General features: G+C 39.9%; 48 protein-coding genes, 10 tRNA genes and 1 other RNA gene. 28 read left to right on the top strand and 31 right to left on the bottom strand.

Going from position 1 to position 57671, the window contains the following annotated elements:
• Positions 1-357 precede the first annotated feature (357 nt).
• On the top strand, positions 358-609 hold the full coding sequence (locus HWV02_RS07925) for an ogr/Delta-like zinc finger family protein (protein ID WP_211690102.1): 252 nt from the start codon (positions 358-360) through the stop codon (positions 607-609).
• 207 nt (positions 610-816) lie between these two features.
• On the opposite strand, the gene HWV02_RS07920 is transcribed toward HWV02_RS07925, so the two are convergent.
• From HWV02_RS07920 to HWV02_RS07875, 11 genes are all read right to left on the bottom strand, one after another.
• The gene (locus HWV02_RS07920; protein ID WP_211690101.1) at positions 817-1269 is read right to left on the bottom strand and encodes a hypothetical protein; all 453 of its coding nucleotides are present in this window, start codon (positions 1267-1269) and stop codon (positions 817-819) included.
• 98 nt (positions 1270-1367) lie between these two features.
• A complete protein-coding gene (locus HWV02_RS07915) occupies positions 1368-1637 on the bottom strand; it encodes a hypothetical protein (RefSeq protein ID WP_211690100.1) in 270 nt (89 codons plus the stop codon).
• 151 nt (positions 1638-1788) lie between these two features.
• A complete protein-coding gene (locus HWV02_RS07910) occupies positions 1789-2385 on the bottom strand; it encodes a hypothetical protein (protein WP_211690099.1) in 597 nt (198 codons plus the stop codon).
• Positions 2386-2802: 417 nt separating this feature from the next.
• A complete protein-coding gene (locus tag HWV02_RS22790) occupies positions 2803-2937 on the bottom strand; it encodes a hypothetical protein (RefSeq protein WP_255550614.1) in 135 nt (44 codons plus the stop codon).
• Between the two features lie 96 nt (positions 2938-3033).
• Positions 3034-5487, bottom strand: coding sequence for a replication endonuclease (locus HWV02_RS07905; RefSeq protein ID WP_211690098.1), 2454 nt, complete (start codon positions 5485-5487; stop codon positions 3034-3036).
• Positions 5484-5711 carry a hypothetical protein gene (locus HWV02_RS07900; RefSeq protein WP_211676183.1) on the bottom strand — a complete coding sequence of 76 codons (228 nt, stop codon included), beginning with the start codon at positions 5709-5711 and terminating at the stop codon, positions 5484-5486. The genes HWV02_RS07905 and HWV02_RS07900 overlap by 4 nt, the downstream gene beginning before the upstream one ends.
• The gene (locus HWV02_RS07895) at positions 5708-6094 is read right to left on the bottom strand and encodes a hypothetical protein (RefSeq protein WP_211690097.1); all 387 of its coding nucleotides are present in this window, start codon (positions 6092-6094) and stop codon (positions 5708-5710) included. The genes HWV02_RS07900 and HWV02_RS07895 overlap by 4 nt, the downstream gene beginning before the upstream one ends.
• Positions 6091-6381, bottom strand: a complete 291-nt coding sequence (locus HWV02_RS07890) for a hypothetical protein (RefSeq protein WP_211690096.1) — start codon at positions 6379-6381, stop codon at positions 6091-6093. The genes HWV02_RS07895 and HWV02_RS07890 overlap by 4 nt, the downstream gene beginning before the upstream one ends.
• A 9-nt stretch (positions 6382-6390) precedes the next feature.
• Positions 6391-6654 carry a hypothetical protein gene (locus HWV02_RS07885; protein ID WP_211690095.1) on the bottom strand — a complete coding sequence of 88 codons (264 nt, stop codon included), beginning with the start codon at positions 6652-6654 and terminating at the stop codon, positions 6391-6393.
• 11 nt (positions 6655-6665) lie between these two features.
• Positions 6666-7184, bottom strand: coding sequence for a phage regulatory CII family protein (locus tag HWV02_RS07880; protein WP_211690094.1), 519 nt, complete (start codon positions 7182-7184; stop codon positions 6666-6668).
• 197 nt (positions 7185-7381) lie between these two features.
• The gene (locus tag HWV02_RS07875) at positions 7382-7585 is read right to left on the bottom strand and encodes a Rha family transcriptional regulator (RefSeq protein WP_211690093.1); all 204 of its coding nucleotides are present in this window, start codon (positions 7583-7585) and stop codon (positions 7382-7384) included.
• A gap of 63 nt (positions 7586-7648) precedes the next feature.
• Between HWV02_RS07875 and HWV02_RS07870 the strand changes: the two genes are divergently transcribed.
• Positions 7649-8281 carry a helix-turn-helix domain-containing protein gene (locus HWV02_RS07870; RefSeq protein WP_370629421.1) on the top strand — a complete coding sequence of 211 codons (633 nt, stop codon included), beginning with the start codon at positions 7649-7651 and terminating at the stop codon, positions 8279-8281.
• Positions 8282-8458: 177 nt separating this feature from the next.
• Here HWV02_RS07870 and HWV02_RS07865 read toward each other — a convergent pair whose 3' ends face one another.
• The 3 genes from HWV02_RS07865 to HWV02_RS07855 form a co-directional block, all read right to left on the bottom strand.
• Positions 8459-9412 (bottom strand): DUF2971 domain-containing protein, encoded by a 954-nt coding sequence (locus HWV02_RS07865; protein WP_211690091.1) that lies wholly within the window; start codon positions 9410-9412, stop codon positions 8459-8461.
• A gap of 885 nt (positions 9413-10297) precedes the next feature.
• Positions 10298-11368, bottom strand: coding sequence for a hypothetical protein (locus tag HWV02_RS07860; protein WP_211690090.1), 1071 nt, complete (start codon positions 11366-11368; stop codon positions 10298-10300).
• Positions 11369-12144: 776 nt separating this feature from the next.
• Positions 12145-12912, bottom strand: a complete 768-nt coding sequence (locus HWV02_RS07855) for a hypothetical protein (RefSeq protein ID WP_211690089.1) — start codon at positions 12910-12912, stop codon at positions 12145-12147.
• Between the two features lie 447 nt (positions 12913-13359).
• Between HWV02_RS07855 and HWV02_RS07850 the strand changes: the two genes are divergently transcribed.
• The gene (locus HWV02_RS07850) at positions 13360-14385 is read left to right on the top strand and encodes a tyrosine-type recombinase/integrase (RefSeq protein WP_211690088.1); all 1026 of its coding nucleotides are present in this window, start codon (positions 13360-13362) and stop codon (positions 14383-14385) included.
• A gap of 126 nt (positions 14386-14511) precedes the next feature.
• Here the strand turns inward: HWV02_RS07850 and HWV02_RS07845 are convergent, their stop codons facing one another.
• Positions 14512-14997 carry a flavin reductase family protein gene (locus tag HWV02_RS07845; protein ID WP_211690087.1) on the bottom strand — a complete coding sequence of 162 codons (486 nt, stop codon included), beginning with the start codon at positions 14995-14997 and terminating at the stop codon, positions 14512-14514.
• Between the two features lie 244 nt (positions 14998-15241).
• Between HWV02_RS07845 and HWV02_RS07840 the strand changes: the two genes are divergently transcribed.
• Positions 15242-15997, top strand: coding sequence for an IclR family transcriptional regulator (locus HWV02_RS07840; RefSeq protein ID WP_211690086.1), 756 nt, complete (start codon positions 15242-15244; stop codon positions 15995-15997).
• Between the two features lie 20 nt (positions 15998-16017).
• On the opposite strand, the gene HWV02_RS07835 is transcribed toward HWV02_RS07840, so the two are convergent.
• From HWV02_RS07835 to HWV02_RS07765, 15 genes are all read right to left on the bottom strand, one after another.
• Positions 16018-16707 carry an MOSC domain-containing protein gene (locus HWV02_RS07835; protein WP_211679202.1) on the bottom strand — a complete coding sequence of 230 codons (690 nt, stop codon included), beginning with the start codon at positions 16705-16707 and terminating at the stop codon, positions 16018-16020.
• 88 nt (positions 16708-16795) lie between these two features.
• Positions 16796-17035, bottom strand: coding sequence for a hypothetical protein (locus HWV02_RS07830; protein ID WP_211679201.1), 240 nt, complete (start codon positions 17033-17035; stop codon positions 16796-16798).
• Between the two features lie 392 nt (positions 17036-17427).
• Positions 17428-17610, bottom strand: a complete 183-nt coding sequence (locus tag HWV02_RS07825; RefSeq protein WP_067042981.1) for a hypothetical protein — start codon at positions 17608-17610, stop codon at positions 17428-17430.
• Positions 17611-18110: 500 nt separating this feature from the next.
• The gene (locus tag HWV02_RS07820; RefSeq protein WP_211690085.1) at positions 18111-18611 is read right to left on the bottom strand and encodes a hypothetical protein; all 501 of its coding nucleotides are present in this window, start codon (positions 18609-18611) and stop codon (positions 18111-18113) included.
• Between the two features lie 10 nt (positions 18612-18621).
• Positions 18622-21474: a S8 family serine peptidase gene (locus HWV02_RS07815; RefSeq protein WP_211690084.1), complete on the bottom strand. Its 2853-nt coding sequence runs from the start codon at positions 21472-21474 to the stop codon at positions 18622-18624.
• 401 nt (positions 21475-21875) lie between these two features.
• Positions 21876-21972: signal recognition particle sRNA small type (gene ffs, locus HWV02_RS07810), an RNA gene on the bottom strand.
• Between the two features lie 141 nt (positions 21973-22113).
• Positions 22114-24000 carry a bifunctional diguanylate cyclase/phosphodiesterase gene (locus HWV02_RS07805; protein ID WP_211690083.1) on the bottom strand — a complete coding sequence of 629 codons (1887 nt, stop codon included), beginning with the start codon at positions 23998-24000 and terminating at the stop codon, positions 22114-22116.
• Between the two features lie 162 nt (positions 24001-24162).
• Entirely contained in the window at positions 24163-25689 is a 1527-nt protein-coding gene (gene menE, locus HWV02_RS07800; RefSeq protein WP_211690082.1) for an o-succinylbenzoate--CoA ligase, read from the bottom strand.
• Positions 25690-26910 carry an o-succinylbenzoate synthase gene (gene menC / locus HWV02_RS07795; RefSeq protein ID WP_211690081.1) on the bottom strand — a complete coding sequence of 407 codons (1221 nt, stop codon included), beginning with the start codon at positions 26908-26910 and terminating at the stop codon, positions 25690-25692.
• Positions 26911-26930: 20 nt separating this feature from the next.
• Positions 26931-27797: a 1,4-dihydroxy-2-naphthoyl-CoA synthase gene (menB, locus tag HWV02_RS07790; RefSeq protein WP_211690080.1), complete on the bottom strand. Its 867-nt coding sequence runs from the start codon at positions 27795-27797 to the stop codon at positions 26931-26933.
• Between the two features lie 39 nt (positions 27798-27836).
• Complete coding sequence (menH, locus tag HWV02_RS07785; RefSeq protein WP_211690079.1) at positions 27837-28733, bottom strand: 2-succinyl-6-hydroxy-2,4-cyclohexadiene-1-carboxylate synthase; 897 nt, start codon at positions 28731-28733, stop codon at positions 27837-27839.
• The gene (menD, locus tag HWV02_RS07780) at positions 28717-30654 is read right to left on the bottom strand and encodes a 2-succinyl-5-enolpyruvyl-6-hydroxy-3-cyclohexene-1-carboxylic-acid synthase (protein ID WP_211690078.1); all 1938 of its coding nucleotides are present in this window, start codon (positions 30652-30654) and stop codon (positions 28717-28719) included. The genes menH and menD overlap by 17 nt, the downstream gene beginning before the upstream one ends.
• Positions 30651-32036 (bottom strand): isochorismate synthase MenF, encoded by a 1386-nt coding sequence (locus HWV02_RS07775; protein WP_211679192.1) that lies wholly within the window; start codon positions 32034-32036, stop codon positions 30651-30653. The genes menD and HWV02_RS07775 overlap by 4 nt, the downstream gene beginning before the upstream one ends.
• Positions 32037-32164: 128 nt before the next feature.
• A complete protein-coding gene (locus HWV02_RS07770) occupies positions 32165-32950 on the bottom strand; it encodes a sulfite exporter TauE/SafE family protein (RefSeq protein ID WP_211679191.1) in 786 nt (261 codons plus the stop codon).
• 102 nt (positions 32951-33052) lie between these two features.
• Complete coding sequence (locus HWV02_RS07765) at positions 33053-34483, bottom strand: basic amino acid/polyamine antiporter (RefSeq protein ID WP_211690077.1); 1431 nt, start codon at positions 34481-34483, stop codon at positions 33053-33055.
• A 270-nt stretch (positions 34484-34753) separates the two neighbouring features.
• On the opposite strand from HWV02_RS07765, the gene HWV02_RS07760 reads away from it, so the two are divergent.
• From HWV02_RS07760 to pfkA, 6 genes are all read left to right on the top strand, one after another.
• Positions 34754-38596 carry an ATP-binding protein gene (locus HWV02_RS07760; RefSeq protein WP_255550613.1) on the top strand — a complete coding sequence of 1281 codons (3843 nt, stop codon included), beginning with the start codon at positions 34754-34756 and terminating at the stop codon, positions 38594-38596.
• A 3-nt stretch (positions 38597-38599) separates the two neighbouring features.
• The gene (locus HWV02_RS07755; RefSeq protein WP_211679188.1) at positions 38600-39232 is read left to right on the top strand and encodes a hypothetical protein; all 633 of its coding nucleotides are present in this window, start codon (positions 38600-38602) and stop codon (positions 39230-39232) included.
• Positions 39232-40506, top strand: a complete 1275-nt coding sequence (locus HWV02_RS07750) for a hypothetical protein (RefSeq protein ID WP_211690075.1) — start codon at positions 39232-39234, stop codon at positions 40504-40506. Before HWV02_RS07755 ends, HWV02_RS07750 begins: the two co-directional genes overlap by 1 nt.
• Positions 40507-40749: 243 nt before the next feature.
• Positions 40750-41505, top strand: a complete 756-nt coding sequence (elyC, locus tag HWV02_RS07745; RefSeq protein WP_211690074.1) for an envelope biogenesis factor ElyC — start codon at positions 40750-40752, stop codon at positions 41503-41505.
• Positions 41506-41743: 238 nt separating this feature from the next.
• The gene (gene tpiA, locus HWV02_RS07740) at positions 41744-42499 is read left to right on the top strand and encodes a triose-phosphate isomerase (protein ID WP_211679185.1); all 756 of its coding nucleotides are present in this window, start codon (positions 41744-41746) and stop codon (positions 42497-42499) included.
• A gap of 452 nt (positions 42500-42951) precedes the next feature.
• Positions 42952-43914, top strand: coding sequence for a 6-phosphofructokinase (pfkA, locus tag HWV02_RS07735; protein ID WP_211679184.1), 963 nt, complete (start codon positions 42952-42954; stop codon positions 43912-43914).
• A gap of 149 nt (positions 43915-44063) precedes the next feature.
• On the opposite strand, the gene uvrB is transcribed toward pfkA, so the two are convergent.
• Complete coding sequence (gene uvrB, locus HWV02_RS07730) at positions 44064-46058, bottom strand: excinuclease ABC subunit UvrB (RefSeq protein WP_211690073.1); 1995 nt, start codon at positions 46056-46058, stop codon at positions 44064-44066.
• Between the two features lie 767 nt (positions 46059-46825).
• Between uvrB and HWV02_RS07725 the strand changes: the two genes are divergently transcribed.
• The 18 genes from HWV02_RS07725 to nth all read left to right on the top strand — a co-directional run bounded on the left by HWV02_RS07725 (position 46826) and on the right by nth (position 57659).
• A tRNA-Asn gene (locus HWV02_RS07725) sits at positions 46826-46901 on the top strand.
• A 133-nt stretch (positions 46902-47034) separates the two neighbouring features.
• Positions 47035-47110, top strand: a tRNA-Asn gene (locus HWV02_RS07720).
• A 134-nt stretch (positions 47111-47244) separates the two neighbouring features.
• Positions 47245-47320, top strand: a tRNA-Asn gene (locus HWV02_RS07715).
• Between the two features lie 134 nt (positions 47321-47454).
• Positions 47455-47530, top strand: a tRNA-Asn gene (locus tag HWV02_RS07710).
• 47 nt (positions 47531-47577) lie between these two features.
• Positions 47578-47653 (top strand) — tRNA-Asn (locus HWV02_RS07705).
• Positions 47654-47700: 47 nt separating this feature from the next.
• A tRNA-Asn gene (locus tag HWV02_RS07700) sits at positions 47701-47776 on the top strand.
• Between the two features lie 47 nt (positions 47777-47823).
• Positions 47824-47899: transfer RNA gene (locus tag HWV02_RS07695), tRNA-Asn, on the top strand.
• Positions 47900-47946: 47 nt separating this feature from the next.
• A tRNA-Asn gene (locus HWV02_RS07690) sits at positions 47947-48022 on the top strand.
• A gap of 47 nt (positions 48023-48069) precedes the next feature.
• A tRNA-Asn gene (locus HWV02_RS07685) sits at positions 48070-48145 on the top strand.
• 85 nt (positions 48146-48230) lie between these two features.
• A tRNA-Asn gene (locus tag HWV02_RS07680) sits at positions 48231-48306 on the top strand.
• A 232-nt stretch (positions 48307-48538) separates the two neighbouring features.
• Complete coding sequence (locus HWV02_RS07675; RefSeq protein WP_211690072.1) at positions 48539-50398, top strand: EAL domain-containing protein; 1860 nt, start codon at positions 48539-48541, stop codon at positions 50396-50398.
• A gap of 138 nt (positions 50399-50536) precedes the next feature.
• Positions 50537-51118 carry an electron transport complex subunit RsxA gene (gene rsxA, locus HWV02_RS07670; RefSeq protein ID WP_211674789.1) on the top strand — a complete coding sequence of 194 codons (582 nt, stop codon included), beginning with the start codon at positions 50537-50539 and terminating at the stop codon, positions 51116-51118.
• 12 nt (positions 51119-51130) lie between these two features.
• On the top strand, positions 51131-51679 hold the full coding sequence (gene rsxB / locus HWV02_RS07665) for an electron transport complex subunit RsxB (protein ID WP_211674788.1): 549 nt from the start codon (positions 51131-51133) through the stop codon (positions 51677-51679).
• Positions 51680-51684: 5 nt separating this feature from the next.
• Entirely contained in the window at positions 51685-54489 is a 2805-nt protein-coding gene (gene rsxC / locus HWV02_RS07660) for an electron transport complex subunit RsxC (protein WP_211690071.1), read from the top strand.
• A 1-nt stretch (position 54490) separates the two neighbouring features.
• Positions 54491-55540: an electron transport complex subunit RsxD gene (rsxD, locus tag HWV02_RS07655; RefSeq protein WP_211690070.1), complete on the top strand. Its 1050-nt coding sequence runs from the start codon at positions 54491-54493 to the stop codon at positions 55538-55540.
• A gap of 9 nt (positions 55541-55549) precedes the next feature.
• On the top strand, positions 55550-56185 hold the full coding sequence (rsxG, locus tag HWV02_RS07650; RefSeq protein ID WP_211679179.1) for an electron transport complex subunit RsxG: 636 nt from the start codon (positions 55550-55552) through the stop codon (positions 56183-56185).
• Positions 56182-56889, top strand: coding sequence for an electron transport complex subunit E (locus HWV02_RS07645; protein ID WP_211690069.1), 708 nt, complete (start codon positions 56182-56184; stop codon positions 56887-56889). Before rsxG ends, HWV02_RS07645 begins: the two co-directional genes overlap by 4 nt.
• A 128-nt stretch (positions 56890-57017) precedes the next feature.
• Entirely contained in the window at positions 57018-57659 is a 642-nt protein-coding gene (gene nth, locus HWV02_RS07640; protein WP_211690068.1) for an endonuclease III, read from the top strand.
• Positions 57660-57671: the final 12 nt, after the last annotated feature.

Genomic DNA, 57671 nt, shown 5'->3' with positions numbered 1-57671 from the left:
CCTGTATATAAACCAGATCACTTTCTGCTAAACATTTCGCTAGATGGTTTGTCATTATGTGACAAAACCTGTCACAACTTTGACATTAGCGATCTTTAAATGATCGTTGAGATCCTTTCTATATAAGGCTTGCGGGATATTCGCGTGTCCAGCTTAGTGTCAAAAACGTGAAAAAATTGCGAAAACGCGGTAGGCGAAGAGGAGTGAATTTATCGTAGGCTCACCCGCACGATTAAATGTTTTCCCCAGCCATCTACGATGTCTATGTATTATAATGAACATCGCATACAACTGTATAAAAAAACAGTTAAGTATCGTATGATTGACAGGTCAGTATTTGAATTAAGTGGATGTTTTATGCGAGTAGTTTGCCCAGAGTGCGGTGTTAAAAGCCGTATCCAAAAAACAAATAGAATTTCGAATAGCTATACCGATTTATATTGCAGTTGTAATAATGCGGAGTGTGGCCATTCGTTTGTAATGAATCTTAGTTTTAGCCATACGTTAAGTCCTTCAGCTAAAACCAGTACACAAATGGCAATTAGTCTGATGAAAGGTTTGGCTCCCGAACAGCGCCAAGAGTTACAACAACAGCTTTCTATTTTGTAAATATCCGCATCATCCATATCAGGCAAAAAAGTATTGAAGTGTTTGTCAGAACGCGCCAGTCCAGCACACTTTTAGATACAAGTAAGCTAGACCTTTATTTTCGCATTACAGAGAATTGACGAGATTGGGATTAACGTACTGCTTAGCGGCTCGTTAAGTGGTTAACAATCACCACTTAATCTAAACTCTTGCACCTTAAGCGCTTTATTATGAGTGCTTTTCTGACATTTTGAAATCAACTACTTTTATTATTTTATAATCATCATAAGTAACGGCTGCATCTGTTGCATCAATGCCGAAAGCCTCAAATTTATTCATTACATGTTTAGTAGAGTCATAACTTATCATAGCTCCCTTAATCGGTGAAAAATGTCCATCTATATAATCTATTTCGTATGCTAAATCAGTGTAATAAATAGAGGTATCATCTAGTTCATCTGATACATCAACAGATCCATAGAAACGCGGAATATAGCTAATTAATTCTCTTTCATTACTCGCTATGTTATATGCAGCGACTTCTGAATTAAAAACGGTTTCAATATAAGAGCGTTCCTTCCCCTCATTCTCTCTATTAAAAAACACCTTAACTACTTTAGTTCTGCAAGGTTTAATAAAAATTTGGCCGTAACAGCCACGTGCATTATGTAATAATTTCAAGTTTCCTCCGCGCTCAGAATGCTATTTTAAGTAGTTGATAATACAAACTAAAATATATAAGTCAAACCAGTTTTTACGTTCCTTTCTCTAGTCGTTTGTTATGTTGTCAGTGCTTCAATTGTAGCTGGGATAGCTTGGATCGTTATACCTAAAAATAAAAGTACGTAACCTGCAATCGTTAATAGCCTATGTTTTGTATAAAGGCTTTTCATTTTTTCGTTTCGCTCTTGACCTGCATTTACCACTAAAGCTTCAGTGCCATCTTTAAAAAGTACATCCTTAGGCATCGAGTAAACAGCTAAAGTAATGACTCCGGCCGTATTAAATATTAAGCCTGTTATTGGTAAATACTTAAGCAACACTTCCATTTGATTCCACCTTATAGAAAAATATAGCGTCCTGTTAAGGCGTGATCAACGTAATACTAAAGACCATGCAACCCACCTTACAGACTAGGCTAGACTAAACGTAACGCATAGTAAAAACGCCATGCGTTACGAATCACTCTTAAATAGTTTGTTAAGTGTTTTTTACACCAGAAACATCCGTTACAAACTTTCTTAACTTACTTTGAAGTAGTTCATAAGATTGTATAGACTCTTCATACGCCTCTTGGATATCAGTTGTCTCATCTTCAAATACAGCTTTATTTATTCTTTCCTCGCTAGACTTTGCGACTTCCAATGCATCCAACAACTCATCATCCATCAGAGCACTGTAAACCTCTAATCCGTATTCCTGCTTGTCTTTAAATTCCTTGTATACAGTGGGGTTAGACTTACGCGAAGATCGGTACTCAGGATCTTGAGACTCGATCTCTTCTTCAAGTGCCCCTTTTGATTCGCTAATAACTTGAGCTAATGATTCGAGCAAATCGAGTAATATAGTCTTGTTTATTTCCCAAATTCTCTCTTTCCTTTGTCTCAGCGTCGAGTCATAATGTATATACGTGGCAAAAATAGTTGCCACTGCGATTGTAACATTAGTCAGCAATGCAATATCAACTTCAAATCCCGGAATTAAAAACACACAAAATAGGACAAATCCGGCAAAGACACCCAATACTAGCCCTATAAAAACAAAAAACAATTTTTCACTAAAAACTATAAATTTCACTTCAAAATGCCTCTACACATAACAGTGTATTCTACGAAATTCGATATGATACCTGAAAACTACCAAATTAAATTGTATTATTCTTTAATAACAATGAATTAAACTAAATTTATCTGTATTTTTGTATTCACTCTTATTTGAATATACAGAATACCTGCATTTATACTGATCCCTACGTAACATAATAAAACATATAAAAATAGAAGCGTAATCAAGTTAGTACTGATAATAACGATCGAATGGAAATTAATACTTGGCTTATGGGAGAGAGTATTACAGTAAAAAGTTGATACTTTAACCACCTTGTAATAGCTTCATTAATAATTAATATTCTAGACTTGCGCCAACAATCATTTGATGGCGCTTATCCTGCCTGTTCATAAAGTACATTCCCAATAGTCGCAGTTTCTGGTATCGCTAGCTTTCATCTTTGTCTTGCATCTCAGATATCAACATCAATAAAAACAGCACAACATCGGTATTATCATTCAATGTATCCTGTGCAGCCGCGATAACAACAAAATCTTTAGCACGTTCCTGTAACGCTTTCATAACGGACCCCCATTAAAACCACTGTATAAGATTACAGTAGTTTTAATGGGTAGTAAATAGACGCATTTCACACCATGTAGTCATATATACAATGAGTTAACCCCAATCCCACGACTCCCAGTCTTCCCAACCAGGTATGTAATCGGATGTATCTTTAATTTCAGTTTCAGGACTATCCCAGCCGTCCCAAACCTCAGGTTCTTCTGGCTTAACATCGATAAGTTCGGGCGGGTGATATTGATTATCAGCGTAATAGCCCTGCCTCAATTTCACAATATGGTCCTTATCAACTCGAACCTGGGCACCCTGTTCCATAACATTGACCAGGTGATCATCTAAATGAATACCGCGCCTTTTCAAAAGCGCTTTAATTCCAGTATTTAACCTGCCGCGCTGGGAGGGCGTACAGTTATTGACAGAACTCCGAGAAGACCCTTCGGGCCAGTTCAAAACCTCAGCACCTTCGGTGCTACTGGTGCTTGCTTCACTATCGAGCAATGCCTGTGACTTGGGTTGTATCGTCCACTTACGTATGCGCGTGTTAACGGCTTCATCGCCGACAACGTGAAAGCCTTGGATCTTAGAAACAAATTCACCATATTCGTTACCCATTTCTGCAGTGTCATAATCATTACGAATGAGTAAATCTTTACGAGATACAAACGGCCCACCCTGCGCCATTACATATGCAGCGAAGTCGCCTTTATCTGCTGCTTTCATTGCATCGGATGCGGCAGCTGCATTGGTTTTTAATTCAGGCTTGTACTTGTCGGTGATCACTTCCCATCGTTGTAATGAATTCATTGCTTCATAATTTAAACGTGGACCGTGGAAATTTAACTGAGGCCCCATAAATACTGGGTTTTGGTCAGGGAATAGTTCATTGAATAAATTGTGCTGTTGTTTGCTACTTAACGTAGTAACAAAGCTTTTGAATGCATTTTTATCGTTATTAGCATAACGGCGTAATTCACGATAAGTGGTCACTGGTGCGCCGCCAATAGGCTGAAACTGACGGATACGCCAACGACTTGCCCAGGCAGTAACATGCGCGGCCATTTCTCGTTGGTCACGGCCTGTTTCATCATCAAGTTCGCCCTTCATGCCATAGCCATCAATATTCTTACTGATGTATTTAGCGATGTAACCCGTTGCGGTACCTTTGCTTGGGTCCATCATTTTCACATCACAACGTGGGCGATAATCCAATGGGCCAACAATTGGTTTTCTGTAAACCTTTGGGCACAGCTCTGTTATTTCTTCATCAATAGCATAACCAATGAAAATTTCGCGGATACGCTCAACATGCTCTGGTTGCATGAACATGAGTAAATGCCAATGTGGTGTGCCGTCATGATGCGGTTCTGCAACACGCATGCCGAAAACAGGTAACTCTTCACGTTTTAGTTGCGCACGTATTCTTGCCCATACTTTGCATAAATAACGCTGCGCGTCCTTCGGGCTGTTCCCCAGCCACTGATCAACAAAACCCCCTTTCTTACGGGTGTTATGATATTTAGATGGTGCGGTCAGCGTTAGAAATAACCCATCACAACCCATTGCAGTTGCAATACTTTGATACCCAGCCATACGCACCATTAATTCACAACGTCTGATTGCAGGGTTAGCGGTCGACTTGTAGAACATGTCGTATAGGGCAATTTCTTCACCAGAATCTTCATCAAAGATAGACATACCTTTGATGAAATCTCTGTTACGTTGCTTTTGGTTTTTCCACTCATGCATGCAGTCGCGTGAACAATACGGGCTTGCCGCTTTCTGCACTTGCCCCACGGCAATCGCAAGGTGTTCTCGCATAGTCATGCGCTTTGTATTTAACTTGTTTTCCCAGGCACGTTGGCAAACTAAACGTAAAATTCCACATTCCGCTTCTGATTGATGTAAGCCATCGTTCCTGTTGTACGGCGGTGTGTAACCAAATGATCTGCATTCGTCTTGCAGACTCTCAAATACAGCAACAATCACGTTGGCGTAATCTTTATGGTTGGCTTTTTCGCTTTCAATTAGGGGTTCTAATTTACCAGCAAAAAAATCAGCAAATTGCTGACTGAGTTTCTTTATTTCACTTTTGTCCATTTCGGCTAATAGCTTTTCACGTGACAAGTCATTACTGCGAACATATGCATTTCTAAATTTGAATTGTCGTCTGTATTGATCGAGTACTTTTTGTAGACGTGGATTTATATCTTTTCCGACTGTTTTTAGCAGGTATAAGTTGGCAGCAGAACGACCTTTTTGCTTAAAGATTTTATTATATCGTTCGGCAAAGTAGCGGCTAAGGTAATGCGGCATATCACCAAAGAACTGTTTGCGCCATTCATGATCATCAAGATCGGGGTTAGACTGAAACATCGCGTTTTCAATAAGCGACATTTCAGGTTGTTGGAATTCTTTGCTTGCAGCAGGAGTAACTTGAACATAGTTTGGTAGCTGAGGATAAACATGGCGTTTACCCCAGTTCTTTACTTGAAAAGACCATTGACGGCGGACAGCATCGGAAAGGCCTTCTGTATAATCTCTTGCATTCATACTTCGGCATACTCATGCGCATTTAATACAAGATAACCGCCATTGCCTTTTGGCCGACCGATAACACCACGGAACAACTGACGGCAATTGAGCTGCAGACAAGCGTTATCGATGGCATCTTGTTTGGTTTCGCATTCACCTACTTCAACAGTGCGAAGTTCGTGCGTTTTAGGATGCTCACGCATGCTGCCACTTGGACACAGTGCTATTGCAAAATACATCATGCGACCATCCAGATAGTTGTATTGTGAATCTCGAGTGTTTGTTCCCACCACAATTCTATGCAGGCTACTAACTTGGTTAAGCCGAAGCCTTGCGCCATAAAGTACACAGAACGAATAGCGCCTAGGGCTAGTTGCTCTTCCTTTGAATTAGTATCAGAACAAGTAACCACGCTTTGCCAAAATGCAAATACTGTAATCAATACCTCTTCTTGCTTTAGCGTTGCGTAAAGGTTGAAATGAAAACAAGGCATTGCAATTGCATCGCTACGACCAGCATCAACGCATTCAAACAAATCGATGATCCAATCGGCTTTGTCTGCATCGATACCAAGTGAGTGCAGTGCCGAACGCACATTTTCAACAGGGGCTAAAATACGTTTCATGCTGCCACCTCATTTTTTATCAAGTTGCTTAGTTCGTTATACGTAGAAGTGACTTGCCTAAATGCAGTTAAGCCATCGAGATAAATGGTTTTATCCATTAGCTTGTGCTTTGACCAGGTATTCGGGTTTTGCGCACCGCTAAAATAGGTTTTATCAATTGCGATAACTTCGAGTGCATCGGCATGACCAATGTAGCGAACAGATACGCTTACTTTTTCAGGTTTGGCGATGGCAATAAACATCAATTCGTTGATCACATCGTTCATTGTTGGATTTGCTTTAATCATTGTATTCCCTTACTTAAAGTCGTTTATTGGATGGCCAGCTAATTTGCCAATCACAGGTTCTAGTGAGTTGATCGCTCGGTGTAGCTTCACTTTTTCTAACTGGTCAAGTTCATCCAGTTTCAAATCAACATGGTGCTGCTTTAATCCAGCGGCGAAACAGAGTGTTTTACGCATATTAAAATCTAAGTTGTCATAAAAAGACCCGATACGGCTGTTACCAAATAACCCACGAATTTGAGCGATTGACTCAGCAGCGACTTGTACTTGTTCCATAATTAATCTCCTTACATGCCAGGCATTGGCATTCCACTTAATACTGCATCTGCGCACATGGACACGAACGGCCCTGCACCACCGCAGCGGTTTTCAACATCTGACATAAGAAAGACCAGTTCACGAACGGCGTCTTGTGCCTTTGTGATTATTTGGTCTTTTTTGAATCGGGTTAGCCGACGATCGGATTCGGCTTCTAAGATGTGGCGGTTTATTTCACCGGTATGACTTGTCACGCTCATGGCGCTGAGAGTGAGTGGTTTTGAGTCGCCTTGTTTGGGTAGACGAACAGCGGTTAGTCCGACTTCGAGTATCGCGCTGTTGATAATGTCGTGATTATCGGTTGCGGTTGTGATTCGAATTAACTCGCTAACAGTTAATTGATGTGGCTGATTAGGGTTTAGTTTGTTTCGTAGCACTTGCCCGCGCATGCCGCACTCGTTTGCAATCTGTTCTATGTTTTCAATATCTGCAAACCGAACACATGCAGACTCTATTGGGCTCTGTTTACTCTCATTTGACTCATACATTGCGAAAATCTCCTTATATGCAATGATTAAGTAACAATCCAAGTACGCAAATGAATATGATCGCTTCTGTTTTAACGATTAAAGAGAAACGATGCTTGCGTTTATTCACGCTTGGTTCGATGAATACACCTGCCGAAACTTCTATAAACCCTTGTTGATGGGTGTTTATAGTAATTTCTGGTTGGCTATTAGATTGATTACACATACTTCTGTGCATCTGCTTTTTTGAACAAGGCGACAAGGTTGATGAGCACAGCACCTTTTTCACTATCTTTTGGCATAATTGGCAGTTTTCCGCTTGCAACCGCCTGATTAATAGCGCCCATTGATTGACCAGTGGCTTCTGCATACTTCTTTTTTGTGCAGTAAGGTGATGCAAGTTGTATTGCAATTGACGACATAGTGGTATCCTTGTTGGTTATATTCAATATCATTAGACAATATGCGACCCACAAGTGGGTCAAATGAACTACAGGACGGATAATAGATCCATTATGGCCAACATGCAAGACAAAATAAGACATTTGGACTACAGCGGCGGTCGGAATGTGACTGACAAACTTAAATCAGTGCTGAAATGTGATTCCTTCGAGGATATGGCTAGGACATTTGACATACCAAAGTCCACAATTTTCACATGGCATAAACGCAATATGACTCCTTTCGAGATCGCTGTGAGAATTCATCTAATTAAAGGTGTGTCTTTAAAATGGCTATTACTAGATCAAGGTGAGGCTTTTGAAAGTGCTGGTATGGTATTAAAAGAGAAGCTTGTGATTGAAAAAATAGCGAACGGTATACTAGACAAGTCTGAAGAAATGAGCCTTGATGCGTCGATAATGGAACGTTATGAATTAACGCCTTCAATTACTCGCGTGATCGATCTTGATGGCTCTTTGTTGTTTGTTAATACAGAAGAAACAAAGCCTATATCAGGCCGTTATTTATTGGATATTGACGGCGCTATTTCTATTAATGGTTTACAGCGTTTACCAGGTAAAAAACTAGCTATGAGTTATGGCAATACATCTGTTGAAGTTGCAGAAGCGGATATAGTGGTGTTAGGACGTGTAGTGCTGGCGATGGAAAAAGAGTAAAAGAGCTCTGTAAATAGGCTATGTAGACACGAGTTCTAGCCCAGCTAATTAACTTAGTAGATTTTGAGTTAGCTAGGCTAGCTAACTCAATTCTGGACATAAATGGCTTAGAGTTTAAACTTCAAAGGGAACGGTTCGCATTACATAAAGTATGGTGAAATTGAGATTAACGCCGCATTATATTTGCTTAAACTCGAGGCTGTAGTAATCGATGTTTTTGTGAGCTTTCCAAATATCTAAGTACCCTACAGAGCAAGCAAAATTTCCTTGAACGTCAGTTTTAGTGAAGCTCGTTGCAAGCCCAAGTAAACAATTATTAATACAACTAGGGTTCAATCTCATTAAGTATATTGTCCTTGGATTTCTACTTAATTTTGCTAACTCCATTGCAACCGCTAGCCGTTCTGCAACTTCTGAAATTTCAAACAAATTAATAGTGCAAATATTCGATTCAGATTCAATATACGAATATTGTGAATTGCTGACACTATCTCTAATTCGTTCATTTATGATTTGATTGATATTTTCAATTATTACTCTATCTGCTTGCTCAAGCCTTAACACAACCCTATGTTCTTGTTCATAAATCCACTCATCACTTTTCTGCATGAATACTTCATATAAGACTCGATCAGCACCTTCAGCTGAGATATTTGAATAATCATAATCAAATTTGTCATTTCTATAACGCAGTCCTTTTCTATAAGAAACTGGCTTAGGTATACCATCGAATGGGGAGAATTCTTCACCTAAAGAAAAGCTAATTGCAGATGTTTCTCTAAAAAGGTCTTTGAATATAGAACCAAGCTGTGGAAAGTAAGAAATACCAGCAACGATACCTCTATGTTCATTTGCATAATGAGCCCACATCAAAAGGTGTTCTTTATTTTCAGAAAGACTAATAACACCAATATTATGCATCCTCATTTCAATATACTCTGAGAAGGTAATATTTCCATATGTTGGATCTTGTGCCATTGACTCATCAAAGTGCGATGCTAGTTCATTTAAGCTTTCACGACAGAAAGAAGCTTCAAACGGGTCATTAAGAACAACTGGCTGGGACAAACGAATGAATCCCTCGTCAAATATACCTCGAGGTTCATTCATGTATTTAAAAAGTTGCTTCAATATTGACTCCTACACCGCTTAGTTCAACTAGGTATTTTACGGAATTATGTATAATACCTAAAAAATCACCAACATTAAATGACCAAAAGATTAATTATTGTTTATTAACAACAATTTATAAGGTGTATTTATGTTCCTGCTTATTTGGATATACAGAATGCAATTATTTATACAGGTCCGTATAAATAATCATGGAATAGATATGTAAGCTATCAATCAGGTGCTTACCTAATCTGCATTTACAAAGAAAGCCAATATAGGTCTGTTAAAGTTACAAATATTTATCAATAGCACTCATAATAAAATGTATGGAAAACCGATATGAATATATTGCGTGTGAGTAACTACTCTAAGCCAGAAAGGGTCATAAACGTGTTAAATCGATGTTGGAATTATTTATAGGATCCACAAATAATGTATCTAGAAGATACCCTATTTTAGGTGTGCATTATTCAGAATAAAGACAAGAATCACACCCGAATGTTAATGGACGTAAACTAACTCACAACTTAAAACCGAAGTACTCAATATTTTTGCCAAGCATCATTCTAGGGCTAACTTTAAAGTATCCCCCACGACTAAAATGAAAGTATGACTGACCTAATGATGAACGGACTTATGGCAACATTATTTATTACGCATGTAGGTATTTATTTTGCGACGTATGGTTTTTAACGAATAGAACTGAGTATGAAAATTGATAAGACTAGATTGAAACTGTTTTATATGCGCTGGGCTTTTTCCACTTCGATGATAGTAGGGATATTTATCTCGGCACTATGCCGATTCTGTTGAGAGAGGTTTATTTTGGGGTTTAGAATCTACCTTAGATAAAAAGCGACGACCGATGTTACCAATCGGTAGTGCTTCCCCTTACAACCACTTTTATGAGTTTTTTACACTCTTTATCAGCTTAGCTATCTGTTCAACTCCGTCAAACGTATTTGGAAGATTCCCAGTATCTGACATAATTGCGCTAAATATTAAGTTTTCAAATTTTTCTAAAGCTTTTTCATCCTGTTTTTTTATTTCAGACGAGTAATCCGCATAACTTTGGATGAACTGGCATAATGTTTGTCTAAGCTCAATTTGCATAATCTGTGCTTTAACAGACCTATGATTTAAAAGTATTACCCTAAAAAAATAAATCAGGATTATTTCAATAGAGAAAATTGGAACTAATACAATCAGATGATCTAGGCCAAGAGTTTCACCACTATAGATCCTTGTTACAGCAATAACAATTTCTGCAATCAATGGGGATAATATTAATCCTCCCATTCCAAGTAATGACAAAAACAACCAAAAAACTTCTTTAGCTTTCTTATTTCCTAAATTAGAAAACCCTTGGTCAAGAGCAACAAAATTAAACGCGGTTTTATATTGTTCTAACTTATCTTTTAAGGCTTCAACTTTCGCTTCTTTTTTGTCAATCTCTTCATCCCATTTTTGCTTAAGCCCCTCAGCCTCTAATTTTTTTTGTTCGAAGCCTTTAAAGTCACTTATGTTCGCATTATTGATAAAGTACTTTGCTATATTAACAGGCATCATGTAAGACGCGTAAATAATCTGAGACTTAGTCATATCATCCATTTCGCCAATATCACCCTGAATCTTATCTTTTATTGAACGCAGTTCCATGTTTAATTCTTTACCTGCGCCGACCAAAAAATCATATTCACACAGAAAGCGATATGACATTGAATAGATGTTGTCTATATGTGATGGTTTGGATTGATCAAAGACATTTAGCGAGTCTAAGAACTGCTCTCCAATATTCTTGATATTAAATGTACACGTTTCATCCCAAGTAGTCGGAGATTTAGATATGTATCTTATTATGTCTCTAGATATCGATAAACGGGTTGCTCTAACCTTATCATCAATCAACTCATTGCTTGACTGATGTAAGAATGAAGATAGAACTCTCGCGTTGTTTTCCTTTTCAAAAAACATTTACTCTCCAATTGCGTAAGGCTCGCTAAGACGTATAAATATATAGTAGGACTGCTGCTCATCCTCTTCGCTAAACTGATATTTAAATTTGCGTTTAAAGTATGTCTTTAGTTATTTTATGACGTCTGTTAATCATGAACAAAACTAAATATATGGCTGATTATATTAGTTTTTTTATTTAACACAAGGAATAGAAAAATAACAAAGTATAAAATAATAGTTCTGATTAAAGAAACTACGGGAAGTAAAGTAATTATAAAAATATCAGAGGGTTAATCTCGCCTGATTAAATAGAGTCATATCACGGATTAATACCAATAACGGTTAGTGGAGTCACAACTTCACAAGTAACGCCTCTAACCTCCACTTTAAATTTACTTTGTTGCTAGCTTTACTGTATGCCCCGTGACCAAGGAAAGAACTCAATTGCTAGACTTCATCATTCCCCATTTCATTTTAATATCACTCTACGTTACAGCTGTCTTTTATCCCGTACATCTGAAGTACCCCTTTAAAAAAGGAGCGCAACTCACCACCGACCAGCTCTTTGCTATCCGCGGTCGTAGTATTCTTTATTTTGTATTAATGTCGGGGATATCGATATTGATTTGTTATCCGATAGCGTATCGTCAGGTTAATTTAGGGGGATAAGTCCCCCCTGATCTTTGTTTACAGACTCGGGACAAGGAATAGCTAACTTGGATAGGGTCAAATGATGATGTACTGAACTAACTGCTTTATCCGTTAAAACGCTTATGTTATGCCCTATTTAAACCTTAGTTATTTAAATGATTTATTCGAGCTAGCACACCAGCTTCAAGTAAAGTATTGTGTGTACCAATACTTTTAATTGTCATGTTCAAAATACCTCTATTACTAATCACGATATTATTTTCAATAAAATATTCGCTGCAACTATGCATCCAGAATCGCCATTCGACACCACCAAAAATAAAGTAAATATACTCAAAACCTAAGACATCTATAACTATTTTATTAGGATTTGAAATAAACATTTTACTTTCCGTCCTATCAGCTAGCGTTGTTTTATCGTTAGGAGCATCAATGAAAATACGATCCATGAAACATGGCAACACATTTGCTTCCACAGGAGTTAGAGTATCAAGATTCACCCTTAGCAATTCGATAATATTAGGAGCAAGCTTGACATGTTTGTAGAAATCTAAGGTACTTACTGCCGCACGCCAAAGAATTGACATTTGGAATAATTTTAACTTTGTAAAGTCAACATTACTCAGAGTTATATTCGTACTATCGCTTTCACTACACACCCCTACACTCCCAGGGTTTCTAAGAATAAAATCAATAACATAACTCTCAAATTCAGTTGAAAACTTTAGTTCACAACTTCCGCATAAAAGATATTCATCATAACTAACTTGATTATCTTTGTTGCCCTCTTTGGATACCTCCCTATATCGACCTTTATTATTTTTCATATATTTAAAGAATGCATTTGGAATAATATGTGATTTTTTAATATCTTCATTCTCAAGACATAATTTGCATTTCATAGCGAGCATAATCTCCAAGGATTTATATAACAGGACATCTCGATAACTCAAATCTATTAGCCCGACTCAATACCGGCTAATCAAATGAAAATAAGAGAAATATCCATACATTTTATTTATTTTCAAATACTGTAAATCATTAATAATATTTAATATGTAACTGATTATATTGTTGTTTTAACTTAACACAAATGAATTAACTACTCTTTAGTGGTAAACCGTATTTAGAGTAAGGAATAGATGAATAACACTGTATTAAACTAATTTTATGGTTAAAAAAACAACGATATAATGATTCACAAGTTAAATAAGAAACCGAACATCACTAAATCTATGTTTAAGTCTGCATAAGAAAACATAGATTATTGCTACAATTACTTTATAACTGTATATAAAAACAGTACTTGTTATTTTATAATACCAAATACACCTAGACAAGTTATAAAGGAAATCACCATGTCTGTTCGCAATCTCAAAGATGGTCACAAAAAACCTTGGTTATGTGAGTGCTATCCGCAAGGTAGTACCGGCAAGCGTATTCGCAAACGCTTTGCCACCAAAGGCGAAGCTACAGCGTTCGAACGCTACACAATGAACGAGATTGACGATAAGCCCTGGTTAGCGGATAAGACTGATAATCGGCGCTTATCTGAATTACTTGATCTTTGGTGGAAGCTACATGCTAAAAACCTTAAAAGTGGTGCTCATGCATATCGTCGACTGCAAATCATGTGTGAACAATTAAACGACCCCATTGCTGTCACGTTTACCGCTAAAGACTTTGCTCACTACCGCGCAAACAGACTCACAGTCGGGCATGGTAAAGGTCGCAGCGGTGCAGAGCTATCCATCACATCACAAAACTATGATCTGTTATGGATGAAAGTATTATTTAATGAACTTCGTCGATTAAAGGAATGGAATCTGCCAAACCCGCTTAAAGACATGAAAACGATAAAGACAGCAGAACGCGAGCTTAGCTATCTAACACATGACCAGATAACGCAATTATTAACATTCGTTCAAAGAAGCCCTATTTCTGGACAAATGACACAAATTATTAAAATTTGCCTAGCAACCGGTGCTCGAATAATGGAAGCAATAGAACTTAAGGGATCACAAGTAACAAAGCACAAGATCACCTTTACCAATACCAAAGGTAAAAAGAATAGGACCGTACCGATTTCAGAAGATTTATATAATGAGATATACCAAAATACATCAGGCCGATTATTCACCTGTGGTTATGGGGTACTGCATAAGTGGTTAAACTTATGTTTTTCTGATTTACCCAAAGGACAAGCGACTCATATTTTAAGGCATACTTTTGCAAGTTACTTTATGATGAACGGTGGTAATATTTTAGTATTACAAAAGATACTTGGTCATGCAGATATAAAGCAAACAATGGCTTACTCGCACTTTGCACCATCGCATCTACAAGATGCAGTGTTATTTAATCCACTGGCAAGTATGAGCTAAAAAGTGGCGGTAAAATGGCGATGAATTATGTAACCATGTATGAATACACAGTAGTATTTGACGGTAGACCCTATTTGTAAGCATCTGATTTTAAATAAAACAACTAAATAACAGAGGGTTAAAAAATCAATGCAAATAAAGCTGCTTAATTTCAACAAAAATAAGCGTTTGCGGTGCATCTCCAATCTCTTTAATTTCATAAAGTTCGCAACCATAAGCAATATCACATTGCGTTAGCCTAGGTAGCAAGAAATCATCAAAGGCAGTGGTCGTTAATCCCGCATTAGCAAGTTCAGATTCACCATGCGCTAATGTGGCGGCAGTTTGTGTGACAATGTCAGCTTGATCATCTGATGCAATGTGAATAACCATTTTCTTATTTTTAAGGATGTTGGTGAGTGTATCTTTGTTATCACCATTCGGCTTTTTCCCAACCGAGATCATTAACAACGCTGGTTTACTTGATACCGCGGTAAAATACGAAAATGGCGCTAAATTATAGCTCGCATCACCCGAGTCTGTCAGTACCCAAGCAATAGGTCGTGGGATAATCGTCTGTGTCATCAAGTGATAACCTTGATTGGCTGAAAAGTCTGAAAAGTTTAACTGCATGTCACTAAGTCCCTGTTATAGCAAAGATAGTATCGTGACATATCAGAGGTTGTTAGCCTAGGTTTAATTTAAGGCTGAAAATGACTAGCGCTAACAAGAACATAAATACCTATTTAGCATAAACGACGAGATAAAACGTTCTGACTATGAATTTATCACTCACGCCTGTATCATAACCAAGCTACTGAAATTCTAGCTATAAAGCTACGTCAGCAACACCATACTAAACCAGTAATAGGACACTATGGAAAAGAAAAACCAAGGCATACAATCTGTAGAGCAAGCCTTTGAGATTATAGATTTTTTCTCTAACAAAAATCACGCAATCTCGTTAGGTGATGCAGCTGTAGAAATGGATATATCTAAAAGTAAACTCCATAAATATCTAGCGAGCTTTCTGCGTATTGGGGTCATCATTCAAGACGTAAATGGTAACTACTGCCACGGGTCAAAGCTGATCGAACTTGGTGCCAAGATCCTTGGTCATACCGATATTCTCCACGTCTGTGAGCCAGAATTACAACGGTTAAGACTAGAAACGCAAGAAGCAACGGCACTCGCCGTTTGGACTACACAGGGACCGATGATTGTGCGCTTCCTCGAAAGCCCATACCCTGTCGCAATAAGCTTTAGAGTCGGTTTTCACGCACCGCTAACTGGCAGCTCTGTCGGGATGTGTTTTGCGGCATTTTCACCTGAAGAAGCTTATCAGCACCTGTTAAAAGCAGAAACGAAAAATGGTAAAGAACTTATACAAGACTTAGCATCAATCAAAGAGAATGGTTATGCGATTCGAAATAAAGTAAACCCAAGCATACCAGGTGCTAAAGCCATATCAGCGCCAGTTTTTGACGCGACAGGTAATATAATTGCGTGCATTCTCATTATCGGTTTCAAGCAACAAGACGACATTCAAGAAAAAGATATAAAAGCCATACGCGATACAAGCAAACGACTGTCTCAACACTTAGGTCATACGGTATCTGTTAGTAATAGCTAATTAAACTATATGTAATTAATTTAAACCATTGGCCCGAATAACCGGAGGTCCCAGTTCTCTACAACGCCGCTTTCGAGGCGACGTTCGATAAGCCTTCTCCATGAATCGACCAGTGGTAACTCTAGCGCTTGTACAAGCGCTTGTTTATCTAAACATCCCGTGAAAATTAAACTCATTATTCTTGCGACAGACCAATCTGGGTAAGGTCGTTCACAAAGTAAGATTTCATCACCAACGCCTATTTTACCTTCTTCCAACACCCGAAAATACCAACCTGTCCGTAGGGTCTCTTGTAGTTTTAGCGCCATCTCGTGTTGTTCAAATCTTTCGTTTAATTTCCAACAAGGCATACGTCCTTGTGACACTTCCAATAGTGTCGTTCCGATGCGGATCTTATCTTCGATACAAATGGTATGTTCATTCAGCCCCAAGGAACTAATGTTTTCGCCAAAAGCCCCAACCTCTTGAAATATCACATTGTCACCGAGATCTTTTTGCCACTCGGCATAGTGTTCACTCGGATAGATATGTAGCGCTTTTTCAATGCCGCCGTGTACACTCAAGTCCCCGACTTCATCGTTGATAAACCCTAGTGTTTCAACAACTAGGCGTTCACTCATCACTTTTTTATCTATCGCACTTATTGATCCTCTCGCATAAGACACAGCTTTACCTACAAGCACTGCACCAACCGTTCCTATCTTTTTCATATTGAAGCCACCTCTTTGTTCTGCTGTCATGTTAGTTCGCTTCTATTTTGAATTGCCTCACCATTTGCTGTTTTGGAAGACGAGTATCCTAACTATTCGTCGGTCGATAAATGGGTTGTGAAGCGAGTACTTCGATGCCTGTCGGCGTACTTTTTAGATAACGCACTTCATCATCTGAAAATAGTACCTCTCTCTCAAACCCTTCAGCTGTTGGGAATCGGTCCAACACTAAGGCTAGTATTTCTTCCCTTGTTCTGTGATCGTTATTTTCGATTACGACTTCGCAAAGCGGTTTTTCTTCTTTTGTTATTTTTATCTTATATCTCATTACCATTCCTCACTCTTGTTGCTTCAACCTGTCTAGGTGACGAATGACACCTCACCTTAAAAACAGGAAATTAGATTTAATAATATTACACAACAACTATACCAACCCCACCCTTGTTTATCCATAGGGAATCTAGTTTAATATAAAGAAACAGACATAAAGATAAATTTGAGTGGCAATACGCAGAGGCAAATGAATCACCATTCAGGCTCTAATCAAGAGATATAATTAGTAAGGCGGGTTTACTGGATACGGCAGTGAAATAGAAAATGGATTAAATTAGAAGTGAAGCAGAAGTTACGACGCAATCGCCATAAAAAAGACCTACATTGTGAGGCCTTTTTTATATCTATATTAAAACAGCATAATGATAAGAAATTTAACTATGTATTTTAATTTTTAAATACGACTGAACCATTTTCATTAGTATAAAGTATTGCTTTAAATTGATTAATTAACTGCACTGCATAAGAAGGAGAAACTGAACGTAAATTGCCTTTTACAGTATAGAATGAAGGTTCCCAAGCTCTATCTTTGTACCGACCTGTTTCTATAAATTCCACTACAACTTTCATAAAGTACCTCTATTGATCTAACCAACTTCCGTCACGAATAAAATATCGATATCCAGAAGACAACATGACTATTCAGAATAATAAACTATCATTAGGCTTTATTTTTTACAAACGAGTTGAGATGAAAAGAAACAGAATTATGTTTTCGATCAAGCTTTTCCATTATTCTGCAACATAAACCAGCCCATTTCGGTTATAAAACCACTTATTTAAGTTGGTAAATTACAATTTACATTGAATAACTAGATACACCGGTAATTAAGGGGGGCTTAAGGGTAATTAAATTACAGTTGGGTTATTTAAGTTACACTAACACTTGTCGTGTGTTAGCGATATAGTGATGGATCTTATGCTCAGTCCTTGAGACATGACTCGATGGGAAACTAATTTGGGCAAAAAATAATTTAGCTCAAATTCAAACTGACAGCTACCATACAAGAATAAAGTAACTGTCAGATCAAGTTTAAGCTAATACAATTAAACTCAGGTTAATAATATATTTACAATGGTAAATATTCCTGTGTATTAACTTCAATCTCCGCAGCTTCAACCGTACTAAGTGCTTTGATTTCCTTTATTTTTTTCAATAGATCTATATTTTCATCAAAAGTAATGATGAAAAATCCGTTACCAATAACCAGTATTTCAGCATCATCAAAAGAGTGTGTTAGATCATCACTTTTCATTTTAACTAAAATTGAACCTGTTAACGTTCCTGTATATTCATCCTCTAATGATTGCATTTCTTGACCTGCATAGAGTGCTGGTGAAGAATCTGTACCTTCCTCTGACCCCATATAGGCTGCGCCCATTATCGGTGAAAACTTAAATCCATCACTTTCAATAACGATATCACTATTCGTATGTGTACTAGAGCTCTCACTAGGCATAGCTACATTTTCTTCATTATCACTGTTCATAATATTTGCATTAGCAGATGTATTACACAAAAACAGTGTTGACATAAACAGTGTTGATATAAATAAATTTTTTATTTTCATCTTAAATTCCTTAATGTCCATATATTCTTATTGAGACACCTTTTAACAATCCAGCTTCTGTATTATTCTCTAGTACCTTTTCACGACCAAGATAATAGTAAATAAAATCATCTGAATTTGTATCTGTTACTTTTATCGTCCATGTTCCCGCTGATGCTTCACCATAAAATGCATTACTGAGTAAGACTGTATCCTTGAAATACGCTTTTTCGGTTAATAAGCTTCTCGGTGTCAACAACATTGACCTTGTCCCCTGCGGTGAAATAAGTTCAATTGAAAGATCACTGTTACGTTCATGTTCAATGTTTAATTTTACCTGTACAGCTTCAATAATGAGGTCATCATGTTTGGTTATATTTACACTCTTTTCTGTAGGGGCTCCTTCATCTATACCTAGCTCAGTTACATCATCAGATAGAATAAATGCAGTTTCTTTTAACTGAGGTAATAACCCCTTATCCTTAATGTAAGTTTGTGCCATCTTCACCGCTTTGGAAGCATCGATGAGACCAAAACCATACCAATTATGGAAATTAAAGCCCGCGTTATTCGTTATCCAGCCGAGTTCGGCAATAAAGTCTTTACCTCCAGAGGTGACCGATATAGGTTTAAACTCATCATCAATTTTCTTTGCTGTTTTAGCGATAATATAACGAACATCACGCCATGTTATAGCATCATCAACACTAAAAATAAGGGCCGCGACACCGGACACAACAGGGGCAGCAGAAGATGTACCATTAAAGGAAGATGTATAATTACAATCTTCATTTAATGCATTTTCACCTTTGTTGAAACCTGTGAGCTCCCAATAATTTCTCGCGTAGCCAATGGTACATCCCGAACTATCTGTTGTGATAATAGCTGGTGCATTACGACCGTATTCACCACCAGGGGCTGAAACAAATACTGCAGCACCCGTAGATGAATAGGATGACAGTGGATCACTCGCATTTGCGTTTAGCGCTGATACGACCGTGTTATAAAAACTCGCGTTACTAAGACTAATTGATGCATTATGTGCAGTTAATCTTGGTAATGATTTATTTTTACTATATGCGCTGTAATCAGCCAAAGACACTCGTTGGAATGAGTTCCCTGCTGATTTAACGAATAAAACCCCTCGGCCATTATTATTGTTACGTGTTACTTTTTTTAACCAAGACTCTTCTGATTGATTTGATAATAACGAGAACGACCTTGGCACACTTTTTAATCGAGAACCATAACTTTGATTTATAACGAGAGCATCTTTAGTTCGTTTTCCCCCATGACTATCAATCCAATCTTTATCATCTTGAGTTCTAATATAATTTAATCCAATTAAACTCGCCTCCGGTGCAACACCACGCCCACCAATATTGTTAAAACCGCGCGCGGCAATAATACCTGCAACCGAAGTACCATGATCACCTCTTCTACGTGTAAAGGTCGGATCATTGGTTGACGTCACATAATTATAAGATCGACCTGATAATATATTATCAACTAAATCCTCGTGCTTAATTTCTAGCCCCGAGTCAACAACGGCAACCTTAACGCCTAAGCCTTTAACTCCTTGTTTATGCAGATTTCCTATATTTATATCGTGCCCAGCCGTACCGCTTGACCTTGAAAATGCTTTCTGCCCTGTATTCTTCAGATGCCATTGTTGACTATATAAAGGGTCCGTAAGTTTAGAATTGAAATTAAAAGTGAAGTTTGCCTCTATCGATTTAGTCCCGTCAGAGATAATGATAGGGAGTTCAACCTCACTCTCTTCCTTGCTTTTCGTTGTGATGTTGAAAGAACCATCGCTATCAAGGTTAAACGCGAGATCTTTAGGTAATGTGAAGCTATCTTTTAATTTAAAGTTAAGCGTGTCACCGTCAACATCTGTTGCTTTAATTCGCCCCTTAATCATTTTAGTTGGAGATGTAAACGTACGTTTACCCAGTACTTTTGGTGCGTCATTCACCGATGAAATCGAGAGTGATATTTTTGCTTTATCAGAGTAACCATTTTCTGTCACTGTTATTTCCAGTGAGTCCGGACCAGAAACATCACGATTAGGTGTGTATGTTAGTATACCTTTTGCATCTAATGTTGCTTTCCCCTTACTAGGCGCTGTTGATAACGTGAAACGAGGCGCTGTTGTATTTGTTGTCTTGATCGCAAATTTAGCCGGCTCATCTTCATTTAAGGAAAAGCTTTGCTCTGAGATATACTCCTTCTTCTTTATCGCTTCAATGTTAAACGTGAGAGTAGTTTCAACATCTCCTTCAGCATCGCTTATAATAATCGGGATAGCTATAGAATGGGTGCTCTTCATTTCACTCTTGAACGTAAATATACCAAAAGAATCTAATGCAAAAGAAATATAGTCAGGTCTATTAAATTTGGGGCTAATCTTGTAGGTTAACGAGTCACCATCAGCATCGGTTACACTTATTGTACCGCCAATGTATTTACCTGGAATAGCGAAGAAGGTTTTATTATTTACAACAGGTAAATCGTTGATACTCTTTACATCGAAATTAATATATGCGGTATCATACGTATTCCCATTTGCGACTTTTACCGCAATAAAATCCGAACCATGGTAGTTTTCATTAGGCGTATAGCGTAAATCCCCTTCTTTTGTAAGGGTTGCAGTACCAAACAATCCATTACTGGTTATTTTCCAGTTCCAACCCAATGTATCACTTGTGGTAAGGCTTCCCTCATATATCGTATCTTCATTCAGTTTTACGTCTCTGTCTGCTATAGAGCCGGATAAATGTGTTGGCTCTACTATTGGTGACGTCTCTGAATCACCGCCTCCACCACAAGCTGTTAGGTACCCAGTAAGAATTACGGGGATTAGATGCATTAATTTGTTCAAGATCTACCTCTTAAATAATTCACTACAATAAACATTTTGTTCACTATTACGTCAGTGGATTATACATTACCTTTTAAAACGCATTGTAAGGCATTGTAATTACGGTACCTGTGTTGGCATTAACCCTCTTGATATGGCCAAGAGTTCAATGCTTTTTTGTCGCAAACTAGATAAAAATAAATAAGATATCGATAATGAATATAAGTTTAATAATTAATAGTTAATAGTTAATAGGTGATAGTTGCGGGATTCAAAAATAGAAGGTGCCAAAATTGCTTAATCGCTAAGGCTGAACTATAACTCCAAAGGGAATAAAATAATAACGAAGATGGAGCGGTAAGATATTGATTTGAAAAAGCAGAACGTCAGAAACGAGAAAAGCACAACACTTTTGAAGGATACCCTACAAGCCTCACTCCGGCACTTGAGTTCTCTGCTGCGGTTGCTCCCTTCCAGGCCTGGCCGAATTCACAGAGTATCAATGCGGAGGGACCCATAAGGCACCCATCAAATGTGTTGTGCTTGACAACGAGTGAATTATTAACTATTCACTGATTCTTTGCAACCGTTTATAGCAGTTTTATGCTCCAAAAACTCCAACTGCACACTATCCAACCAAGTCGATCAAAAGCACATCAACTAAATAGCTTGTTTGCTAAGGTACTGACCCGTAAACATAGTTGCAGGTACAGGTTTACCATACAGATAACCCTGACCATAATCACAACCTTCATCAGCAATAAACTGATCTTGCTCTACCGTTTCAACGCCTTCGGCAACAACTTGCAAATTAAGCTTCTTCGCCATCGCAATAATCGCCCGCGCTAATTCTTTGTCTTGATCTCGCTCCATTAGATTCATAATGAAACTACGATCAATTTTCAACGTATCAAACGAATACTTCTGTAAATAACTTAATGACGAATAACCTGTGCCGAAGTCATCTAACGAAATACGTACACCCAACTTTTGTAATCCAGCAATGGCTTTCGCGGCTTTCTTCTCGTCTTGTAATAAAACCCCTTCAGTGATCTCAAGTTCTAACGAACTACCAGGTAAACGATAATAAACCAGCAACTGCGCGATACGAGAAACTAAGTTGTCATCACGAAACTGTACCGGTGACATATTAACAGCAATACAAAAATCATCACCAAAGCTGTTACGCCACTGGGCCGCTTGTTCCATTGCGGTACGTAATACAAAGTTACCTAATGCTAAGATCTGGCCATTCTGCTCTGCTAGATGGATAAAACGATCGGGCGTAACCGCACCGAGTATCGGATTCTGCCAGCGAATTAACGCTTCGGCCCCCAATACACGACGAGTTTTAACACAAATCATCGGTTGATAATGTACCGACATTTCATTTTTATCTAGCGCTTCGGCTAAATGTGATTCTAAATAGTGACGCTCACCAATCGCGACACTTAACTCTTCAGTAAAGAAGTTATAACAGGTGCCCTTGTCTTTACTCACACTCATCGCGGCTTCAGCTCTTTCAACCAAAGAAATACCTTTGTCTGCGGGAGAATCAGCTAACGCAATGCCACAACAAATCTGAGTGGTGATAGTATAATCATCAACAATAAATGTAGATTCAAAAGCTTGTGAAAAACGTGCAATTAAATCAATTACTTGCTCAACAACATTCTCATCGCGAACAACAATAGCAAAAGCATCACCCCAGCAACGTGCAACCAAGTGTTCTGTCGTCAGCTGCTGGTGAATACGCTGGCTGACTTCAAGTAATACTTTGTCACCAATCGCATAACCATAACTGTTATTAATCGATTTGAAGTTTCGGATACCCAAATAAATAACAGCAAGCTCGTTGTCATCATCAACATATTCCAACATGTCATCAATCTGTTTAACTAATGAAAACTGATTAGCGACACCTGTAAGCGGGTCATATTCTTGCTGATAAATAAGGGTCGATTCTAATGCCGAACGGCTATCTTGTTCATATAATAACGCTTGATGAGACAAGGTTAGCGCCATTGATTTCTTAGCAAGTAAACTCTGTAATTTACGGTTAGCGTTCAGTAATTCGGCTTTTTCGTAGAGTATAGTGAGATCAGCATTCATCGATTGCTGAAAACGTGCGATAAGTAATTTGCAATGAGGTGTAAATTTATGGATTTTCGTATCTAAGACACAAAGTGTACCAAAAGCTTGATCATTCGGCCAAGTAAGCGGTAAACCGTAATACGCCAAAATGTCGGCGCTAATATTACTGTCGAATGTCCACGTTGAATCGAGGGTAGCGTCTTCAATAAGTAGCTCTGCACGATTATAAATAACCTGTGCACTGTAACAGCTTAATTGCTTCGATTCTGATAATCGCAGAGAAGCCAAATGAGCCGTGTCGTTTGACGAAAATATTCGAATATCATTGTGGTGAACGCGCATAATTAATGCTGCAGGCAGATTCATAACGCCAGCGATCAACTCTACAGTTTGTTGCCAACCACGAAACATGGGTTCCGGGATCTCAATAACCTGAGTATTAATATTTAGCATGCTACATCTCTGTTAATTACACCGCTCTAAATGACATTGTAAACCTTCATTACTATGTCGCTATTCATCTGATGAATAAGGAGGAATCTGTATACTACAAGAAAACAAAGCGAACACCAAGCCAGATTTATAACAAGCAAGAATTATTATCATCTAGCTCAACTATTCGTATAAACTTGTGACCCACAGTTGAACGGAAGCCCTGTTTAACTTGATGCTGTTCACATTTATAGCGTCTGGTAGCGAATGATAATTTATCGGCCACATGAATTTAACCAGCTTGTTTTGTAGGAATTTATTCATATCATCGACTGATAAATATGCAATAGCGTCAATAACAGCAATTGGACGATGGCCAAACTCCACATCTTCGCATGGGAATACTAACGCTTGATTAATGAACGGATGCGAAAGTAAAATGCGCTCAATTTGTTCTGGATGAATATTTTCACCACCGGAAATAAACATATTATCTTGTCGACCAAGAATAAATAATTCATCCGCTAACGCATCACCTTGCGCTATCATGCCTAAGTCCCCTGTGACAAGCCAACCGCTTTCGTCAGTAATGGGACTTAACGCACCTTGATAATAATAACCCATCCCTAAACTTCTACCTCGCACCTTAATTTGTTTATCAATCAAGGACAAACAGCGATGTGCGAGTAAAGTACCAACGCCTGCACTATCATCCGCAGGTTTAGCGGTGACAGTAGAGGCCATTTCAGTCATGCCATAGCCAGACCAGCAATCAATACCGAGGGATTTCGCTTTATCCGTTAATACGACGGGGATCACTGCACCACCTAACAAGATACGTTTAAGACTAATAACCTCTTGATCTGCACCCAATTCATTAAGGTAGCGTCGCAATTGAGTTGGTACTAAAGATGCGTGCGTTACTTGTGATAACTGTTCAACAAGACTATCTGCTAACGGTAACACCAGCTGCCCACCAGCAGATAACCAACGCCACACAATCGCTAAGCCAGATACATGAAACAAAGGTAACGACAATAACCAACTGTCTGACGCCGTATAACTGAACACTGATAACAAACCCGTAGCAGAATACAAATGATTTTCACCGCTATGTGCAACCGCTTTAGCTTTACCAGTTGAACCGGATGTAAAGACGATACTGGCTAGCCGCTCTGCTTGCCACTCCAGCTTAATACTATCCTCAGTACTCACGTATTTGGTTGCCGCTGTTATAGAAATAGTCGACCTTGTTGATGAAGTTTTCTCCGAGGGTGCAAGGGAGAGAGTAAACACTAACTCTCTCGTGTTATTAATACTTTGCAGACCTTGTGAGCGATTAAATGCAGGTGCTGATATCCAAATAAACTGTGCGGCGAGTGCTTCAAACTTGTCACTTAACTGTTCAGCACTTTGTTTCGGATCTAGTACCACACAGCAAGCACCGAGTCGTAAACAAGCTAAGTATAACCACAATACACCAGGGTCATTAACGCTCACAGCAGCAACAATATGATCTTGTCGTACACCTTGTGTATTTAACTGTTCGGCATATTCATCCACCAGTGAATTCACATGCTGCCAAGTAAATGAGTACTCACCATATACCAAGGCAATACCATCCGGATTAAGTGATGACCAATGCTGCCAAGGCCAACAACTAAAACTGACATCATGACACTCTATGTCATCAATTATAACGTCTATCATTTATAGGCTTCCATAATACGATGCTGCTTTGTATTTATATCTTGATATCTTATTATCTGTAACTTGAAAATAGGTACGACAAGGTAATGCAGTTAGTGCTAACAAAGACAAATTACAGCCCGGATAAGGTATTGCCACTTGCAGCTTAAAAACATGCATGGTATCTAATCCGGGGGTCGTATCAGGTGTTAACCACTGCGATAAACGAGCCAGTTGCAGTAAACCAAAACTAGATTCAAGACTTGAACTAATCACCACAGTTAAACCCAATTGATATGCCAGCTCAATCAAGTGACGGCAGTGAGTAATGGTGCCAGCCAGCATAGGTTTAATCACAATAGCGGCAATTGATGCGGTGTCAGAAGCATGACATTCAGCGATTGTAGACTTCAGAAACTCAACATCTCCCCGGTTTTTGCAAGCATCCCGTAAGCTTTCATCCCATGCGATGGCAATCCCAGTTTCACGCGTAAACAGGTAACTATCGCTTGAGTTATGACACGGCTCTTCGATGAAATCGATACGCTGGCGTAACGCCACGGGGATCTGCTTGGCAAACGCTAACGCATTCACAAGGTTCCAACGTCGGTTGGCATCTAAACGTAACCGTAATTGAGGGTATCGCTGTAGTAACTGTCGGGCAATCTCGCCGTCATGACAGGCACCTTTCGCAGTCGGTTGGGTCGCAATTTTCAACTTACATAAGGAACTCGCGGCAAGTTTTGCATGGTTACGGTTTATGATTCTAAGATCAGCAGCCAATAATAGCGCGCTGTTAATGTGATGATGACTATTACCGTTATGAAGCTTGTCGTTATGAATATCGTCGCAATAAGTCATTTGCGGTAGCTCGTCGTCTAGCTCCAAAAGAGCCATGCTAAAACCAAACGCCACTGAGGGGCAGCACGTACTCAGATCTACTGCGCCCTGCTCTAGCCAAATGTGGATCATGCTTTCGAGTTGCTGCTTTGCTTGCGTTGATGTCTCACCACTAAAGCCAGGTAAAGGCGCAATTTCGCCACGCCCCACTTTATTAACTTGAGTGCTTTTGCACTGCTCATGCGACTCAACATTTTCCAATAATTCAGTATCCTCCTGCAATTCAACGCTTTCTTGCAATTCAACAAGCCAACCTTCACGAACACTGACAGACTGGCCACGTAATATCATGGCACAGTCCAAAGGCAACTGATAATGGTACAACTTAACTTGACGTTGCATTAACAATATCTACTTACTGATTAAGGATTACGTGGAAACTTAGAGAAATCAGGACGGCGTTTTTCATTGAAGGCATTACGTCCTTCTTGCCCTTCGTCTGTCATGTAGAACATCATAGTGGCATTACCCGCCAACTCTTGTAACCCAGCTTGACCATCACAATCCGCATTCAACGCTGCTTTCAAACAACGTAATGACATTGGGCTGTGCTGCAATACTTCACGACACCAACGCACAGTTTCACGTTCTAAAACTGCCAGTGGCACAACCGTATTCACTAATCCCATATCTACTGCTTCTTGTGCATCATAGAAACGGCACAAGAACCAAATTTCACGGGCTTTCTTCTGCCCAACAATACGCGCCATATACGATGCACCCCAACCTCCATCGAAAGATCCGACTTTAGGACCTGTTTGACCAAATTGCGCATTGTCAGCAGCGATAGTCAAGTCACACATCATGTGTAATACATGACCACCACCAACAGCATAACCCGCCACTGCCGCTATTACAGGTTTTGGACAAGTACGGATCTGACGTTGAAAATCCAACACATTTAAGTGATGCATACCTTCATCATCTTGATAACCGCCATAGTCACCACGCACTTTCTGATCTCCACCAGAACAAAACGCATGCTCGCCAAGCCCGGTTAGAATAATAACGCCCACGCTTGAGTCATAACGAGCATCTGCTAAGGCTTGCATCATTTCTTGTACTGTTTGTGGACGGAACGCATTGCGTACTTGAGGACGTGCAATGGTGATTTTAGCAATGCCATCTAAGGATTTATGAAAATGAATATCTTGGTATTCACCGGTGCAATCTTGCCATTCTACGTGCGCGTATAGTTCTGCTTCTGTAATACCAACGGTTGTTGTCATAATAATTCCTAATCTGTTAAGTTTTTATTTAAAACGCGTTTAAGCCGCCTTCTTGTGCGTGGCTTTGTTAACCGCTATCTCACTCACGAAATCTCTCACTAACTGAATGAACTCATGTGGCTGGTCTGCATGTACGTTATGCCCGGCTCTTGATACCAGGCGATAATCCAATTGACTTGCTTTGGTTAACAGCACAAATTTAGGGTCTAATTCACCACAAACCATGCGCACAGGAAGTTCAGATTTTTGTAATTGTGGTAACAAATAACCTTGCTTAGATAATGAGGTCGCCGCCAACATTTTGCTTATCTGCATACCGCCGCTGAATCCATTTTTATCTGCTTGAATTTGACAACGCGTTTTAATTAAAGCGTTTTTTTGAGCCTGAGTAAGCGATGCAAATACCCCTTGCTGGTACCAATCAATAAGCACAGTAGGTAATGTGTCGTCGCTAAAACGTGTTACCCAACCCAAGTCATGTAATCCACGCTGTAATTGTTCAGCGCTACTGTTCAAACCTGGATTTCCACTTTCTAACAACAGTCCATCGAGGGTATACGGCCAATTAGACGCTTGATCACTCGCGATCGTCATGGCAATCCGCGCCCCTAACGAGTAACCGACCAAAATAATATTATCAAGTTGATACTGGGCAAGCGTCGCTATGATTAGTTGTTGAACATGCTGAAAGTCATTAACAGTAACGGCTTGGCTACCCGCATGCCCTGGTAGGTCAATACAGATACACTGGTAATCCAGTGATAAGTCCGCAATTATCAGTTGCCAATCTGCCGTTGAACCAAGTAAACCATGCAAGAACACCAAACTTGGTTTCGCTGCGGAGCTTTGAACACGATGATTAGCAGGCTCAAATGAGACTGAATATAGAGGTGATTGCGTCTGTTTCGAGATAATCATATTAGATAAAACTTGCATTTTTCACCTCGCTAAACAACTGCTTGAGTTGCTTGGCAGCTTCCCCAGCTGGCGTTACTATTTCTACCAACAGCGTTCGCATCTCCCCAGCCACTTCACGCATTGGATTTAATCCATGATCAATAGCAGACAGTGCATCCGCCAGCGTTTTAGGTTGAACGTAATCCAGCCCAAACATCGAAGCCGCATGTTCAAATTTAAGCCCGTGTGGCATACGGTAAAGCTGTTCTTTTTGTTGCTCATTAACAGGTAACATATCGAAAATGGCACCACCGTCATTATTCAGTACCACAATCACACTCGGATATGTCGGATTAGAAAATAACGCCAGTGAATTTAAGTCATATAACAAAGACGTATCACCCAATAAACAAAGCATGCCTTGCCCCTGCCCTGCTTGCACTCCAGCAGCCGTCGCCAACAAGCCATCAATACCCGAAGCACCACGATTACTAAATACAGGCACATTCGGTAATGTCACAAACATATCAAGTAAACGAACAATCAAGCTATTACCAATAAATAAACTCGTTGGATTAGTTAAAGGCGGCATAGTCAGGCAAGCATCTAACGTGATAGCAAAACTAATTTCCGTTAGATTATCAATGTAACGCGTCTCTACCAACTGGCGTACTTTACTGCTAGCAAACCTTAACATTTTAGCCCACTCATAACCGTTAGCATCATGATGACAAACACCAACATCTGCGAATATGCGGCTATTTGCTTCGAACGAGTAATTAGTTGATACCAATGGTTCGCTTAACTGACTATTTAAGTGGCCTTCAACAAAAGATGTTAACCAAGCCGAGATAGGACTAATGAATTGTTTACAAGTATGATGATAAGGGTCTAACTGCCCCGCTTGTTCTGCAATTAACCAATAGTCTTGCCAGTCATGCTGTGCGATAAACTGACCTAAACGCTTTGATACCAACCGCGCGCCAAATTGCACCAAGATCTCTGCTTCCGCTAACTTATCGTGACACGCTTGATTTTGTAACCAGACATCATAATGCGCCCATTCACTACTGCCACCAGCTTGCGGATCAACCAATACTGGCCAACCCAAAATAGCCGCCCATTGTTTGATCGCTTGCATCTCTGTAATTGCAACTGCGCCAATAACAACAAGTCCTTTTTTGTTTACAACGGGCATGCTGGTATAAGTAGCGGTATATAAGTCGGCAGACGCCTTCAAGTCTAAAGAATGACAATGTACGGAATGGCTATCGGACAAGTAAGTGTTTAGCCCATTAATGTCAATTGAATTGGTTCCTAATGAATTAATCGACAAATACGTTTTCTGTGAGGCTTTCCATCCTGCGATCCCAGTAAGGTAATCACTAAAATCAGCGTCGCCGCCATACAAAGGTTCAGGGTAAGGGCAGTTGATATGAACCGTACCACCCACTTGCTGCTGCACCGCTAAACTTTGGTCTATGGTACTCAACAACCACTGCGGTGTGATGCCCAGACTCGGGCTAGGTAATAATAATTCATGACAAACATGGCTTGAGAATAAGCCTGATTGTTGAATGGCCTGATTAGCACCACAATTAATTTGTTCGATGGGCCGATCGGCAGTTAATAGCACTAGTTTTTCTTTAGTTAAACCACTTTCGACCACAGCTGGTAATAGATTTGCCACCGCTGTACCTGATGTAACAATCACAGCAACAGGCGCTTGTAATGATTTAGCTAACCCCAGAGCATAGAAACCAAGTCCACGTTCATCAAAGTGGCAATGTAAGATCAGATTCTCATTCTCTTCAGCCGCTAAAACAAGGGGGGTTGAGCGAGATCCTGGTGCAACACACACATGACGAACGCCTAAACGACTCAATTCATCTAACATTAAGCTTGCCCATAAACGGTTTAATGGAGCTTGCATGTTTAAAAGAGACTGGTTTGTTATCATGCGCGTTGTAACTCAGGTAAAAATGAATTTAAGCGAATATCATCGCAGTCTATATCACAGTTAACAGTCGTATCAGGTTCAAGTAAGGTTAACAGTGTCGCGGTTTTACGTTCTAGCTCTTGCCATTCACTTACAGGGCTAGAGCCTGGTACAATGCCCGCCCCCGCAAAAAGCTGTACCTCATGCCCTAAAATTCGCGCGCTGCGGATCGCAACACAAAACTCACTTTGCTGCAGCCCAACATAACCAAGCGCACCGCTATACCAACCCCGTGTAAATGGTTCATTGTTCGCAATAAAATTTAATGCTGGTTGACGTGGTAATCCTGCTATCGCAGCGGTTGGTTGTAAGTTAGCTAATAACTCTGCATCATCAACATCTGTAGCAAGTATCCCTGAGATGTGATGTTTTAAGTGCTGAACTTTACGCAGTTTCACTAATTCTGGTTTCACAGATACCTGTAATGAATCACAACGAGGGTCTAAACGCGCCATTAAATCATCCACCACTAAACGGTTTTCATAACGATTTTTGCTGTCATTTAATAACCAATTGGCTAAACCACGGTCTTCCGCAGCATCATCACTGCGTGCCGCTGTACCCGCAAGCGCCTCGGTATGTAATTGACGTTGTTTTCGCGAAAATAATAGCTCTGGCGTAGAACCAACAAAATAGTCGTTAGCCTGAAGCGCAAATATAAAGTGGTAACACTGCTGATTAACCTGGCGACTTTGCTGTAAAAACTGAGCAGCAGAAATTGGACGATTTAGTGTTAATGCTGTCTTCCTCGCTAACACCACTTTCTCAAAATCTTGTTGTTCGATCGCATTTAAAGCTTTGGTGACAAGATGAGACCACTGGTTAAATTCAGGGTAATGACTGCGCGCTTCAATCTTATAAGATAACGGGAGAGGTGTCGGCGCAGGTGTAATTAAACTGGCGAGACTTTCAAGCAATGCAGCTTTGTCATAGGTTTGATCTGTACGCTTTATTCCAACATTCTCATGGATTGGCGCTGAATGAGCAGGCAAATTCACCGATAATAGCCAGTTATTGTTTTTACGTGTTAATTCAACTTGCGGTAAGAAATAATGATCTTGATGTGAAAATGCGCATCCGCCCCAGATCCGTTGCTGTTCGTTAAGCTGGCTTTTAGCCGTATCAAGATCATGAAAATGGCAACACTGACCTAAGGCGACGACTTCTTCATCACCGTCTCGAGATTGCCAATAAAATTGCGGGAATAAAATTTGCGCATCAAACCATTCAATTAGTTCGGTGGCATACAAGGGCTGTAATTCGACCGAAAGACGAGTTTGCTCTGGCTGAGCATGAATAATCAGTTGCTGTAATGCGTTAATCGCAGTTGTTAGTTTTAACAAAGCGGCCCCTTAGTAAACTACTACTTAGGGGATGAAATTAACATATTTTAGATAGAGCCTGTTACAAACCTATACTAAATGAGTACTTATTCGGACTATTCATAGCCTAGATCAATAAAATGTTCGTTTTAGAAAAAAATAAACTTCGAACCAACACCCAGTAATAACAAAGCAAAATACCGTTTTAGGATATGACTTGGTAATGAGTGCGCAAGTTTTGCACCTTGTTTAGCAAACACAGTACTGGTAATAATAATGCCAAAGAAAGCGGGTAAGTAAATATAACCCAAGCTGTACTCTGGCAAATCAGGATTATTCCAGCCCGTAATAATATAGGTGCACACGCCCGCCACCGCAATCGGCAAGCCACAAGCAGAAGACGTCGCAACCGCATTACGCATTTCCACACGACACCAAGATAAGTAAGGTACGGTGAGTGAACCGCCGCCAATGCCAAATAAAGCAGAAATAGCACCAATGACACCACCTGCAACACTCAAGCCAGCGCCTTTTGGTAGTTCATGCTCTGCTTTTGGTTTTAAATTAAAGCCCATTTGAACCGCAACAGTTAATGCATAAATACCGATAATAATTTGTAATGTATTACCCGGTAAATAATCAGCAAAAATACTACCAGCAACCGCGCCAATAACAATACCGATAGTCAGACGTTTAACCAAAGACCAATCAATTGCCCCTTTACTGTGGTGGGTTTTAATCGAACTAAGAGAGGTAAAGATAATCGTCGCGAGGGAAGTACCAATCGCCAACTGGGTTAAAACTATTGGCGAGAGTTCTTGCAAGGAAAAAGAGAAAACCAGTGCTGGTACGATAATTAAACCGCCACCAACACCAAACAAGCCAGCGATCAAACCTGCCGCAGCGCCTAATATTAAATATAAAACCACAATCATCTAAATAAGCCTTTTTACAACATACACCTATCTTTTAAGGTGAGGGTTTCAAGTTAAACATTTTAAGTGTCTAATTAGAGTATCAAAATTGTGGTTAAAATACTAAGAAAGTGACAACACACCTGTTGATAACAGATAAACCGCACCTGCAGCACCTGCTAATAACACGAATGAATAAGCATAATCTTGCTTGCTAAATTCCTGCTGTTTTTCAGCAAGTGCTTTCTTATAAACCAGTACACCCGGTAAATACAATAATGCACATAACAACATATACTCAGCACCAGCTGCATATACGAGCCAAGCACCATAAAATGATGATATTAATGCAATAACAAGGTCTTTCTTACGACCTTCAGTTACGCTATAACCTTCACCGCTTAACGCGACTTTCACACCATAAGCGCCCACTAAAAAATACGGTAACAAGACAGCCGAAGTCGCAATGTTTACCAAGGCTAAATACGAGCTTTCTTGTAATAACGTTAAGATTAGAAAGAATTGTACCAAACAAGATGAGAACCACAGTGACGTTGTTGCTGCACCTTTACTGTTTTCTTTCGTAAATGCTTTCGGGAATAACCCTTCTTTTGCCGCAATGAAAGGCACTTCAGCACTAACCACTGTCCAACTCAATAACGCACCGGATACCGAGATAATCAAACCAGCATTAATCAGCATTGCTCCCCAAGGACCAACGATCACTTCTAAAATATTCGCCATTGATGGATTTTGTAGTTGCGCAACTTCAGGTTGAGTCATTACACCTAAAGTAAACAAGCTAACAGCAATATAGAGTAATAATGCCGAGAACAGCGCAATACCCGTTGCTTTCGCCACGTCGCATTTATCTTTAGCACGGTTAGATAAAATAACCGCACCTTCAATACCAATGAATACCCATAATGTCACCATCATAGTGGCTTTAACCTGATCTAATACCGAGCCTAATTCAGGTGTTTTTTCACCCCAAAAATCAAGGGTAAACTTATCAAAACTAAACGCCATCACAACCAGACAAACGAAGGTTAGAATAGGGATTATTTTCGCCACCGTCGCAAATACATTAATCAACGCAGCACGTGTCACACCACGTAATACTAACGCATGCATAAACCAAATTAATAACGAACCACCCAACACTGCAATTGGCGTATTACCCTGTCCCATCATTGGGTTTTCAGGGGTATCAACAAAGTAGCCAATCGCACTAAAAAAGACCACTGCATACGATACGTTCGCTAATAAGTTACAGATCCAATAACCCCAAGCCGACATAAAACCAATGTAGTTACCAAAGCCTGCTTGGGCGTACGAGAAAATACCACCGTTTAAATTAGGGAAGCGAACCACCAAATTACGTAATACCGTCACGAGCGCGAGCATACCGCAGCCCGTGATCAACCAGCCTAGCGTGATTGCACCGGGTGCAGCTGATACGGCAACGTTTTGCGGGAGACTAAATATTCCAGCGCCGACCATGGTACTGAATACCAACGCAACCAACATACCTAGTCCAAGTTTGTTTTCCATCAATAATTCCTTAATCAAGCCAAATGTCGACATAAAATGCCACACCAACCATCATTTCAGCTTGTTAATATAAATAATTTAGCGAATTGTATTGCATTATTATATATATGCAAGAATATTCACTAAATTTGCATAAATCCAACGGCAAACACAAAGTTGCTGATAATCTGAGCAGAACCGCTCATCACCCGACTAAACTTATCTTTTTTCTTACATCTTGTGCGTCATTCAGTTAAAATATGGGGTTCGATTTCTTGCAAAATAATGATAATGACTGATTCTTCACAACAATATCTTTGTCGCACAACTTACCTTATTGATAGCTTTTGGCCGGGTAAATTACTTGAGTTAAATAACACGGGTAATATTAAAGTTGCGGGGACCAATGGTGCCGGTAAAACGACACTACTTAAACTGCCTATGCTGTTTTGGGGTGCGCGACCTGGACGTATTGTTGAACGAAATGCCAACAAGAAATCATTTGCCGCGTATTATTTGCCGCGTAAAACCAGCTACATCATTTTTGACTATCAACGTCCGAACGGCACCGACACACCGCAATTATGTCATGTATTAATTAAAAGCGATGGCGATAAACTGCTATATCGCTTTATTGATCACCCGTTCGATATCAAAATGTACCTGGATGAAAGTGGCAATATTTTTGGCGATGACGAAATTAAACGTAATTATCGAACTCAACATCGTTGTGAAATCAGCAGCCTGTTAAGTGTCGATGAATATGCAAAAGTCATTCAGAATCATCGTGATCTCGGCGGCAAGAAATCACTGCGTACACTACAACAACGTTTTTCAATGAGCCAATCACCGATTAAGCACATTGAAAAAGTCGTTACCTCGGTATTTAATAAGATCTCTAACTTCGACGTGATCAAACAAATGATCATCGAGATCTCGCAAGACGCGATCAGTTCAGAAATGCTCAGCCACAATGTGACTGACATGGTTAACATTGATAAAACCGATATTGATAGCTGGCTAGCCGACCTGCATTCATCACAAGCCATTCTCAATCTAGAAGACAAGATCCTATCGTCATTAACTGACATTGATTCACTTATTGAAATCAAAAAAGATCTACAGCACCTACATCACCTTGCTGATATCTACCAACAGAAGTGTAGTCAAGATCAAGACACTGCAGGTACACGTTTAAAAGATGTATTGCTTGAGTTGACCGACTTAAAAGAAGCACACAGACAGCAAGTATTAACGATTGAAGATGCCTGTCACGATGAAGAAAAAGCCCATCGTGAAATTAAACACGATCTTGATAAATTAGAACAAGAAAAAATTGATTTTGAAGATGATGAAGCCGCGACCTATGAGCAGCGCGGTTCTGAGTTATCTGATTTTACCTTACGCTTAATCAATCTGAACAACGAAAAAACCCAGTTAAGTGAAAAGTCTGCCGATCTTAGTCGCACGTTTACCGAACAGCAGCAAAAACAAGAGCTTGATTTTAACAAGCACGAGCAACAACTAACGAACGAAATCAGCTCTCAGCGTCAACAGTTAACAACCGCGTTAAGTGAAAACAAGTTACGCTATGCAACGTTAGAAAGTGAATTAAGAACGCAAACACAAACGCTGATTGATCAGTTAACCGAAAAGAAAACACCGCTTGAACATACTAAGATCTCACTTAACCTACAGCTGAAACAGCCGCAGATTGATCCAGAACTTGCTGACCAATCTCTGCAATTACAACAGAATCTAAGCCAGTGTCGTCGTCGTATTAGCGAGCGTCAAGAAGCCTACAACCGTGTTAGCAGCGAGTCTCAAAGTTTACGCCAAAAACAACATCAAGCGCTGCAAACCAACGATCGCTTAAAAATCGAATTAAACCATTTAGCGCAGCAGCAGCGAGATGTACAAACACTATTAAGCCCAGCCAAAGGGTCATTACATGCCTTCCTTGTTGAGCACGTGCCAAACTGGCAAAGCAACATTGGTCGTGTCATTAACCCTGAGCTATTAAAACACCTGCATCTTGAACCAGAGTTATTAGCCGCATTTACTGACGCAGCGAAACAATCCGATACCGAAACAGCGCTAACCCAAGTTCAAGATTTTTATGGCATAAAAATCAACCTTAATGCCCTAGAACACGTCTCGTTCACAGACAGCGCACTGGCAGAAAAAGAACAGCATATTTCAGCGCAAATTGGGGCTAAAAAATCGGAACTAGAGCAATTACAACAAGCATTAGAGCGGCTCAATAAAGACGTTGAAGAGCTTGATAAACAATTAATGTCGAGCAAGCAATTACTGTTTAAACAAACTCAATTACTCACTAGCCTAGTAAATGAAGAAGATGAATTAAATAGTAAATTAGAACAACATAAAACCTTAGCTATTGCGCGAGTGCAAACTGAATTAGCGGATACAGAACTACTCTTAGTTCAAGCGCAACAAGCATTAAGCCAAGCAAAGGTTGATTATCAAAGTCGTCATAACGAGCTAAACAACGAACGTTTAAGCGTACATTGCCAGCTAGAAACTGACTATAATCAGCGTATTGATAGCTACCAGTCATCACTCGACAATCTGCGCAATGAAGCACAAGTTGAAGCGCAACGCATTGCCGATGCACTCCAAGCCGCATTAAGCGACGCAGGGATTAATGCCAGCATCTTCAACGCCCTTGAAGCTAAAATAAAACAAACGATGAAAGCCGTTGAGAATGCCAAAGTATTCCAACAAAAAGCGGATAAATATAATAGCTGGTTAGAAACATCATGGTCGCAAGTGGAACCAGGCCGTGAACGTTTACGCCGCTTAGATGCCGCTATCCAACGTTTCCAACAGCAATTAAAAGATAAACATCAAGATTATCAGCAGTCAACCGACAAGCTAGAGCAAGAGAAAACCCAGCTCGATAAGCTCGTTACTGACTTAGTATTACAATTAAAAGGCTTAGATAACAGCCTTGTAAAACTAGCAGACTATCCTGCGATTAAACATGATGATTTACCAGAATACACCGTCAACAACATCTCTAAGCTAACGAACAGCCAAATAAGTCTGTTAGGTAAACAACAAAGTAATGTATTAAGCTCTGTGAGTAAAATTAGCAGTGAATTAAAACGTTACTCAAAAAGTACACTGCAAATTGGTTGGTTAGAAAACCGCATTGAAAGTGACCCTGAGATGGTGAACTACCGCCTTGAAGAAGCAATCAACAGCGGCGAACAGCTGAGTTATGTATTGAAAAATGCAAAACTATTGCAAACATCGACCACGCACGAAGTTGAATTACGTGCTAACGATATTTTATCTATCTATACCCATTTAAGTAACTTTGATCGCAACATTACCCGTACTGGCCGTAAACTGTCTAGCCACATGAATGGTAAACAATTCTTCACTGCCCTCGGTGATATTAAAATTGCCATTCGTACTAAGATGGACAAGTTAGGTTACTGGAAGCAGCTTGAAAATGTAAACGAGGCGTTTGAAGCATATCAAGCTAATACCGAACTCACGCATGATCGCAGTATTCCACAAAACTTAATTGATAGCTTGGATGAATTATCAGCGGTATTACCGAAAAACAATAACATGCAGCACAATGAGCTATTTGATATTGAATTTACCATTGTTGAAAACGGTCGAACGACTCGTGCAACAACACCAAAAGAACTGGAAGATGTCTCATCAACGGGCCTATCTTACTTAGCCTTAATTACTTTCTTTACCGGTTTAACAACCATGTTGCGCCCCGATGCAAGTACCGTGATCACTTGGCCAGTCGATGAATTAGGTGAATTGCATTCTGAAAACATTCAGGCAATGCTCGAAATGCTAAATCAACACGGTATTCAGATCATTACAGCATCACCGTCAACCGATAAATCAGTATTGCAGTTATTCGATCACCTATATGAAATTGATAGCCGTAATAAACGTCTGATCCAGATGAATGTTGATGACGATCCACTCATGGCTCTGTTAAATGGTGATGCCAAAAAAACCTTAGTATCAGAACCAGAATTAACATCGTCGGTGGAAACAAAGACGTCGTCTACAAGTACAACATCAATCATAGCTGCAGATACTACGCCAGCAACTATGCAAGAAGAGGGTTAACCCATGTTTCAAACTACCGTTGAATTATTGTTACAGGGTCATACCATTTGTCAGGTCAGTCAACCTGATGCATATCGCTACCTGTCTGAGCAGAGCTTATTTGAAAAGGTAAATGATTACCTGCGTTTGATTAACCGTAAAGTAAAAGTGATTGAGGATGGTTTAGCCTTTGTCGCTTGCTACTGCACAATTGAAGAAGAGAACCGCACAGATATTCGTCAGCAGCTACGCCAAGTACGTGATATCTTCCGCCCATTAGTTAATTTTTTAGATCTCGCCATGACAGCCCTTGTACATGATTGCGCCATGCGCGCAGGCGATACTATCCGCTTGTCTGAACTATTACGTGGTATTGAGCACGAACCAACGTTAAAACAACAGTTAGCGCTATTAACCAATAAAGGTATTTTCAAAACTAGCCGTAATGATATCTCGGAACAGCTTAACTTTATCTTAAAAAAGTTAGATGAAGCTGGCTACGTACAACGTTTAGAGACGGGTAGTACCATTTATCAGATCACCGCTAAAATGAACTATATTCACGAGTTAATTGATTTTATTAATGACAGCGAATCGTTGAAATTAGAAACACAAAATAACCATATCTTCGATGACTCACAGTCGGAGATGTTTTAATGTCACAGCTGCAAAGCGCTTCTGAAGTCGAAAAAATTGCCCAGATAATACGCACTTCATTTGCTAAAACAAACAGCAGCATGTTGGCCCAAGCCTATTTCGATGGCAGCATTATTGATAATGGCGAGAATAGCGCCTTATTAGAAATGCTCACCAAGAATGGGCTGATCCGTCCAAGTGAAGAAGATGGCACCTATATGCTGGCCATCAACTTAAAGCGTATTTTAGACAAACTATTATTACGTCATGCGTCTTACCGTAAACGTACTGATATCGCTAAAGTCATGCAACACATTGATGGTGATATTAAGTCATATAAACGCGCGTTATTAACTGGTCAGCACAATGAAGTTTCTTTCTATTTAAGTCAAGTTGACGAAGAGCTTTACGGCATTGTTTATGAATTAGAAGACAGTGTTAGTGGTTTGTTCGCAGCAATCACCAGTAAGTTCGGTTTTGTGGATAGCTTAGAAAGTAAGATCCATGAAAATGAAAAAGCCATCGCTTATACCGAGGGCCTACTTAATGCATTAGCCGATATTAATCTTAATGATGTATATAGCTGGTTAGATTGGGATGATGTGCCTGCAGAACTCAGCCGCAAAGTTACTTTCTTTATTGATGGTTATCGTCGTATTAACCGTCAGTTAGAAGGCGCAGTTCATCGCATGCGTCAATTGCTAATGACCCTGCGTAAGCAAAATGAACAAGTGGCCCGTCTTAAAGCCATGTCTAAATTTCTAAAAGACAATCCTATTTGGGAGTTAGACGACTACGCTGAACGTGAACAAGTACCGGCTATCTTCAATCGCGTTGCGCCACTGCAATTATCAGCCAGTGTTGATATTAGCAATCAGGTACAGCAAGAAGAACTCACCGACATTTACCACTCATTACGTAAAGAAAGTAAGTCAGATTCTGAAACCGTTGATTTACGCAGCAGTGGTCGTATTGATGACTTACAGCAAAAAGCGCGTCAACTCGAAGCCGACTATGTATTGTCACACTGCGAAGCGTTATTTACCCGAGTATTGAGTAATAAAGGCGATCCCTTCTCTGCCCTTCACTATTGGCAGCAAGACAACCAGCTCACCGATATTTTACCGAAGCATTTATGGTTAAGTATTCTATATAATGAATACTACAAGTGCGCGCCCGCCGTACGAAAAGTGATGACAATTGATTTCCCTGACGCCTGCACGACTGAATTACCGGGTTCGATATTGATTTCGGGGAATTTACGTGTGAGCGATATTCAACTACTGCGAAGCTAGTAAATAAACAAAAAAACACTGCACCTGCTGTAACCTAGTCAGATTTAATCAAGAAATTACTTAATGTGGACTATTATAGAACTCAAAAAAGAAAACAGTAAGGTGCTAAGCCAGAATACTTTTGATTACCAAATATTGAAACTCTATCTAAACTTAATAAGAAAAACTGAAGGGTAGAGAGAAGTATTCACCATAGCGGATAGAGATTAATTATGATGTAAATAATAAAGGAACTATAAACCTATGTTCGCACTTAAAAAAATTATTGGTACTTGGTTAATGCCACTGCCTTTACTACTCACAGCATTTATCCTTGCTGCATTATTATATAAATTCACACGTTTTGAGCGAACAGCTCAAATTTTACTTTTTAGTAGCTTTATTACATTATTTATTTTAAGTCTCGACCCTGTAGCAACCCGACTAGCTGCCACATTAGAGTCTCAGTACCCGAGTTACCAGCAGCAAAGCGTTGATTATATCCACGTATTGGGCAACGCTCACACCACGGTAGACAGTTTACCTATTACTAGTCAGTTAACCCCAACAGCCCTTGCTCGAACCACAGAAGGCGTGCGTATTTATAAACTAAACCCCACGGCAAAGTTAATCTTCAGTGGTTATAGCGGTGGTGACATTAACAGTAATGCGAAGATGAATGCGCGTTTAGCTATCGCATTAGGCGTACCCAAATCAGCCATTATCTTATTAGAAGAGCCTCGTGACACTATAGAGGAAGCCATTGATAATAAAGAAATTACACAAGGTAAAAGACTCGTACTCGTAACTTCAGCAATCCATATGTCACGTTCAATGAAGATCTTCCAACAACAGGGCTTATCTCCTATTCCAGCTCCAACAGCACATGTCAGTAAACAAACCAATAGCGTCCAACCACTCCATTATTACTTTCCTCGAGCTAAGTATCTTGCAGTTAGTTCATCAGTTGTTCACGAGTGGCTGGGACTAGCTTGGTTGTCGTTAAAAAATGACCAATAAGTTTTCCATTCTGTAATTAACACTGCATTTAGAGCTGAACCGAGCAAGTAAACGTGGCTCAAGTCACAGTTACCGTATTTTATGTAGTTTTATTACCAAAAATTGTCTTGTGACAACTTGCCCTGACGCTAGATGACTCTATAATCATCCCATGTTCTCAACTTAAGCGACTTTAGTCATTGTTACTCAAGTCAATTAGGTTGAAGAAAAATAGCTTTAAACCATATCGGAGATAGACATGAGACAAGCACTAGTAATGGGTAACTGGAAACTAAACGCAACTAAAGCATCTGTAGAAGCTTTAATTAACGGTTTAGTTGATGCGGCAAAAGACAATGCAACTGTTGAAGTTGCTGTATGCCCTCCTGCTGTTTTTATCCCACAAGTTGAAGCATTAACAGCTGACACTGCAATTAGCTACGGCGCACAAGATTGTGACGTTAATACCGCTGGTGCATTCACTGGTGAAAACTCAGCAGTTATGTTAAAAGAATTCGGTTGTAAATATACACTTGTTGGCCACAGCGAACGTCGTGTTATACACGGTGAATCAAACGAAGTTGTTGCTGACAAATTTGCTGTTGCACAAGAAAATGGCCTAGTACCTGTACTTTGTATCGGTGAAACACTAGCGCAATTCGAAGCAGGCGAAACTAAAGCAGTTGTTGAAGCGCAACTTCAAGCGGTTGTTACTAAATCTGGTATCGCATCTCTAAACAATGCAGTTATCGCATACGAACCAGTTTGGGCAATCGGTACTGGTAAAACAGCAACACCTGAAATTGCACAAGACATTCACGCTCACATCCGTTCATGGTTAGCAGAGCAAGATGCAGCAGTAGCAAACAAAGTTCAAATCCTTTACGGTGGTTCAGTTAAAGGCGCTAACGCTGCTGAATTATTCGGTCAAGCAGACATTGATGGCGGCCTAGTAGGCGGCGCTTCACTAGACGCTGTTGAATTCTCTAAAGTTATTGCAGGTGCTTCTGCATAGTACCTATCAAAATCTAATATAGAGCGATGTTCAGCTCTGAATTAGGAATAACAGTGTAGTAATACAGATTACTTAATAATGATGTATTACTGCGCTCCTTTCTTATTAAACTTATATTGTAAAAAATAAACTTGCACCAAGGCATTATTTTATTTTTCGAACGAAAGTTTCATATGAAAGAATGGCAACTATTACTTTAGTAATAAAAATAGTCACGAAGACACAGAAAAGAAGAGAATACATAGTTATAATAAATTAATAAAAAGTGATTATTATAACGAGAAAGTAACAGCAACAGATAAACTAAAATTGGTGTGCTAAATAAATTAACAAGCGTGCTATCACTTGCTGAAACAGTACTCTACCTAGATAAGTACAACACTCTACCTAGATAAGTACAAGACTCTAACCCAATAAATAAAGTATCATCGACTGATATATTTGAGGCTTCAATGATTAAAAGAATAGGTGTTTTAACAAGTGGTGGTGATGCACCAGGCATGAACGCTGCAATCCGAGCTGTTGTGCGTGAAGGCTTACATCTTGGTTTAGAAGTTTATGGTATTTACGACGGATATGCTGGTTTACACCAAAACCGTATTGAAAAACTAGATCGTAAATCTGTTTCTGATGTCATTAACCGTGGTGGTACTTTCTTAGGTTCTGCACGCTTCCCTGAATTCAAAGAAGAAAGCGTACGTCAAGAAGCAATTGAAAACCTTAAAAAACACGATATCGACGCACTTGTTGTGATCGGTGGTGACGGTTCTTACATGGGCGCAAAGAAGCTAACTGAAATGGGCTTCCCATGTATAGGTATTCCAGGAACAATTGATAACGATATTCCAGGCACCACTTACACCATTGGTTTTGATACTGCACTTAACACGGTGGTTGACGCAATTGACCGTTTGCGTGATACCTCAACATCACATCAACGTATCTCAATTGTTGAAATCATGGGTCGCTACTGTGGCGATTTAACCATGGGTGCAGCAGTTGCCGGTGGTGCAGAATTCGTTGTAATTCCTGAAAAAGGTTATGATGAAGCTGAACTGTTAACCCAAGTCAAAGCGGGTATCGAAAAAGGCAAAAAACACGCAATCATTGCGATGTGTGAACATGTAACGAATGTAGATGCGCTGGCTAAACATATTGAAGCTGAAACAGGCCGTGAAACACGTGCGACGATCCTAGGCCATTTACAGCGCGGTGGAACACCAACTGCCCGAGACCGCATTATGGCAAGTCGTATGGGTTCTTTTGCAGTTAAGCTTTTATTAGAAGGCGAAGGCGGCCGCTGTGTGGGTTTAATGAACTCACAAATGGTTCACCATGACATTATTGATTGTATCAACAATATGAAACGTCCTTTTAATCAAGAGCTATTTGACCTGTCTGATTCGTTATTCTAAGCAGGCATGTGCCAGTTGGTTTTAACAATCGGCTGTCGGTAAACCACTTTGATAGAACAATTTAGATAAAATAAAAAGCGAAACCGACTTAACGTTATTTACAGTCATTGGTTTCGCTTTTTCGTTTCTATTAACTTAGCTGTTCACGACTATTGAATCAGTTGCTCACGCAGTTTAGCCACTTTATCGCGTGTTTCACCGGCTTTTTCAAACTCTAAATCTTGTGCGTATTTATACATCTGCTCTTCTAAGCGCACGATCTCTTTACTCAGTTCTGCTGGAGTAAACACTGCATAGGTCGCCTTCTGTTCGGCAATATGCATCATTTGTTGCTCTGGTGTTCTACCTATATTTAACCCATCACCGACCTTCTTCTTCAGTCCTTTTGGTATAATGCCATGCTTCACGTTATGTTCATGCTGTAAAGCACGGCGACGCTCAGTTTCGCTAATGGCTTTATCCATCGATTTGGTGATGCGATTAGCATATAAGATAGCTTTACCTTCGAGGTTACGAGCAGCACGGCCAATGGTCTGGATCAGCGAGCGTTCAGAGCGTAAGAAACCTTCTTTATCGGCATCTAAGATAGCAACCAAAGACACCTCAGGCATATCTAGACCTTCACGTAGTAAGTTAATACCAACGAGTACATCAAATACACCTAAACGTAGATCTCGAATAATCTCCACACGCTCAACAGTATCAATATCTGAGTGTAAATAACGCACCTTCACGCCATGATCTGCAAGGTATTCAGCTAAGTCTTCAGACATACGCTTAGTTAATGTCGTTGCGAGTACCCTTTCGCCCTTTTCTACACGTATATTAATTTCGCTGAGTAGATCATCAACCTGCGTATCAACCGGACGTACTTCAATGATTGGATCTAATAGCCCTGTCGGTCGTACGAGCTGCTGAACAATTTCACCTTCGCAACGATCCAACTCATACTGACTCGGCGTTGCTGATACGTATAAGGTTTGCGGTGAGATAGATTCAAACTCTTCAAACTTAAGTGGCCTGTTATCCAAGGCCGATGGTAAACGGAAACCAAATTCAACCAATGTTTCTTTACGTGAGCGATCACCTTTATACATAGCGCCAATTTGCGATACGGTTACGTGGGATTCATCGATAACCAGCAAGCCGTCATCCGGTAAGTAGTCCAATAAGGTTGGAGGCGCATCCCCAGGCACACGCCCAGACAGGTAACGTGAATAATTTTCAATTCCTGAGCAATAACCAAGCTCTTGCATCATCTCAATATCAAATTGCACACGTTGGCTAACGCGCTGTTCTTCAATTAACTTGTTTGCTGATAATAATTGTTTCTTACGTTCTGACAATTCTACCTTGATGTGTTCAATTGCATCTAAGATCTTTTCTCTTGGCGTAACATAGTGCGTCTTAGGATAAATAGTCGCGCGTTCAGCCGTCTTTTCAATAGCGCCTGTTAATGGATCAAAATAGCTAATACGTTCAATTTCATCATCAAACATTTCGATCCGAACCGCATGCTTATCTGATTCTGCTGGATAGACATCGATAACTTCGCCACGTACACGGAATGTCGAACGTTTAAAGTCCATATCATTACGCGTATATTGCAATTCAGCTAAGCGACGAATGATACTGCGTTGGCTGATAATTTCACCCACGGACACATGTAACATCATTTTTAGGTAAGATTCTGGATCGCCCAAACCATAAATAGCAGAAACAGACGCAATAAGGATCACATCACGACGCTCTAACAATGCTTTTGTTGCTGATAGACGCATTTGTTCAATATGGGCATTTACAGCTGCATCTTTCTCAATAAAGGTATCAGTACTTGGTACGTATGCTTCTGGCTGATAATAATCGTAATAAGAAACAAAATACTCTACCGCATTATTAGGAAAAAACTCTTTCATCTCGGCATAGAGCTGTGCGGCAAGCGTTTTGTTTGGTGCCATGAGTAATGTAGGACGATTTAATTTCGCAATCATATTAGCAACAGTGTAGGTTTTACCCGACCCTGTAACACCTAATAAGGTTTGACTGGCGACACCAGCATTAAAACTATCAACCAGCTGTTCAATTGCTTGAGGCTGATCACCACTCGGGGTATATTCAGAACATAAATCGAATAAAATCGTCATTATTTAAGATCACAACTCGGCTTTTAAATATATATGTTACCCATAATACCAATTTACACTTATCGCGCCATAAGAATTATCTATCCGCACTGAGAGTTTGATGGATAATGCGAATAGAAACTACAACAGGTAACATAAAAAACAAAATGTCAAGTAGTTATCAACAGGAATTGAAAATACTGCATTTTCATGGTCACTTTTGATACAAGCATTTGAATGCATAAGTTATCAACAGATTTAAACACAAGACTAAAAACCTAAAGCACTGATTTAATTGAGAATGAGCTAATATAACTTATATCAACATGCGCTTTTTAAAATCCCTAGATTAGTTACTCTTTTACTTTTACAGATTTAATCAACAGAGTTACCCACAGATTTAGTGGATAACTTAATTAAAAATGTCATATTCACAATGCTCAATAACAAAAAGACATATTGTTATGTATAAAATTTAAATTAAACTTGTTTGTGATGGCCCATATTTGTAAAAGCCGTTTCGTATTATTAAAAATCTCTGCTATATAGAAAGAAACTAGCGATATAAGATAGGTTCGGTATTGCTCTTCTATAGTAAGACCCAAATATTTACATGCTTGTCGTACAAATCAATTGTTTACTTAAACTACGCTATCAATATTTCTTAGGCATCATCGGTCAGTTATTCGACAAAAAAAAGGCAAATAACAGTTTTGGCCGTTTTATTATTGACAGTAGAATCATCTGACTTTAATATTCGCTCCGTCTTCAACACAAAGACAAGTAATTCCCCTTTAGTTCAGTTGGTAGAACGGTGGACTGTTAATCCATATGTCGCTAGTTCAAGTCTAGCAAGGGGAGCCATATTTTCTTTCTTTAACAGAGAAAGTAACAGTCAGTGATTTATTACACGTATCAATATACGGAGTTTGAATCATTGGTTGGCTTCACAAGAAGCACACAATTTATTAGCTTCAAGAGAAGCAAAAAGAATAATTCCCCTTTAGTTCAGTTGGTAGAACGGTGGACTGTTAATCCATATGTCGCTAGTTCAAGTCTAGCAAGGGGAGCCACATTTTCTTTCTTTAACAGAGAAAGTAACAGTTAGTGATTTATTACACTGTACTAACATACACAGTAATCATCATTAATTAGCTTCACAAGAAGCACACAATTTATTAGCTTCAAGAGAAGCAAAAAGAATAATTCCCCTTTAGTTCAGTTGGTAGAACGGTGGACTGTTAATCCATATGTCGCTAGTTCAAGTCTAGCAAGGGGAGCCACATTTTCTTTCTTTAACAGAGAAAGTAACAGTTAGTGATTTATTACACTGTACTAAGATACACAGTAATCATCATTAATTAGCTTCATTAGAAGCACACAATTTATTAGCTTCAAGAGAAGCAAAAAGAATAATTCCCCTTTAGTTCAGTTGGTAGAACGGTGGACTGTTAATCCATATGTCGCTAGTTCAAGTCTAGCAAGGGGAGCCATATTACCTAAATTGCTTATTACATAGCTGTTTATGAAAACGAATAATTCCCCTTTAGTTCAGTTGGTAGAACGGTGGACTGTTAATCCATATGTCGCTAGTTCAAGTCTAGCAAGGGGAGCCATATTACCTAAACTGCTTATTACATAGCTGTTTATGAAAACGAATAATTCCCCTTTAGTTCAGTTGGTAGAACGGTGGACTGTTAATCCATATGTCGCTAGTTCAAGTCTAGCAAGGGGAGCCATATTACCTAAACTGCTTATTACATAGCTGTTTATGAAAACGAATAATTCCCCTTTAGTTCAGTTGGTAGAACGGTGGACTGTTAATCCATATGTCGCTAGTTCAAGTCTAGCAAGGGGAGCCATATTACCTAAACTGCTTATTACATAGCTGTTTATGAAAACGAATAATTCCCCTTTAGTTCAGTTGGTAGAACGGTGGACTGTTAATCCATATGTCGCTAGTTCAAGTCTAGCAAGGGGAGCCATATTACCTAAACTGCTTATTACATAGCTGTTTATGAAAACGAATAATTCCCCTTTAGTTCAGTTGGTAGAACGGTGGACTGTTAATCCATATGTCGCTAGTTCAAGTCTAGCAAGGGGAGCCAAATTCTTTATTATCAATATAAAGAGTCATAGTATGTTGTATAAATAATCACAACATATTAGCTTTGTAAAAAGCACACAATTTGTTCCCCTTTAGTTCAGTTGGTAGAACGGTGGACTGTTAATCCATATGTCGCTAGTTCAAGTCTAGCAAGGGGAGCCACTTCTTTTAATATCTAATAATCCCACCTAATAACAAGATCTATAATAATACTCTTGACGAGTAAATTAATATTTATAACTAGAACACCTCTCCGACTAAGGTTTAATTTTTACTAAAATAGTGCCCGTTATCGCATAATCTATATCCGACTACCCCTTATACGTATTTTTATTGATCTAAACAGGTTAATCTAGCCTAACAAGGATGTAAAAATATTATAGGGATAATGAAAATGACGGATTATTTTCGCTGCAACCTTTCTATCACATTTGTTTTTTTATGTATGTTGATCAGTTCATTAGGGCTTGGCTACCATTCATTAAATTCATCATTGTCGGTACAAGGCAGTATTGTTAATGATGCATTGAGTCAAAGAATAAGTCTTGATTCAATTACGGATAATAATACGAAATTATTAACAGAACACCTCGGACTAAGCCAATTATTCATTCAAACAGAATCTATATCTTCGAGTTGGGACTCCAATATCAACTACCCTATCCTGATCCAGTTGCTCTTCCCTCAACTCGCTAAAAAGTTTTCAGGTGCCACAGATTTATTTAGTTATAAATTTAAGCTCAGATTTAATGACAAAGATAACGCACAAATTAAATTACTAAGCACTTTTATTATTTCACTCTTTATCGCCTATTTATTATGCCTTGCGTCCGTAAAACGATTATTAGTTAAGTTAGAAAGGAATATCTTGAAGGAAATGGGTAACACGGAAAAACCAAAATACCATGTATTTCCAGCTATCACCCGCCGTCTTGCCCAGCATAAAGCAGACCATCATAAAGAATTACAAGATCAGCATGATAAAATTGAAGCCCTATCAAAACAAATTAATATGGATAATTTAACTGGTTTATACAATCGATTCTACTTTCGTGGTGAGCTTGTAGATGTATTGTCGGAAAAAAATAAACCCCAATCAGCCATTCTCGCATTAATTCGCGCGACGGCGCTTGGACATATCAATAAACACAGAGGGTTTCAGCGCGGCGATACTTACCTAAAAGATATATCTAATATTCTTAAGAAATGTACAAAACGTTATCCAGATAGTCGATTATACCGCGTTTCAGGCCCTGATTTCGCCATTATCATACCTAATATGACAGCAGCAGTCGCACATAAATTGGCACGAGAAACCAAAGCGAATCTTGATGATTATCAATCACTTCATGATCTAGAAAATGTTGCGTATATAGGTATAACGACAGTTCATTCTGGCCAGCAGCCTGAACAAGTATTAGCGCGTGCGGATACTGCATTAGCGAAAGCACAACTCGAAGGACCTAATTATTGGGCATTCCAACAGCAAGATGCCCAGCAAGAAAATCAAGGACAATCTTATTGGAAAGATGTGATTGAAGAGATTATCAATAAACGCAGCCTGATGTTACTCAGTCAACCAGTACAACCCATTCACCGTAACATGAAAAACTACCAAGAAATTTATACTCGTTTTATTGGTAGCAACAATGCCATACTGCCAACTCACACCTTATTTGCAATGGCTCAACGCTTGGATTATACCGTTAAGCTTGACCAAATAATTATCGAAAACATCATCAGTAATAGCCGGACACAAATGGATGGTTCCAGTCGATGGGGAGTTAATCTAGCCTCACAGTCCGTGCAAAGTAGCGCATTTATTGTCTGGCTAGAACGCTTATTATTACGCGAACCAAATATCGCGACCAATTTAGTTTTTGAAATTGATGAAGTTATTCTAGAAAGAAATATCGTCTCAAGTAAGCGTATAGTCGATATGCTGCGCCGCGTTGGTAGCCGCTCAGCAATTAGTAAATTTGGGCATGGTATTAGTTCATTCAAACTCTTTAGAGAACTAAAGCCAGATTACATAAAAATAGACAGTGGTTTAATTCAATCAATTACAGATGATAATGCAAGTCAGCAGTTTTTACGTATGATTGTTGATGTGGCTCATCGCATGAGTTGCCAAGTAATTGCCGAAGGCGTTGAAGACTTAGCGCAAAAGCAATTACTCGAATCCATGTATGTTGACGGGATCCAAGGTTATCTCATCTCAAAACCTGCTCCATTAAGTAAAATAGCCTGTTAAACAACAAAAACCCAAGGTAACGTAAGGATACTAATTAATTATTAGCCTTTTTACGTTATCAATTTACTTATTTTCTATTGTAACAATGATACAGATACCCGATAATATGGCCTCCCATAGTAACTGTACTACTTCATCATGACCGAATATCTTTTATTGCTAGTAAGCACTGTTCTTGTAAATAACTTTGTACTAGTTAAATTCCTTGGTTTGTGCCCGTTTATGGGTGTATCGAGCAAACTAGAAAGTGCGATTGGCATGTCATTTGCGACAACATTCGTACTGACCATTGCCGCCATGTCTTCATACCTTGTTGAAACCTATATTTTAAGGCCGCTCGGCTTAGAGTATCTCCGAACGCTTAGTTTCATTCTTGTCATTGCCGTTGTCGTACAATTTACCGAAATGGTTGTGCATAAAACCAGCCCTACTCTTTATCGTTTGTTAGGTATTTTCTTACCACTCATCACGACTAACTGCGCGGTACTAGGTGTTGCACTACTCAATATTAATGAAAAACATAACTTTATAGAAAGTGCCGTGTATGGTTTTGGTGCTGCTGTTGGTTTCTCATTAGTGCTTATATTATTTGCGGCTATGCGTGAACGGATCGCAGCAGCAAACGTCCCGGCCCCTTTTAAGGGTACTTCAATCGCCATGATCACAGCAGGTCTTATGTCACTTGCGTTCATGGGTTTTACGGGCTTGGTTAAACTTTAACTATTGATAACTATGACTACTATTCTTATTGCAATTATTACCCTTGTTATTCTCGCCGCTTTATTTGGGCTCGGGCTCGGCTGGGCAGCTATTCGTTTTAAAATTGAAGGTAACCCTGTTGTTGAACAGATCGATGCCGAGTTACCACAAACACAATGTGGCCAATGTGGCTATCCGGGCTGCAAGCCTTATGCAACAGCCGTGGCTAACGGTGAAGAAGTAAACTTATGCGTTCCAGGTGGTGCTGATACTGTCGAAAAACTTGCCGATATAATGGGAGTTGAAGTCAAGCCTATTGCAGAGCAAGAACACGACGCCAGTATCAAAATGGTTGCGCGAATTATTGAAGAAGACTGTATTGGTTGTACTAAATGTATTCAGGCCTGCCCTGTTGATGCGATTGCAGGTGCAACACGCGCCATGCACACAGTGATCGTCGATGCTTGCACAGGCTGTAAATTATGTGTTGCACCCTGTCCTACCGATTGTATCGTGATGGAACCAGTACAAGCTGCATGGAAGTGGCAATTAGACTCTATCCCTGTAGTGAATATTAAGTAGGTCACATGATTTCATTAATCGAACAAATTAAAAATGGTAAACTGTGGCGCTACTTTGGTGGTGTACATCCACAAGAAAATAAGGCCCAGTCAACGCGCTTAACAATTACGACGGCGAGTATCCCTAAACACCTGATAATTCCTGTTAAGCAACACATTGGCCAAGGCGGTCAGATAATTGTTGCTCCAGGTGACAAAGTTTTAAAAGGCCAACCGCTAACAGCATCCGACTCGTTTATGTCTGTGCCGGTTCATGCCCCAACGTCAGGTACGATTGAGCATATTGCACAATATCCAAGTACTCACCCATCAGCAACGCCTGAAATTGCAATAAAACTAATTTGCGATCAAGAAGATCGAACACTCGAAAATGAGCCAGCACTCGATTATAAGCAGCTATCAACAGCTGAATTGCAACAACATATAAGCCTAGCCGGTGTTGCTGGTATGGGTGGTGCAGGTTTCCCAACGGCTGTAAAATTAAGTGATAAGCAGCCAATTGAGTTCTTACTAATCAATGCTGCTGAATGCGAACCTTATATTACTTCTGATGATGTGCTCATGCGTGAACGCGCTGATGATATAATTCAAGGTATTGAGATATTACGTCACATGATCAAACCTGTACTTTGTGTCATCGGAATTGAAGATAATAAACCTGATGCCGCAAATGCGTTAGAAACAGCGATTAAAACAGCCAATCTAAGTGCTTATATCATCGTACGTAAAGTGCCGACAAAATACCCGAACGGTGGTGAAAAGCAGTTAATTAAAGTATTAACGGGTAAAGAAATTAGTAAAGGTCAGATACCTGCACAATCAGGGGTCGTCATGCAAAACGTCGGTACTATTTATGCCGTCAAACAAGCAATCATAGATCGCCAGCCATTATTAAGCCGTATTGTTACCTTAACCGGCAAAGCATTCCCACAACCACGCAATGTAGAAGCGTTAATTGGTACGCCAATCAGTGCATTACTGGGTGAGTTCGAGTGCGATGAAGAAAAAGCCGCTGCGATTATTTATGGTGGCCCTATGATGGGATTTACATTACCGCACGGTCTGTTTTCACTGACTAAAACAGGTAACTGTATTTTAACGCCAATCAAAGATGAAATACCGCAAGTAAGAGAACCTGATGCGTGTATTCGTTGTGGTGAATGTTCTGAAGCTTGTCCAGTCGATTTATTACCACAGCAATTACATTGGTATAGCCAAGCAAAAGACGTCACTAAACTTGCCGATTATAATCTAATGGATTGTATCGAATGTGGCGCCTGTAGCTATGTTTGCCCGAGCCAAATACCACTTGTTCACCAATACCGTATTGCGAAAGTTGAAGTACGTGAAAGTGATGCAGAACTTGCTGCGGCAGCGATTGCTAAAGAACGTTTTGAGAAACGTAATGAACGCCTAGCATTAGAAAAAGCGCAGCGTGAACAGCGTCAAAAAGAAGCTGCAGAAAAACGCCGTGCAGCAGCAAAAGCGACGACGGGTGAAGATCCTGTTAAAGCCGCAATGGAACGTATCCAAAAAGCCAAAGCTGCAGAACAAGTTACAGCCGATGGTAACACAAATAAAGGTTCTGCAGTTGCGGATGCAATTGCTCGCGCTAAAGCCAAGAAAGCCGCTGCCGCATCCACTGATACTAGGGTTCCAGATAATACAGCTGTCATTGCAGAACGAAAAGCGAGAAAAGCAGCTGCTAAAGCTAAGCGAGAAGCCGAAGGTTCACAACCTGCAGAAACAACAACTAGTCCAGCGATTGAAGCGAAAAAAGCAGCGGTTGCCGATGCTATCGCTCGTGCCAAAGCCAAAAAAGCTGCCGCACAAGCAGGCGAAACCACAACTGTCACACCAGCACCTGCAGTTGATGCAAAGAAAGCCGCCGTTGCTGCTGCAATTGCTCGTGCTAAAGCCAAGAAAGCAGCTGCGCTGTCAGGCGAAACCGTAACTGATACACCAACGCCTGCAGTTGATGCCAAGAAAGCCGCCGTTGCTGCTGCAATTGCTCGTGCTAAAGCCAAGAAAGCAGCTGCGCAATCAGGCGAAACCGTAACTGACACAGCAGCGCCTGCAGTTGATGCCAAGAAAGCCGCCGTTGCTGCTGCAATTGCTCGTGCTAAAGCCAAGAAAGCAGCTGCGCAATCAGGCGAAACCGTAACTGATACACCAACGCCTGCAGCTGATCCTAAGAAAGCCGCCGTTGCTGCTGCAATTGCTCGTGCTAAAGCCAAGAAAGTGGCTGCACAGTCAAGTGAAACAGCAACTGACACTGACATACCAGCGCCTGCTGCTGATCCTAAGAAAGCCGCCGTTGCTGCTGCAATTGCTCGTGCTAAAGCCAAGAAAGCGGCTGCACAGTCAAGTGAAACAGTAACTGACACTGACATACCAGCGCCTGCTGCTGATCCTAAGAAAGCCGCCGTTGCTGCTGCGGTTGCCCGCGCAAAAGCCAAGAAAGCGGCTGCACAGTCAAGTGAAACAGCAACTGACACTGACATACCAGCGCCTGCTGCTGATCCTAAGAAAGCCGCCGTTGCTGCTGCGGTTGCCCGCGCAAAAGCCAAGAAAGCAGCTGCACAGTCAGGCGAAACCACAACTGATACACCAGCGCCTGCAGCTGATGCCAAGAAAGCCGCCGTTGCTGCTGCGGTTGCTCGCGCAAAAGCTAAAAAAGCCACAGCGCAAACAAGCGATTCACCCGACGAGGCTCAACCAACCGAGCCTGTCGATAAGAAAAAAGCAGCTATTGCCGCGGCAATAGCAAAAGCGAAAGCAAAGAAACTAGCCCAACTTGGTGACAAATAACATGGCATTTAGATTAGCAAGCTCCCCCCATAATCACAGTGGTAGTAGCACCAGTAACCTGATGCGTACCGTTATTCTGGCGACAATCCCAGGTATTGCCGCACAATGGTATTTTTTTGGTGCAGGTAACCTCATCCATATCGTTTTGGCCTGTATGACAGCCATTATTACTGAAACCGTAATTTTGAAGTTACGTAAGCAACCAATACTAAGCCGAATACAAGATAACAGTGCTTTGTTAACTGGTTTATTAATCGGTATTTCAATACCCGGCTTTGCGCCTTGGTGGATCAGTGTCATGGGGGCAGTATTTGCCATTGGTATTGCAAAACATCTTTATGGGGGATTAGGTCAAAATATCTTTAACCCTGCAATGGTCGCTTATGTGATGTTACTTGTTTCATTCCCGCTGCAAATGACAACTTGGCCCCCTGTGAGTGAAATAACAGGTTATGAATTATCATTATGGGATGTCTTTAACGTTATTTTTTCAGGCATTACCTTAGACGGTCATACCGCGCATCAGCTGATGCAAAATATTGACGGTATCACGATGGCAACCCCGCTTGATACCTTAAAAACAGGTCTGGCTATGGGCCATACGGTTAGCGAGATCCAAGCCAAAGAACAATTTAGCTGGTTATCAGGTTTAGGCTGGGAATGGATTAATTTAGCCTTCCTTGCAGGCGGTGTTTATTTACTGAGTAAACGCGCGATCCTCTGGTATATCCCAGTAGGTTTGTTAGGTGGTTTATTTGTAATAAGCTTCATTGGTTACTTGTGGGAACCGGATGCTGTAGGTTCGCCAATATTTCACCTGTTCTCAGGTGCAACCATGTTAGGCGCATTCTTTATTGCCACCGATCCGGTATCAGCATCAACAACACCAAAAGGCCGACTCATATTCGGTGCATTAATTGGTGCATTAGTTTATATCATTCGAACTTGGGGCGGCTATCCTGATGCAATTGCGTTTGCAGTACTACTCGCGAACATGTGCGTACCGTTAATTGACTATTACACTCAACCCCGTGTTTACGGTCATAAATAGGAGATCACCATGTTAGTATCAATGAAAAAAAATGGTGCGATACTCGCCTTATTTGCTTTTGCTTGTACCTCTGTTGTTGCGATCACGAATACGGTGACAAAAGACCGTATTGCAGAACAAGAACAAACCCAATTACTGAAAATCATTAACCAGCTATTGCCAGAAAATGGTCATGACAATAATATTTTTCAAAGTTGTAAATTAATGACGAATGAAGCACTACTTGGCACATCTGAACCGCAACGTATTTTCACGGCAACAAAAAATAATGAACCTGTAGGCTACGCAATTGAAGGTATTGCACCAAAGGGCTATAGCGGTAATATTAAACTCGTTGTCGGTGTTGATACCGTCGGTAAAGTAACGGGTGTACGTATTCTTGGACACAATGAAACACCAGGATTAGGTGACAAAGTTGAATACCGTAAATCAAACTGGCTAGATGACTTTGTTGACCAAACGCTAACTAAAGAGAATGCACATACTTGGGCCGTGACTAAAGATGGCGGTGACTTTGATTCATTCACTGGCGCCACTATTACACCTAGAGCAGTTGTGAGTTCAGTGAAAGATATACTTACTTTTTATCAGTCAGATCAATTTTCTGAACTACAAAGCGCGCCTTCTTGTTGGAGTAAATCATGAGCCAATATCGAGATATTATCTATCAAGGGTTATGGAAAAATAATCCTGGTTTAGTACAAGTATTAGGGCTTTGTCCCCTACTTGCCGTAACGGCAACCGTCACGAATGCGATGGGACTAGGGTTTGCGACCTTATTAGTACTTGTTGCTTCGAATACGACAATTTCTCTGATACGTGAATGCGTGCCAAAAGAGATACGTATTCCTATTTTTGTCATGATTATTGCCTCATTTGTAACAACAGTACAATTACTTATGAATGCCTATGTTTATGAATTATATCAATCTCTTGGTATTTTCATTCCGTTAATTGTAACCAACTGCATTATTATTGGTCGTGCTGAAGCATTTGCATCACGTAATAAAGTCTTACCTTCTGCGGCTGATGGCTTCTTTATGGGTCTTGGTTTTGCCAGCGTATTAATTGTATTAGGTGCTATTCGTGAAGTATTAGGTCAAGGTACTCTCTTTGACGGCATGGACCTACTATTAGGTGACTGGGCGAGTGTATTGCGTATTGAAGTCTTTCATGCGGATACAAGCTTCTTGTTAGCAATTTTAGCGCCCGGTGCATTTATCGGTATGGGATTTTTGATGGCTCTGAAGCATGCTATTGATGAACAACTAGATAAACGCCGTAAAGCACAGCCTGTTAGTGTATCTGAGCCTGAGTCAGTTTCAGATACTGAATCGACAGCGAATTAATCAACACAAACAGTTATTAAAACAACTTAAGCCATACTAATTTATAATTATCAGTATGGCTTTATCCAATTTCATTAAATAAGTGATCATCTATTTATTGTGATTGGTATCATATATAGGATCAAGATATGAACAAGGATAAACGCCGCATTATTTTAGAGCGTCTGCGTGATAATAATCCCCATCCTGAAACTGAGCTAAACTTCTCCTCAGCATTTGAGCTACTTGTTGCAGTTACGCTGTCAGCCCAGGCTACAGATGTGAGTGTAAACAAAGCGACTAATAAACTTTTTCCTGTTGCAAATACGCCACAAGCGATCTTTGATTTAGGTGTTGAAGGGCTAAAAGGCTATATTAAAACGATTGGTTTATACAACACCAAAGCTAATAACGTCATTAAAGCCTGTCAGATTTTATTAGAGAAGCACAATGGGGTTGTACCCGAAGATCTGGATGCCTTAGTTGAACTACCAGGTGTTGGCAGAAAGACCGCGAATGTTGTATTAAACACTGCATTTGGTTGGCCGACAATCGCTGTTGATACGCATATCTTCCGCGTCTCAAACCGCACTAAGTTAGCCATGGGTAAAAACGTTGATCAAGTAGAAGCAAAGCTACTAAAAGTGGTACCTGCTGAATTTAAAGTAGATGTGCACCACTGGTTAATTTTACTCGGTCGTTATACTTGCATCGCCCGTAAACCGCGTTGTGGATCTTGTTTAATTGAAGATCTTTGTGAGTTTAAAGACAAAATATACCCTGAAGAATAGCGACTCGCTAGA

This window comes from Moritella sp. 28 (assembly GCF_018219435.1).
Classification (GTDB): domain Bacteria; phylum Pseudomonadota; class Gammaproteobacteria; order Enterobacterales; family Moritellaceae; genus Moritella.
Note: the sequence above shows the minus strand (reverse complement) of the source record. Positions and strands in the feature narration are given on the sequence as shown.

Coding starts and splice junctions, on each gene's coding strand:
- HWV02_RS07675 (WP_211690072.1), top strand. CDS start 48,539: ATGACGGATTATTTTCGCTGCAACCTTTCTATCACATTTGTTTTTTTA.
- HWV02_RS07835 (WP_211679202.1), bottom strand. CDS start 16,707: ATGAAAAAGATAGGAACGGTTGGTGCAGTGCTTGTAGGTAAAGCTGTG.
- menH (WP_211690079.1), bottom strand. CDS start 28,733: ATGCAAGTTTTATCTAATATGATTATCTCGAAACAGACGCAATCACCT.
- HWV02_RS07840 (WP_211690086.1), top strand. CDS start 15,242: ATGGAAAAGAAAAACCAAGGCATACAATCTGTAGAGCAAGCCTTTGAG.
- HWV02_RS07875 (WP_211690093.1), bottom strand. CDS start 7,585: ATGTCGTCAATTGCAATACAACTTGCATCACCTTACTGCACAAAAAAG.
- rsxB (WP_211674788.1), top strand. CDS start 51,131: ATGACTACTATTCTTATTGCAATTATTACCCTTGTTATTCTCGCCGCT.
- HWV02_RS07885 (WP_211690095.1), bottom strand. CDS start 6,654: ATGGAACAAGTACAAGTCGCTGCTGAGTCAATCGCTCAAATTCGTGGG.
- rsxD (WP_211690070.1), top strand. CDS start 54,491: ATGGCATTTAGATTAGCAAGCTCCCCCCATAATCACAGTGGTAGTAGC.
- rsxC (WP_211690071.1), top strand. CDS start 51,685: ATGATTTCATTAATCGAACAAATTAAAAATGGTAAACTGTGGCGCTAC.
- HWV02_RS07765 (WP_211690077.1), bottom strand. CDS start 34,483: ATGGAAAACAAACTTGGACTAGGTATGTTGGTTGCGTTGGTATTCAGT.
- rsxA (WP_211674789.1), top strand. CDS start 50,537: ATGACCGAATATCTTTTATTGCTAGTAAGCACTGTTCTTGTAAATAAC.
- elyC (WP_211690074.1), top strand. CDS start 40,750: ATGTTCGCACTTAAAAAAATTATTGGTACTTGGTTAATGCCACTGCCT.
- HWV02_RS07845 (WP_211690087.1), bottom strand. CDS start 14,997: ATGCAGTTAAACTTTTCAGACTTTTCAGCCAATCAAGGTTATCACTTG.
- HWV02_RS07895 (WP_211690097.1), bottom strand. CDS start 6,094: ATGAAACGTATTTTAGCCCCTGTTGAAAATGTGCGTTCGGCACTGCAC.
- menC (WP_211690081.1), bottom strand. CDS start 26,910: ATGCAACGTCAAGTTAAGTTGTACCATTATCAGTTGCCTTTGGACTGT.
- HWV02_RS07805 (WP_211690083.1), bottom strand. CDS start 24,000: ATGCTAAATATTAATACTCAGGTTATTGAGATCCCGGAACCCATGTTT.
- HWV02_RS07890 (WP_211690096.1), bottom strand. CDS start 6,381: ATGATTAAAGCAAATCCAACAATGAACGATGTGATCAACGAATTGATG.
- HWV02_RS07855 (WP_211690089.1), bottom strand. CDS start 12,912: ATGCTCGCTATGAAATGCAAATTATGTCTTGAGAATGAAGATATTAAA.
- HWV02_RS07860 (WP_211690090.1), bottom strand. CDS start 11,368: ATGTTTTTTGAAAAGGAAAACAACGCGAGAGTTCTATCTTCATTCTTA.
- menB (WP_211690080.1), bottom strand. CDS start 27,797: ATGACAACAACCGTTGGTATTACAGAAGCAGAACTATACGCGCACGTA.
- tpiA (WP_211679185.1), top strand. CDS start 41,744: ATGAGACAAGCACTAGTAATGGGTAACTGGAAACTAAACGCAACTAAA.
- HWV02_RS07760 (WP_255550613.1), top strand. CDS start 34,754: ATGACTGATTCTTCACAACAATATCTTTGTCGCACAACTTACCTTATT.
- HWV02_RS07770 (WP_211679191.1), bottom strand. CDS start 32,950: ATGATTGTGGTTTTATATTTAATATTAGGCGCTGCGGCAGGTTTGATC.
- pfkA (WP_211679184.1), top strand. CDS start 42,952: ATGATTAAAAGAATAGGTGTTTTAACAAGTGGTGGTGATGCACCAGGC.
- HWV02_RS22790 (WP_255550614.1), bottom strand. CDS start 2,937: ATGAAAGCGTTACAGGAACGTGCTAAAGATTTTGTTGTTATCGCGGCT.
- HWV02_RS07645 (WP_211690069.1), top strand. CDS start 56,182: ATGAGCCAATATCGAGATATTATCTATCAAGGGTTATGGAAAAATAAT.
- HWV02_RS07870 (WP_370629421.1), top strand. CDS start 7,649: ATGAACTACAGGACGGATAATAGATCCATTATGGCCAACATGCAAGAC.
- HWV02_RS07750 (WP_211690075.1), top strand. CDS start 39,232: ATGTCACAGCTGCAAAGCGCTTCTGAAGTCGAAAAAATTGCCCAGATA.
- nth (WP_211690068.1), top strand. CDS start 57,018: ATGAACAAGGATAAACGCCGCATTATTTTAGAGCGTCTGCGTGATAAT.
- HWV02_RS07830 (WP_211679201.1), bottom strand. CDS start 17,035: ATGAGATATAAGATAAAAATAACAAAAGAAGAAAAACCGCTTTGCGAA.
- HWV02_RS07900 (WP_211676183.1), bottom strand. CDS start 5,711: ATGATGTATTTTGCAATAGCACTGTGTCCAAGTGGCAGCATGCGTGAG.
- HWV02_RS07820 (WP_211690085.1), bottom strand. CDS start 18,611: ATGAAAATAAAAAATTTATTTATATCAACACTGTTTATGTCAACACTG.
- HWV02_RS07925 (WP_211690102.1), top strand. CDS start 358: ATGCGAGTAGTTTGCCCAGAGTGCGGTGTTAAAAGCCGTATCCAAAAA.
- HWV02_RS07905 (WP_211690098.1), bottom strand. CDS start 5,487: ATGAATGCAAGAGATTATACAGAAGGCCTTTCCGATGCTGTCCGCCGT.
- HWV02_RS07915 (WP_211690100.1), bottom strand. CDS start 1,637: ATGGAAGTGTTGCTTAAGTATTTACCAATAACAGGCTTAATATTTAAT.
- HWV02_RS07755 (WP_211679188.1), top strand. CDS start 38,600: ATGTTTCAAACTACCGTTGAATTATTGTTACAGGGTCATACCATTTGT.
- rsxG (WP_211679179.1), top strand. CDS start 55,550: ATGTTAGTATCAATGAAAAAAAATGGTGCGATACTCGCCTTATTTGCT.
- HWV02_RS07825 (WP_067042981.1), bottom strand. CDS start 17,610: ATGAAAGTTGTAGTGGAATTTATAGAAACAGGTCGGTACAAAGATAGA.
- HWV02_RS07880 (WP_211690094.1), bottom strand. CDS start 7,184: ATGTATGAGTCAAATGAGAGTAAACAGAGCCCAATAGAGTCTGCATGT.
- HWV02_RS07850 (WP_211690088.1), top strand. CDS start 13,360: ATGTCTGTTCGCAATCTCAAAGATGGTCACAAAAAACCTTGGTTATGT.
- menE (WP_211690082.1), bottom strand. CDS start 25,689: ATGATAGACGTTATAATTGATGACATAGAGTGTCATGATGTCAGTTTT.
- menD (WP_211690078.1), bottom strand. CDS start 30,654: ATGATAACAAACCAGTCTCTTTTAAACATGCAAGCTCCATTAAACCGT.
- uvrB (WP_211690073.1), bottom strand. CDS start 46,058: ATGACGATTTTATTCGATTTATGTTCTGAATATACCCCGAGTGGTGAT.